58 protein-coding genes and 1 pseudogene (1 of these 59 cut by a window edge) are annotated in these 53,782 nt (G+C 70.7%); 21 read left to right on the top strand and 38 right to left on the bottom strand.

Features of this window, described 5'->3' with window-relative positions:
* On the top strand, positions 1-96 hold the end of the coding sequence (locus ACWDSL_RS17160; protein WP_450486112.1) for an ABC transporter permease. Its footprint begins 687 nt before the window's first position; the window shows 96 of its 783 coding nt (coding positions 688-783); its start codon lies off the left edge, out of view; it ends in the stop codon at positions 94-96.
* A gap of 47 nt (positions 97-143) precedes the next feature.
* Here the strand turns inward: ACWDSL_RS17160 and ACWDSL_RS17155 are convergent, their stop codons facing one another.
* The 7 genes from ACWDSL_RS17155 to ACWDSL_RS17125 all read right to left on the bottom strand — a co-directional run bounded on the left by ACWDSL_RS17155 (position 144) and on the right by ACWDSL_RS17125 (position 8,401).
* Entirely contained in the window at positions 144-2,036 is a 1,893-nt protein-coding gene (locus ACWDSL_RS17155) for a hypothetical protein (protein ID WP_450486110.1), read from the bottom strand.
* A gap of 1 nt (position 2,037) precedes the next feature.
* The gene (locus ACWDSL_RS17150) at positions 2,038-3,477 is read right to left on the bottom strand and encodes an ATP-binding protein (RefSeq protein ID WP_450486108.1); all 1,440 of its coding nucleotides are present in this window, start codon (positions 3,475-3,477) and stop codon (positions 2,038-2,040) included.
* A 58-nt stretch (positions 3,478-3,535) separates the two neighbouring features.
* A complete protein-coding gene (locus ACWDSL_RS17145; RefSeq protein ID WP_450486106.1) occupies positions 3,536-5,092 on the bottom strand; it encodes an SCO6880 family protein in 1,557 nt (518 codons plus the stop codon).
* Positions 5,089-6,438 (bottom strand): hypothetical protein, encoded by a 1,350-nt coding sequence (locus tag ACWDSL_RS17140; RefSeq protein ID WP_450486104.1) that lies wholly within the window; start codon positions 6,436-6,438, stop codon positions 5,089-5,091. The genes ACWDSL_RS17145 and ACWDSL_RS17140 overlap by 4 nt, the downstream gene beginning before the upstream one ends.
* Complete coding sequence (locus tag ACWDSL_RS17135; protein ID WP_450486102.1) at positions 6,428-7,321, bottom strand: hypothetical protein; 894 nt, start codon at positions 7,319-7,321, stop codon at positions 6,428-6,430. Before ACWDSL_RS17135 ends, ACWDSL_RS17140 begins: the two co-directional genes overlap by 11 nt.
* Positions 7,322-7,595: 274 nt before the next feature.
* Positions 7,596-7,904: a hypothetical protein gene (locus tag ACWDSL_RS17130; RefSeq protein ID WP_089512523.1), complete on the bottom strand. Its 309-nt coding sequence runs from the start codon at positions 7,902-7,904 to the stop codon at positions 7,596-7,598.
* 284 nt (positions 7,905-8,188) lie between these two features.
* The gene (locus tag ACWDSL_RS17125; protein ID WP_450486100.1) at positions 8,189-8,401 is read right to left on the bottom strand and encodes a DUF397 domain-containing protein; all 213 of its coding nucleotides are present in this window, start codon (positions 8,399-8,401) and stop codon (positions 8,189-8,191) included.
* Positions 8,402-8,704: 303 nt separating this feature from the next.
* Here ACWDSL_RS17125 and ACWDSL_RS17120 point away from each other — a divergent pair, with 303 nt between their 5' ends.
* The gene (locus ACWDSL_RS17120; RefSeq protein WP_089512522.1) at positions 8,705-9,712 is read left to right on the top strand and encodes a C40 family peptidase; all 1,008 of its coding nucleotides are present in this window, start codon (positions 8,705-8,707) and stop codon (positions 9,710-9,712) included.
* Positions 9,713-9,912: 200 nt separating this feature from the next.
* The gene (locus ACWDSL_RS17115) at positions 9,913-10,653 is read left to right on the top strand and encodes a phosphatase PAP2 family protein (protein WP_450486097.1); all 741 of its coding nucleotides are present in this window, start codon (positions 9,913-9,915) and stop codon (positions 10,651-10,653) included.
* 42 nt (positions 10,654-10,695) lie between these two features.
* Here ACWDSL_RS17115 and ACWDSL_RS17110 read toward each other — a convergent pair whose 3' ends face one another.
* Positions 10,696-12,318, bottom strand: a complete 1,623-nt coding sequence (locus ACWDSL_RS17110; protein ID WP_450486095.1) for an FAD-binding oxidoreductase — start codon at positions 12,316-12,318, stop codon at positions 10,696-10,698.
* A 71-nt stretch (positions 12,319-12,389) separates the two neighbouring features.
* Positions 12,390-12,575, bottom strand: a complete 186-nt coding sequence (locus tag ACWDSL_RS17105) for a hypothetical protein (protein WP_078610535.1) — start codon at positions 12,573-12,575, stop codon at positions 12,390-12,392.
* A 140-nt stretch (positions 12,576-12,715) separates the two neighbouring features.
* Between ACWDSL_RS17105 and ACWDSL_RS17100 the strand changes: the two genes are divergently transcribed.
* Together ACWDSL_RS17100 and ACWDSL_RS17095 are read left to right on the top strand one after the other, a co-directional pair.
* Positions 12,716-13,750, top strand: coding sequence for a hypothetical protein (locus tag ACWDSL_RS17100; protein WP_450486093.1), 1,035 nt, complete (start codon positions 12,716-12,718; stop codon positions 13,748-13,750).
* Positions 13,751-13,877: 127 nt separating this feature from the next.
* Positions 13,878-14,072 carry a hypothetical protein gene (locus ACWDSL_RS17095; protein ID WP_450486091.1) on the top strand — a complete coding sequence of 65 codons (195 nt, stop codon included), beginning with the start codon at positions 13,878-13,880 and terminating at the stop codon, positions 14,070-14,072.
* A 58-nt stretch (positions 14,073-14,130) separates the two neighbouring features.
* On the opposite strand, the gene ACWDSL_RS17090 is transcribed toward ACWDSL_RS17095, so the two are convergent.
* On the bottom strand, positions 14,131-14,535 hold the full coding sequence (locus ACWDSL_RS17090) for a metal-sensitive transcriptional regulator (protein WP_450486089.1): 405 nt from the start codon (positions 14,533-14,535) through the stop codon (positions 14,131-14,133).
* 192 nt (positions 14,536-14,727) lie between these two features.
* On the opposite strand from ACWDSL_RS17090, the gene ACWDSL_RS17085 reads away from it, so the two are divergent.
* Positions 14,728-15,348 carry a DUF47 domain-containing protein gene (locus ACWDSL_RS17085; protein ID WP_450486087.1) on the top strand — a complete coding sequence of 207 codons (621 nt, stop codon included), beginning with the start codon at positions 14,728-14,730 and terminating at the stop codon, positions 15,346-15,348.
* A gap of 8 nt (positions 15,349-15,356) precedes the next feature.
* Complete coding sequence (locus ACWDSL_RS17080) at positions 15,357-16,355, top strand: anion permease (protein WP_450486085.1); 999 nt, start codon at positions 15,357-15,359, stop codon at positions 16,353-16,355.
* Positions 16,356-16,495: 140 nt separating this feature from the next.
* Here ACWDSL_RS17080 and pstB read toward each other — a convergent pair whose 3' ends face one another.
* The 4 genes from pstB to pstS form a co-directional block, all read right to left on the bottom strand.
* The gene (pstB, locus tag ACWDSL_RS17075) at positions 16,496-17,272 is read right to left on the bottom strand and encodes a phosphate ABC transporter ATP-binding protein PstB (RefSeq protein ID WP_089512516.1); all 777 of its coding nucleotides are present in this window, start codon (positions 17,270-17,272) and stop codon (positions 16,496-16,498) included.
* 31 nt (positions 17,273-17,303) lie between these two features.
* Entirely contained in the window at positions 17,304-18,380 is a 1,077-nt protein-coding gene (gene pstA, locus ACWDSL_RS17070; RefSeq protein ID WP_450486083.1) for a phosphate ABC transporter permease PstA, read from the bottom strand.
* Positions 18,377-19,363: a phosphate ABC transporter permease subunit PstC gene (pstC, locus tag ACWDSL_RS17065; protein WP_450486081.1), complete on the bottom strand. Its 987-nt coding sequence runs from the start codon at positions 19,361-19,363 to the stop codon at positions 18,377-18,379. The genes pstA and pstC overlap by 4 nt, the downstream gene beginning before the upstream one ends.
* A gap of 101 nt (positions 19,364-19,464) precedes the next feature.
* On the bottom strand, positions 19,465-20,595 hold the full coding sequence (pstS, locus tag ACWDSL_RS17060; protein WP_450486079.1) for a phosphate ABC transporter substrate-binding protein PstS: 1,131 nt from the start codon (positions 20,593-20,595) through the stop codon (positions 19,465-19,467).
* Positions 20,596-20,960: 365 nt separating this feature from the next.
* Here pstS and ACWDSL_RS17055 point away from each other — a divergent pair, with 365 nt between their 5' ends.
* Positions 20,961-22,076: an NlpC/P60 family protein gene (locus ACWDSL_RS17055; protein WP_450486077.1), complete on the top strand. Its 1,116-nt coding sequence runs from the start codon at positions 20,961-20,963 to the stop codon at positions 22,074-22,076.
* A 199-nt stretch (positions 22,077-22,275) separates the two neighbouring features.
* Entirely contained in the window at positions 22,276-23,508 is a 1,233-nt protein-coding gene (locus ACWDSL_RS17050; protein WP_089512511.1) for a PP2C family protein-serine/threonine phosphatase, read from the top strand.
* Positions 23,509-23,778: 270 nt separating this feature from the next.
* Here ACWDSL_RS17050 and ACWDSL_RS17045 read toward each other — a convergent pair whose 3' ends face one another.
* The 7 genes from ACWDSL_RS17045 to ACWDSL_RS17015 all read right to left on the bottom strand — a co-directional run bounded on the left by ACWDSL_RS17045 (position 23,779) and on the right by ACWDSL_RS17015 (position 28,821).
* Positions 23,779-24,096, bottom strand: a complete 318-nt coding sequence (locus tag ACWDSL_RS17045) for a DUF2516 family protein (protein WP_385627958.1) — start codon at positions 24,094-24,096, stop codon at positions 23,779-23,781.
* Positions 24,097-24,245: 149 nt separating this feature from the next.
* Complete coding sequence (locus tag ACWDSL_RS17040) at positions 24,246-24,854, bottom strand: hypothetical protein (RefSeq protein ID WP_450486075.1); 609 nt, start codon at positions 24,852-24,854, stop codon at positions 24,246-24,248.
* 18 nt (positions 24,855-24,872) lie between these two features.
* Positions 24,873-25,367, bottom strand: coding sequence for a helix-turn-helix domain-containing protein (locus ACWDSL_RS17035; protein WP_450486073.1), 495 nt, complete (start codon positions 25,365-25,367; stop codon positions 24,873-24,875).
* Positions 25,368-25,493: 126 nt separating this feature from the next.
* Positions 25,494-26,357, bottom strand: a complete 864-nt coding sequence (locus tag ACWDSL_RS17030; RefSeq protein WP_450486071.1) for an RNA polymerase sigma-70 factor — start codon at positions 26,355-26,357, stop codon at positions 25,494-25,496.
* Positions 26,354-26,932: a carboxymuconolactone decarboxylase family protein gene (locus ACWDSL_RS17025; RefSeq protein ID WP_450486069.1), complete on the bottom strand. Its 579-nt coding sequence runs from the start codon at positions 26,930-26,932 to the stop codon at positions 26,354-26,356. The genes ACWDSL_RS17030 and ACWDSL_RS17025 overlap by 4 nt, the downstream gene beginning before the upstream one ends.
* 83 nt (positions 26,933-27,015) lie before the next feature.
* Entirely contained in the window at positions 27,016-27,870 is an 855-nt protein-coding gene (locus ACWDSL_RS17020) for an NmrA/HSCARG family protein (RefSeq protein WP_450486067.1), read from the bottom strand.
* Between the two features lie 21 nt (positions 27,871-27,891).
* Positions 27,892-28,821, bottom strand: coding sequence for an EamA family transporter (locus ACWDSL_RS17015; RefSeq protein ID WP_450486065.1), 930 nt, complete (start codon positions 28,819-28,821; stop codon positions 27,892-27,894).
* Positions 28,822-28,900: 79 nt separating this feature from the next.
* Between ACWDSL_RS17015 and ACWDSL_RS17010 the strand changes: the two genes are divergently transcribed.
* The gene (locus ACWDSL_RS17010; RefSeq protein WP_450486063.1) at positions 28,901-29,806 is read left to right on the top strand and encodes a LysR family transcriptional regulator; all 906 of its coding nucleotides are present in this window, start codon (positions 28,901-28,903) and stop codon (positions 29,804-29,806) included.
* A gap of 77 nt (positions 29,807-29,883) precedes the next feature.
* Here the strand turns inward: ACWDSL_RS17010 and ACWDSL_RS17005 are convergent, their stop codons facing one another.
* Positions 29,884-30,639, bottom strand: coding sequence for an IclR family transcriptional regulator (locus tag ACWDSL_RS17005; RefSeq protein WP_450486061.1), 756 nt, complete (start codon positions 30,637-30,639; stop codon positions 29,884-29,886).
* A 304-nt stretch (positions 30,640-30,943) separates the two neighbouring features.
* Here ACWDSL_RS17005 and ACWDSL_RS17000 point away from each other — a divergent pair, with 304 nt between their 5' ends.
* The 5 genes from ACWDSL_RS17000 to ACWDSL_RS16980 all read left to right on the top strand — a co-directional run bounded on the left by ACWDSL_RS17000 (position 30,944) and on the right by ACWDSL_RS16980 (position 35,032).
* Complete coding sequence (locus ACWDSL_RS17000; RefSeq protein ID WP_450486059.1) at positions 30,944-31,339, top strand: hypothetical protein; 396 nt, start codon at positions 30,944-30,946, stop codon at positions 31,337-31,339.
* 167 nt (positions 31,340-31,506) lie between these two features.
* Positions 31,507-32,952, top strand: a complete 1,446-nt coding sequence (locus ACWDSL_RS16995; protein WP_450486057.1) for an amino acid permease — start codon at positions 31,507-31,509, stop codon at positions 32,950-32,952.
* Positions 32,949-33,638 (top strand): HAD hydrolase-like protein, encoded by a 690-nt coding sequence (locus ACWDSL_RS16990; RefSeq protein WP_450486055.1) that lies wholly within the window; start codon positions 32,949-32,951, stop codon positions 33,636-33,638. The genes ACWDSL_RS16995 and ACWDSL_RS16990 overlap by 4 nt, the downstream gene beginning before the upstream one ends.
* Positions 33,639-33,678: 40 nt before the next feature.
* The gene (locus tag ACWDSL_RS16985) at positions 33,679-34,476 is read left to right on the top strand and encodes a cyclase family protein (protein WP_450486053.1); all 798 of its coding nucleotides are present in this window, start codon (positions 33,679-33,681) and stop codon (positions 34,474-34,476) included.
* Between the two features lie 103 nt (positions 34,477-34,579).
* A complete protein-coding gene (locus ACWDSL_RS16980) occupies positions 34,580-35,032 on the top strand; it encodes an Lrp/AsnC family transcriptional regulator (RefSeq protein WP_450486051.1) in 453 nt (150 codons plus the stop codon).
* On the opposite strand, the gene ACWDSL_RS16975 is transcribed toward ACWDSL_RS16980, so the two are convergent.
* Together ACWDSL_RS16975 and ACWDSL_RS16970 are read right to left on the bottom strand one after the other, a co-directional pair.
* Entirely contained in the window at positions 35,013-36,443 is a 1,431-nt protein-coding gene (locus ACWDSL_RS16975; RefSeq protein ID WP_450486049.1) for an aldehyde dehydrogenase family protein, read from the bottom strand. The two genes, ACWDSL_RS16980 and ACWDSL_RS16975, sit on opposite strands and share 20 nt — an antisense overlap.
* A complete protein-coding gene (locus ACWDSL_RS16970) occupies positions 36,436-37,602 on the bottom strand; it encodes a homoserine dehydrogenase (protein ID WP_450486047.1) in 1,167 nt (388 codons plus the stop codon). Before ACWDSL_RS16970 ends, ACWDSL_RS16975 begins: the two co-directional genes overlap by 8 nt.
* Before the next feature lie 89 nt (positions 37,603-37,691).
* On the opposite strand from ACWDSL_RS16970, the gene ACWDSL_RS16965 reads away from it, so the two are divergent.
* Both ACWDSL_RS16965 and ACWDSL_RS16960 read left to right on the top strand, forming a co-directional pair.
* Positions 37,692-38,480 (top strand): IclR family transcriptional regulator, encoded by a 789-nt coding sequence (locus ACWDSL_RS16965; RefSeq protein ID WP_450486045.1) that lies wholly within the window; start codon positions 37,692-37,694, stop codon positions 38,478-38,480.
* A 69-nt stretch (positions 38,481-38,549) separates the two neighbouring features.
* Positions 38,550-39,695: a MerR family transcriptional regulator gene (locus ACWDSL_RS16960; protein ID WP_450486043.1), complete on the top strand. Its 1,146-nt coding sequence runs from the start codon at positions 38,550-38,552 to the stop codon at positions 39,693-39,695.
* An 18-nt stretch (positions 39,696-39,713) separates the two neighbouring features.
* On the opposite strand, the gene ACWDSL_RS16955 is transcribed toward ACWDSL_RS16960, so the two are convergent.
* Together ACWDSL_RS16955 and ACWDSL_RS16950 are read right to left on the bottom strand one after the other, a co-directional pair.
* Positions 39,714-41,045, bottom strand: a complete 1,332-nt coding sequence (locus ACWDSL_RS16955; protein ID WP_450486041.1) for a threonine synthase — start codon at positions 41,043-41,045, stop codon at positions 39,714-39,716.
* A gap of 54 nt (positions 41,046-41,099) precedes the next feature.
* Positions 41,100-41,735, bottom strand: coding sequence for an NADPH-dependent FMN reductase (locus tag ACWDSL_RS16950; RefSeq protein WP_450486039.1), 636 nt, complete (start codon positions 41,733-41,735; stop codon positions 41,100-41,102).
* A 53-nt stretch (positions 41,736-41,788) separates the two neighbouring features.
* On the opposite strand from ACWDSL_RS16950, the pseudogene soxR reads away from it, so the two are divergent.
* Positions 41,789-42,175, top strand: a pseudogene (soxR, locus tag ACWDSL_RS16945) (redox-sensitive transcriptional activator SoxR); the annotation flags it as partial.
* A gap of 107 nt (positions 42,176-42,282) precedes the next feature.
* On the opposite strand, the gene ACWDSL_RS16940 reads toward soxR, so the two are convergent.
* Positions 42,283-43,197 (bottom strand): TIGR03564 family F420-dependent LLM class oxidoreductase, encoded by a 915-nt coding sequence (locus ACWDSL_RS16940; protein WP_450486037.1) that lies wholly within the window; start codon positions 43,195-43,197, stop codon positions 42,283-42,285.
* 10 nt (positions 43,198-43,207) lie between these two features.
* Positions 43,208-44,206 (bottom strand): zinc-binding dehydrogenase, encoded by a 999-nt coding sequence (locus ACWDSL_RS16935; protein ID WP_450486035.1) that lies wholly within the window; start codon positions 44,204-44,206, stop codon positions 43,208-43,210.
* Between the two features lie 134 nt (positions 44,207-44,340).
* On the opposite strand from ACWDSL_RS16935, the gene ACWDSL_RS16930 reads away from it, so the two are divergent.
* Positions 44,341-44,943 carry a TetR/AcrR family transcriptional regulator gene (locus tag ACWDSL_RS16930; protein ID WP_450486033.1) on the top strand — a complete coding sequence of 201 codons (603 nt, stop codon included), beginning with the start codon at positions 44,341-44,343 and terminating at the stop codon, positions 44,941-44,943.
* A 13-nt stretch (positions 44,944-44,956) separates the two neighbouring features.
* Here ACWDSL_RS16930 and ACWDSL_RS16925 read toward each other — a convergent pair whose 3' ends face one another.
* Positions 44,957-46,204, bottom strand: a complete 1,248-nt coding sequence (locus ACWDSL_RS16925; protein ID WP_450486031.1) for a GNAT family N-acetyltransferase — start codon at positions 46,202-46,204, stop codon at positions 44,957-44,959.
* A gap of 100 nt (positions 46,205-46,304) precedes the next feature.
* Positions 46,305-47,039 carry an RsiG family protein gene (locus ACWDSL_RS16920; protein WP_450486029.1) on the bottom strand — a complete coding sequence of 245 codons (735 nt, stop codon included), beginning with the start codon at positions 47,037-47,039 and terminating at the stop codon, positions 46,305-46,307.
* A 152-nt stretch (positions 47,040-47,191) separates the two neighbouring features.
* On the opposite strand from ACWDSL_RS16920, the gene dtd reads away from it, so the two are divergent.
* Positions 47,192-47,617 carry a D-aminoacyl-tRNA deacylase gene (dtd, locus tag ACWDSL_RS16915; protein ID WP_450486027.1) on the top strand — a complete coding sequence of 142 codons (426 nt, stop codon included), beginning with the start codon at positions 47,192-47,194 and terminating at the stop codon, positions 47,615-47,617.
* Between the two features lie 44 nt (positions 47,618-47,661).
* On the opposite strand, the gene ygfZ is transcribed toward dtd, so the two are convergent.
* From ygfZ to ACWDSL_RS16900, 3 genes are read right to left on the bottom strand one after another with little or no spacing between them, the layout of a single operon-like run.
* Positions 47,662-48,627, bottom strand: coding sequence for a CAF17-like 4Fe-4S cluster assembly/insertion protein YgfZ (ygfZ, locus tag ACWDSL_RS16910; RefSeq protein ID WP_450486025.1), 966 nt, complete (start codon positions 48,625-48,627; stop codon positions 47,662-47,664).
* A 38-nt stretch (positions 48,628-48,665) separates the two neighbouring features.
* On the bottom strand, positions 48,666-49,121 hold the full coding sequence (locus tag ACWDSL_RS16905; RefSeq protein WP_385627946.1) for a Fur family transcriptional regulator: 456 nt from the start codon (positions 49,119-49,121) through the stop codon (positions 48,666-48,668).
* Between the two features lie 59 nt (positions 49,122-49,180).
* A complete protein-coding gene (locus ACWDSL_RS16900; RefSeq protein ID WP_089512488.1) occupies positions 49,181-49,744 on the bottom strand; it encodes an FABP family protein in 564 nt (187 codons plus the stop codon).
* Positions 49,745-50,382: 638 nt separating this feature from the next.
* On the opposite strand from ACWDSL_RS16900, the gene ACWDSL_RS16895 reads away from it, so the two are divergent.
* Positions 50,383-50,748 (top strand): DsrE family protein, encoded by a 366-nt coding sequence (locus ACWDSL_RS16895; protein WP_450486022.1) that lies wholly within the window; start codon positions 50,383-50,385, stop codon positions 50,746-50,748.
* Between the two features lie 28 nt (positions 50,749-50,776).
* On the opposite strand, the gene ACWDSL_RS16890 is transcribed toward ACWDSL_RS16895, so the two are convergent.
* The 5 genes from ACWDSL_RS16890 to ACWDSL_RS16870 form a co-directional block, all read right to left on the bottom strand.
* Positions 50,777-51,034, bottom strand: coding sequence for a DUF3099 domain-containing protein (locus ACWDSL_RS16890; protein WP_014177647.1), 258 nt, complete (start codon positions 51,032-51,034; stop codon positions 50,777-50,779).
* A 142-nt stretch (positions 51,035-51,176) separates the two neighbouring features.
* On the bottom strand, positions 51,177-51,464 hold the full coding sequence (locus ACWDSL_RS16885; RefSeq protein ID WP_311724573.1) for a DUF1416 domain-containing protein: 288 nt from the start codon (positions 51,462-51,464) through the stop codon (positions 51,177-51,179).
* A gap of 47 nt (positions 51,465-51,511) precedes the next feature.
* Positions 51,512-52,351 (bottom strand): sulfurtransferase, encoded by an 840-nt coding sequence (locus ACWDSL_RS16880; RefSeq protein WP_089512486.1) that lies wholly within the window; start codon positions 52,349-52,351, stop codon positions 51,512-51,514.
* A gap of 164 nt (positions 52,352-52,515) precedes the next feature.
* Complete coding sequence (locus ACWDSL_RS16875; protein ID WP_352133573.1) at positions 52,516-52,596, bottom strand: putative leader peptide; 81 nt, start codon at positions 52,594-52,596, stop codon at positions 52,516-52,518.
* A 271-nt stretch (positions 52,597-52,867) separates the two neighbouring features.
* Complete coding sequence (locus ACWDSL_RS16870) at positions 52,868-53,563, bottom strand: LmeA family phospholipid-binding protein (protein ID WP_450486019.1); 696 nt, start codon at positions 53,561-53,563, stop codon at positions 52,868-52,870.
* Positions 53,564-53,782: the final 219 nt, after the last annotated feature.

The following is a 53,782-nucleotide window of genomic DNA, read 5'->3' as shown; positions in this document are numbered from 1 at the left end:
CCCATCGGCCCCTGGGCCGGTCTCGCCGTCACCGCCGGATGGGCCGCCGCGGCGCTCTTGGCCGGCGGCCTGCTGCTGCGCGTACGCGACACGTAGCTCGTCGTCGTCGTCGACGACGACATGGCCGCGTATGCCCTCAGCCCTCAGCCGGTCAGGGTGCGGTGCGGCCAGCGTGCGCGGGCCTGCTCCTGGGAGCGCATCAGCGCCAGGGTGGGCAGGCCCTGTGCCGCGCCCTGGGGCAGCAGGTCCGGCAGCTGGGGCAGCGGGGCCACGGCCGCGACATCGTCCAGGACGAGGGTGAGTGGTGGGTCGAGCCGACCGGAGGATGACCGTTCGGCCATGCGCCGGCCGTGCTCGACCACGTATGAGGCGAGTGCGGTCAACAAGGGCATCGCACCCGGATGGGTCCGCGGATCCTCAATGGATTCGCCCATCACATACAGCGTTCCCCCTTCGCCGATGAATGACTCCAACGCGAGGGTGTCGGAACGGCCGGGGTTGCAGGCGTCCCTGATGTGGATCGAGGACAGCGCGGCAAGCGCACGGGCCGTCAGTTCCTGGGCCATGTCCCGGCGTTCGGGGTGCGCGGTGAGCATGGCCTCCAGCTCGCCGGCCGCGCCCCCCGCCGCCTTCGCATGGGTCCGCAGGATCCGTACCGGCTCATGCGCCGAGTTGCCCTGCGCCCAGCGGTGCACCTGGCGGAACGGGCGGCCGTCCACCGCGGCCGCGTGCAGCCAGCAGCGGAGCATGGTCTCCGCGGCCTCCGCCATGGGCCGGTCCACGGCGTGCAGGGGGCGTACGGAAGCGAGGAGCGCGGTGGCCCGGGCGGCCGCGGCATCGCGGGACTCACAGCCCGCGGCGGGGTTCCAGCGCAGCCGGGCCGGGGTGTCGAGGAGGTGGGACGGGTCGAAGACATGAGTGGGGCCGAACTTCGCGCGCGCGTCCTTGGTCGTCGTCCACAGCGCGGCGTCGCTGGTGACGACCAGGACCGGGCCGTCGGCATCCAGGACGGCCTGGGACGCGGCGTCGCCGCGCTGCGAGCCGTAGAGGACGCGGGAGTGCGTCACCTCGGCCCCGGGGAACCCCGGGCCGCCGCCCGGGCCGCCGCCCTGGCCACCGCGCGGGGTCGGCACCGGCTGAGCCGATGCCGCTGTGGGTTCGGCGGGCGGCTCCGCACCCGTGCCGGCCCATACGTCTGCCCGCTGCTCGGCGACGTGGTGGGGCGCGGCGGCGCCGACGCCTCGCTGTGCGGCCTGGACCGTATCGGCACCATGGCGCGTATCAGCGGTATGGTCCGGGACTCGGCCGTGCGTGGCGTTCCAGGTCGCCGAGGAGCCCGCTGGGGCACCCGCTTCGGGGCCGGGGGCGCCGTACGCGTACGCCGCGGCGCCCGTGGGCAGCGCGCCCGGTGTGCCCGGCAGGCCGTGTTGCGGCGAGCCCGCCGCCGCTCCGAGGGCCGCGGCGTCCTGCCCCGGTCTTCCCGGGCTCCCCGGTCCCCCCGGCGCTCCCAGTCCCCCTGGCCCGTCGGCAGTGCCCGCCCTGGGGACGTACTCGTGTCCTTCCGCTGCTTCCGCGGCCTGTCGCCCGGCGGCGGCGGCCTCCTGGCGGTCCGCGCGGCGCTGGGCGCGTACGGCGCGGTAGCGGGTGAACGTGCCGATGACGAACACCGTCAGCACGATCAGCACCATCAGCTCGCTGATGAACAGGCCCCAGAACAGCCCGTATCCCGACAGCTGCTCCTTCGGCGTGTCGGGCCATGCCGCGGCGAGGTTGTGGGGTTCCTGGGCGAGCGCGCGCATGGCCAGGGGCGTACGGAGGAAGCGCACGCCGTCCGGCCAGGCGCCGTGGGCGAAGAGCCCGGCCAGCCCGGTCGCGGTCCACACCAGCCCCGTCAGCCCCAGCAGGAAGAGCATGGAGCCGATCAGCAGCCCGTCCGGAATGCCGCCCTGTGCGGCGGCCGGGGGTCTGCCCGGCTCTCCTGCCCCGCCGTGGCCGCCCTGACCTCCCTGACCTCGCTGGGCCCGCCCCGCCGCCATGTCAGGCCACCGTCGACCCGTACGAGGGCCCGCCGTACGGGTCAGCCTCGGCGGCCTCGTGGGCGAGCTGCTGCTCCACCGCCATGGCGGCCCGCTCCTCGGCCTCCGCTTCGGCTTCGGCCGCCAGCTGGACGGCCAGCGCGTCCTCCGTCATGGCGCGGTCGGTGTAGACGAGCGGCCGCTCGGCCTCGGTGATCAGGTGCTTGACGACCTGGACATTGCCGTTGACGTCCCAGACGGCGATGCCCGGCGACAGGGTCGGGATGATCTCGACCGCCCAGCGCGGCAGGCCCAGCACCCGTCCCGTGGCCCGGGCCTCGTCGGCCTTCTGGGCGTAGATGGTCCGGGTCGACGCCATCTTGAGTATCGCCGCGGCCTCGCGCGCGGCCGCGCCGTCGACCACGTCGGACAGGTGGTGGACGACGGCGACGAAGGACAGGCCGAGGCGGCGCCCGAACTTGAGCAGCCGCTGGAAGAGCTGGGCGACGAAGGGCGAGTTGATGATGTGCCAGGCCTCTTCGACGAGGAAGATGCGCTTCTTGCGGTCCGGCCGGATCCAGGTGTGCTCCAGCCATACGCCGACGATCGCCATGAGGATGGGCATGGCGATCGAGTTGCGGTCGATGTGGGACAGGTCGAAGACGATGAGGGGTGCGCTCAGGTCGATGCCCGCGGTCGTCGGGCCGTCGAACATGCCGCGCAGGTCGCCGTCCACGAGCCGGTCGAGCACCAGGGCGACGTCCAGGCCCCAGGCCCGTACGTCGTCTATGTCGACGTTCATGGCCTCCGCCGAGTCCGCCTCGGGGTGGCGCAGCTGCTCGACGATGTCGGTCAGCACCGGCTGGCGCTCGACGATGGTCTGGTTGACGTACGCGTGGGCGACCTTGAGGGCGAATCCGGAGCGCTCGTCGAGCCCGTGGCCCATCGCGACCTCGATGATCGTACGGAGCAGGGCGAGCTGCCCCGTCGTGGTGATCGCGGGGTCCAGGGGGTTGAGGCGGATAAGGCCGTCGAGGGCGGCCATCGGGTCGAGCCGGATGGGGGTGATGCCCAGCTCCTCGGCGATCAGGTTCCACTCGCCGACGCCGTCCTCGCCCTGGGCGTCGAGCACCACGACCTGGCGGTCGCGGAACCGCAGCTGCCGCAGGACGTAGGTCTTCTCCAGGGCCGACTTGCCGTTTCCGGACTCGCCGAGCACCAGCCAGTGCGGGGCGGGCAGCTGCTGTCCGTACAGCTGGAACGGGTCGTAGATGTACCCCTTGCCGGAGTACACCTCGCGGCCGATGATCACGCCCGAGTCGCCCAGGCCCGGTGCGGCGGTGGGCAGATAGACGGCCTGTGCCTGCCCCGTGGACGTGCGGACCGGCATCCGGGTCGTCTCCACCTTCCCGAACAGGAAGCTGGTGAACGTCTCGGTGATGGCGCCAATCGGATCGGCCACGGCAGAGCCCCTATCGTCCCAGTCGTCTCTATCGCGCTATCGCACTCGCGCTATCGCTCTATCGCCGGATGCCGGTCGCGAACGGCAGTGTGTTCACAAAGGCACGGTGGTGCTCGCGGTCGCACCACTCGAGCTTGAGATAGCTCTTGCCCGCCGAGGCTCTGATGGTCCGCTTGTCGCGGGCGAGCGCCTCGGGGGAGCGGGAGGAGACGGTGATGTAGCCGACGAGGTTGACGCCCGCGGCGCCGCTCGCCAGATCCTCGCCGCGCTGGTCGAGCCGTCCGTGCGCGGCGATATCGCGCGGGTCCACGGTGCGGTTCATCTTGGCGGCGCGGCTGGCCTCCGCCTCGTCGTTGGTCTTCTCCGTCAGCATCCGCTCGATCGCGATCTCGGTCGGCTCCAGGTCCATGCAGACGGCGACCGTACGGATGACATCGGGGGTGTGGACCAGGAGCGGGGCGAGGAAGTTGACCCCGACCGGGGTCATCGGCCACTCCTTCACCCAGGCCGTGGAGTGGCACCAGGGCTCGCGGGTGCTCGACTCGCGGGTCTTGGCTTGCAGGTACGTGGGCTCCATCGCGTCCAGCTCGGCCGGCCAGGCGTTCCGCTGGGTCATGGCCTGGATGTGGTCGATGGGGTGGTCCGGGTCGTACATGGAGTGGATCAGCGAGGCCAGCCGCCCCTGGCCGAGCGGCTGGCGCACCCGGATGTCGGCCTCGGCGAGCCGGGCGCAGATGTCGGTCAGCTCGCGCGCCATGACCACGGCCAGGCCCGCGTCCTTGTCGAGCTTGCGGCCGCCGGCGCTGTGGCGGGTGGCGCGCGCGATGGCCTGGGCCTCGGCCGCCAGATCGCGGGTGTAGTGCATACAGGCGACCAGGTAGGCGCGGTGCTGCTCGGAGGAGGTGGAGACCATCGACTGGAGCTGCTCGTAGGAGTCCTTGAGCCAGAAGGGGGCGTCCCCGTCGCCGCGCCGCTCCACGTCCTTGGCGTGTGCGTCGGGGTCGGCGGGGAGGGTGCGGGCCAGCATCTGGATGCGGGTCACGAAGCCGTCGCCGTTGGCCACGTGCTTGAGCAGCGTGCCGAACCGGTCGACCAGCGCCTCCTGGTCCTCGCTGTCCCGCAGCCCGACGCCCGGGCCCTCGATCTCGATGGCGGCGGTGACGGTGCGGCGGTCGGCGTGCAGGAGCACCGCGATCTCGTCCGGCCCGAACGGGGCCGCCAGCCAGTTGATCCGGCCGATACCGGGCGGCGGGCCGACCTCGACCTCACGGCCGTCGAAGCGGGTGCCGGCCTCGGCGGTGGCGGAACGGTAGGTGGCGTTGTTGCGCACGATGCGCTTGTAGGAGCGGTTGACCTCGAACCACTTGTAGAACGTGCGGCCGTTGTACGGGACGTAGACGGCGGCCAGCGCGAGCGTCGGGAAGCCCACCAGGGCGCCGATGCGCAGCGTCAGCACGGGGACCAGCAGTCCGCACATCATTCCGATGAACGCACCCCCGATGATCAACGCGATCTCGCCGGTCTCGCGGTTCTTGCCGACAATCGCGCTGGGGCGGGGGCGCCCGATCAGATATGTGCGGCGAGGCGCGATGGGAGCCTGGACCTCGATCGTCACCGCCGGTCACCTCCGGGGTTGTTGCTGGAACCGCGGTTCTGTGCGCGGGCCGCGGAGGCGGCTCCGCCGCCCCCGCCCCCGCCGCTGCTGGGGCGCGCGACGCCGCCTCCGCCGCCTCCGCCGCCTTGGCCACTGCCGCGGGAGCTGTGCGCGGCGACGCCGCCGGAGACCGGGTTGGCGGGCTTCGCCTGCGCGGGGCCGGTCGAGCCGCCCCCGCCGCCGTCGCCTCCGCGGGCGCTGTGGGTGTTGATGCCCTGCTTCACCAGGGCGGCCGGGGAGCTGATGATCGCGGCGGCCTGGCGGGACGCCGGGTCCGCGCTGGCGCTGCGGGCCTTGACGATCTCGTCGCCGAAGCCGGGCACGAAGCGGTAGATCATCGCGCTCGCGAAGATGGCGAGGACGATGATCGCGAGGCCGGAGACGACGGCCGAGAAGGCGTCAGGTCCCTTGTCGGACGCCGACAGCGCCCCGGCCAGGGCGAGCACTATCACCACCACCGGCTTGACGAGAATCACCGCGATCATGATCCCCGCCCAGCGGCGCACATGCCCCCACATGTTCTTGTCGACCAGGCCCGAGTAGACGGCGGTGCCCAGCAGCGCGCCGACGTAGAGAAGGGCGGCCCGGATGACGAGCTCGAGGCAGAGCACGCCCGCGGCGAGGATGGTCACCAGCGATACGACGATGAGCATGATCGGCCCGCCGCCGATGTCCTCGTCTCTCTTCAGGGCCTGGGCGAACGAGCTGAAGAAGGTGTCATTGTCCGCACCTGTGCCCGAGGCGATGGCCTGGGTGACGGCGTCGGTCGCCGTGACGACCGTATAGAGGATGAGCGGCGTGAAGGCGGAGGCCAGGACCGTCAGCCACAGGAAACCTATGGCCTCGGACAGCGCCTCACCGAGCGGCGCTCCGCGGATGGCGCGCTTGGCGACGGCGAGCAGCCAGAGGATGAGGGTGAGAACGGTCGAGGCGGCGAAGACGACGGCGTACTGGCGGAGGAATGCCTCATTGGTGAAGTCGACGGTCGCGGTCTCTTTGACCAGGTCGGAGAGTTTGCCGACGAGCCAGGAGGCGGCGTTGGCGCAGCCGCGGGCGAGGGAGGCGGCGGGGTCGAGGGGGGAGGTGGGGTCGGGCGGACCGCCGCTCGAGCCGCCGCTGCCTCCGCTTTGACATTGGTCCCTGACCTGACCGAGGAGTTGGTCGCAGTCGTCTTTCGCGCTGCCAGACGGGCTCGGCGTCGGATCAGGTGCAGCGACGGCACGTGTGGCCAGGAGCACGGCTGCTGCCTGCATGGCCGCCAGGGCACCGGTGACCGCGAGGGCATGGCGGCGTGGGCTAACGGGCATAGGTAAACCCTCCGTACTCCTCGACTGCCTTGGCGATCTCATCGGCTGTGGACGCGGTGCGGTCACGGTTGACGGGCGCTGGGCCGTCTTGTTGCGAGAAGCTCTCGACCTTCCAGTCGTTGTCCGCCCAGCGCAGCTTGAGCGTCATGGTGATCCAGTCGTTGGTGACCGGGTTCGTCGAGCCTTCTCCTGCCGTGCCGAACACGCCCGTGCACCAGACGGCAACGGTCGCGGTGTCAGCCGCGTACTTTGTGATCTTGGTGCCGACGGGCACGGTCCGAGAGATGTAGGTCATGCCGTCTGCGGCCTTGCCGTTGGCATCGAGGCCGATTTTCCGGAGAGTTTCGGTCGAGTAGGCCTTGTCGAGCTTGGTCTGCAGCGGCCCTGCCGCCGCGCTGGTGAAGGCCTGAGTCACGATCCCGTGGCGGCGTTCCCGGTTGAGCATGTCAGCCGACCCCAGCGCCACCGCGTAATTCGCCGCCGCACTCTGCGCCCCCTGCTCCGTCTTCGCGAACCCCGACGCGATCCCCGTAGCCGCGTCCTTCCCCTTCACCGGTCGCTGCCCCGTCGGGGCTGTCGTCTGGCTCTTCGCGCTGGTGCCGGAGGAGTCGTGGTTGGTGTCGCTGTCCGAGGAGGTCTTGTCGCCGCCGCGGTTGGCGAAGGCGATGGCCGCGATGAGGAGCACGACGACGCCCACCACGGTGACCAGGTTGCGGCTGGGCTTGCCGGGGCGGGTGGTGCCTCGGCGGGGTGGGGCGAAGGGGTCGTCGTCGCCTTCGGGGAGGCGGGTGCGCGTCAGGTGGCCTCTGGGGGGCACGCCGCCCGTACGGTTCGGGTCCTGGCCGTAGTCCCCGCCGTATCCGTCATCGCCGCCCAGACTCATCGCACCTACGCCCCTTCAAACGTGTCAACCGTGTCAACTGTGTCAACCCTGTCAACCGAGACAGCCCTGCCCCTATACGACGGTAGCGGCGCGGACTGACGCTGGGGCGGGGCGGTGTGAGTGGACATCAAGCTGACACGACCTCAAGGGGCGATGCGGGCATCAGGAAGCAGCCTCAGTGGGGGAGGTGGACCGGTGGGGGGCTCGGGGGCGGAGGCTTGGGGAACGGGGGTGCGCCGCGCGTGGGGGGTCGGCTGGGTGAGCGGGTGGTGCGCTAGACGGCCATGCCGTACACGATCGTGAAGACTGTGCCCAGTGAACCGATGATGAACACACCGGTCAGTCCGGCGACGATCAGACCCTTGCCCTGTTCGGCGCTGAAGGTGTCGCGCAGCGCGGTCGCGCCGATCCGCTGCTTGGCCGCGCCCCAGATGGCGATGCCGAAGCAGAGCAGCAGGGCTACGGCCATGACCACCTCGATCATGACGCGGGCCTCGCTGCCCAGGTCGCCGAACGGGCCCCAGTCTGGGGCGATTCCGCCGATGATGGTGTCGATGTCGCCCTTGTCGGCTGCTAGGAACATGAGAAGTCACCGCCCCTTGTGGGTAGTTGTGTGCCGCCGCGCGGCTGGCACATGCCAGGCTCTATCTTCGCTGACGATTCCGCTTCCGCATGTCGACTTGGCGGCATTTCTTGGCGGATCTCGTACGTGTTGTGGGCCACGATGACCTGACTGGCGTACAAAAGCGTCAACCTAGGGTTCTCTGATCACTGTGTGTATCACGCACATGGGCGCTGGGCAACGATCAGTGGCGGGGGCCGGAGCTCGGCGAGCCCCGCGGCTCACCCCTCCGCTCACTCCCCCGCTCACTCCTCTGCGAAGTCGTCGAACTCGCCGGCCTTGACCCCCTTGATGAACGCCTCCCACTTCGCCTGGGTCGTCACCACGATGTTGTCGGGGTCGTTGCTCTCGCGCATGTAGATCCGGCCATCGGGGCCCGCGGCCACCTCCAGGTAGGCCTCCTGCTCCCCGTCCTCCGGGGTCGTGGCCCGCTGCCAGTCGAGGTCGAGCTGTGTCATCGCATGGTCCTAAATGGGGTGTGAGAAGGGAGTGTGAGAAAGGAGTGTGAGGTGTCCGGACGCGCCGGACTTTACGCGCTTCGCGTCCGCACGGGAGGCGGCCTGGGGGCGGGGTCGGCCACGCGGCGGAGCCGCATATAGACGCCTGTCGGGGGCAGGGGCGGGGCGCAGAGGTGGGGGGAGCCGGGGCATACGGTGCGGCGGCCTCGCCGCGCCCGTATGGTTTCGGCTGGCGGGCGGCGGAATTTCGCCGTACGTGCGGAAACGCGTTCGTATGGCGGGCAGATGGGGGAGGATGGGCGGGTGCGTAAGGTCTGGCTGGGCGTCAGTGTCGGTCTCGGGATCTCCTTCTCCTTCGTCGCGCTCCTCGTCGTCGGTACGTACATGGTCGCCGCGGACCTCGCGGGCGGTAACAGCGGTACGACGGTCGGGCTGGCCAGAGGTGCCGTCCCCGCCGCGTATCAGCCGCTGGTCCAGAAGTGGGGGAATCTGTGCCCCGCGATAAACCCCGCCCTGCTCGCCGCGCAGCTCTATCAGGAGAGTGGCTGGAACCCGAAGGCGGAGAGCCCGGCGAACGCCAAGGGGATCGCGCAGTTCATCCCGGGCACCTGGGCCAGCCATGGTGTGGACGGCGACAAGGACGGGGACCGGGACATCTGGGACCCGCAGGACGCGATCCCGTCGGCGGCCGCGTACGACTGCTCGCTCGCGAAGTATGTCGAGGATGTCCCGGGCGATCTGACGCACAACATGCTGGCCTCCTACAACGCGGGCGCGTACGCGGTGATCAAGTACTCCGGCGTGCCGCCCTACCGCGAGACCCAGAACTATGTGAAGACCATCACCACCCTGGCCAAGAGCTTCGCGGCGCCCGTCCAGAAGGTGCGGCCCTCGCAGCAGTCGGCTGCGGCGATCTACTTCGCGCAGAAGCAGCTCGGCAAGCCGTATCTATGGGGCGGTAACGGGACCCCGGAGGACGACGGGCGGTTCGACTGCTCCGGGCTGACGAAGGCGGCGTACAAGACCGTCGGCATCGACCTGCCGCGTGTCGCCAACGATCAGTGGAACGCGGGGCCGCACCCCAAGAGGGATGAGCTGCTCCCGGGCGACCTGGTCTTCTTCGCGTACGACCTCAACGATCCGAGATCCATCCACCACGTCGGGATCTACGTCGGGGGCGGGCAGATGATCAACGCCCCGTACACTGGGGCCGTGATCCGGTTCGACAAGATCGACACGCCGGACTACATCGGTGCGACGCGGGTGACCAAAGATGGCGCAAAAGCGTTGCCGACGGCGAACCCCGCATAAAGTCTCCGCGCTGAACTGCGACGATGGGTCACCCTTCGATAACGTCCTGGTGATCGTTGGGTAGACAGCGGAACGCCCCGCTCGTTGTGGGCGTTTCCTGGAAGTGGATCGGCAGCGGACACCATCGGCATCGATCGCGTTCACCAACGGGGGCCGGCAGCCGCATGTAGCGACAGGCAAGAGATAAGGGGCCACGGCACATGGCTGGACTCGCACTGGACGGGTCGAACCCTGATGTCAGCCTGCTCTACGACATCAATGGACTCGCCAAGGACGCTCCCCACTGGTTCGACCGCGTCATGGAGTTCGTCGGCGAGTACGGGATCATCATCGGGCTGGTCCTGGTCCTGCTCGGCGCCTGGTGGAGCGTGCGCAAGCGGGCGCAGGACGCGCCGTCCGCCGTCGCCGGGCTGATCTGGGCGCCGCTGGCCGCCGGTCTCGCGCTGCTCGCCAACATCCCGATCCGGGAGTTCGTGGAGCGGCCCCGGCCCTTCAAGGACCATCAGGGTCTTGACGTCCTGGTGGCGGGCAAGACCGACTTCTCGTTCGTCAGCGACCACGCGACGCTGACCATGGCGATCGCCGTCGGCGTGTTCATGGCCAGCCGGACCTATGGAGCCGCCGCGATCGGCCTGGCGCTGCTCGAAGGGTTCTGCCGCGTCTATATGGGCGTGCACTACCCGACGGACGTCATCGGCGGGTTCGCGCTCGGCACGGCGGTCGCGCTGCTGCTTGCCCCCCTCGCGATGATGCTGCTGACCCCGCTGACGACCGCCATCGCGGGCTCGCGGGCGGGCTGGCTGGTGCGGGTGGGCACCGCCCCCGCGGCCGGGGAGGCCGCGGAGGAGGACGTGCCGGAGTTCCCCGGGTCCCGCTCCTCGGGCAGTGGCAGCGGCAGTGGCAGCGGCAGCGAGCGCCGCAACAAGGACCTGGCTGCCTGAGGAACCAGGAACTGCCTGAGGAACCAGGAACCCGAGGGCTCCTCACAGCGCCTGCGGGAAGTCGAACAGCCGGTCCGGGTCGTACCGTTTCTTCAGCTTGGTCAGCCGGTCCGCCGCCGACCCGTAATACGCGGTACGCCAGTCCTTGAGGGACGCGTCCGTGTAGTTCTGGTACGCCGCCCCCGACGCATGGCGCCGCATCGCCGTATGCACGCCGTCGAGCCAGGAGAGCTGTGCCGTCCCGGCCCCGCCGGCCGCCCATGAGGCGCTGTACTGCGCCAGGAAGCGTGAGCGGCGGTGGACGAAGGCGGTGGTCGTGGGCGCGACGCGGTTGACGGCCCCGCCGAGCGCGGTGAGCGCGATGCTGACCGCGCCCCCGCCGCTCGTACGGCGTCCGTACGCCTCCACCTGGCCGAGCATCGCGCGCACGCCCGCCTCGCTCAGCGAGCGGGCGTAGAAGTCGGAGCGCGCCGCGTATGTCTCGCGCTGGAGGACGCCGGACGAGCTGCGGCCCGGTGTGTCGCCCGGGAGGTGGCACTGGGTGGTGCCGGTGTCGGCGCATCCGGCGTACGCCCGCATCGCCTCCACATAGCCGCGGCGGCGCAGCAGGACTCTCGAGGCGGGGCCGGGCCCGCCCGGGCCGTCGGCGAGCCGGTCGACGGCGTTCTGCAACTCGCCGTAGGTGCCGAGCGAGAAGCAGCTCACCGAGACGGTCGGGGTGCGGCCGGGGGAGGCCTCCAGGTGGAGCGCCGACCAGATCTCGTCCGGCTGGTCCGGGCCCCACTTCTGCCAGGCCCGCAGCACCGTCGCGGCCTTGGACCACGGCCAGGTCATATAGCAGGTGACGCCGTCGGCGGCCCGGTGGGTGCGGAAGCGGAGTTCGGTGACGACGCCGAAGTTGCCGTTGCCGGCGCCGCGCAGGGCCCAGAACAGATCGGCCTCGCGGTCCTTGGACACCTGGAGGGTCCGGCCGTCGGCGGTGACGATGCTGGCGCCGGTGAGGTTGTCGGAGGTGAGCCCGTACGCCCGGGAGACGACGCCGTGGCCGCCGCCGAGGGTCAGGCCGGAGATGCCCACGGTGGGGCAGGAGCCGCCGGGTACGGTCACGCCGGACGCGCCCAGGGTGGTGTAGACGTCGATGAGCTTGGCGCCCCCGCCGATCCGGGCCTCGCCGGAGGAGGTACGGATCGACTTGAGCGCGGAGACGTCGATGACGAGGCGGCCGTCGCCGCTGGACCAACCGGCGTAGCTGTGGCCGCCGTTGCGAATGGCGACCGGGGTGCCGTGGCGGCGGGCGAAGTCCAGGCACTCGGATATGTCCGAGGTGTTGGCTATATAAGCGACGGCTGCGGGCCGCAGCCGGTCGAAGCGGGTGTTGTAGAGCTGACGGGCGGTGGTGTAGTCGGAGTCGCCGGGGCGTATCAGATCGCCCTGCAGACCCTTGCCCAGCGCGGTCCAGTCCGCGGCCCGCGGCTTGCCGTCCGTGCCGCCGGCGGAGGCCGAGGCGGAAGCGGAGGACGAACGGGCATCGGAGGCGGAAGAGGCGGCGCGGGTGGACGGATCGCCGTCCCCCGCCGCCTGTCCCGAGTTCTTGTCGCACGCTGTGGCCCACGTCCCCGTGGTCCCCAGTGCCGTGCCCGCTGCCAGTAGTGTCCGCCGCTTCATGGCGGCCTCCCGTCCCACTTGACGCTGCTGCCCCACCAGTTGGCCGGGCGGTCGCGCGCAGGCCCGGTCCCCTACTCAGAGGGCGAGGCGGCGCATCCGGTTCCGCCGGCGTGGCCGGCCGCGTCGGTGCGGGCCTTGTCCCGCGAACGGCGGGCGGGGCCGCGCCAGCCGCAGGAGCAGCGGGCGCTGCAGAAGGAGCCCTTTTCCACGGTGGTGGTGCGGTGTTGGTCGGGGTCCGAAACGCCAGAGTCGAGCACATGACCACGCTACCCGGCCGTGACGAGCCCTAGGGGCGAGTCGTTAAACGAACAAGTACCAAGGGCGTGGACGAGCGTGGCCAGGGGGTCGACGGTCGATGGAAATCCAGCGGCGTACGGGCGGTGCCCGGACGAGGCGCATGGCGGCCGCTGTGGCGGGCGCACTGCTGGCCGGGCTGATGGCGACCACGACCACGGCGACCCTGACCGGCTGTTCCTCCGAGACGGTCGCCGACGAGCGCCCCGGCGGCGAATCGCACGCCGCCGCGGTCGCCGCGCTGCACCGCGCCGCCGATGTGCTGGTCCGGTCGGGCAGTTCACGGGTCCGTACGACGATGGAGACGGCGACGGGTGGCACACGCGTCTCGATCCGGGGCAGCGGCGCGTACGACTTCGTCAGGCGGATGGGGCGGCTGCGCCTGGTGCTGCCCAGGGACGCGATGGGGGCCGTCGAGCATGAGCCGATCACCGAACTGCTGGCCTCGGGCGCGCTGTTCATGCGGAACCGGGGCGCGGGCATTCCGCCGGACAAGTGGGTCCGGGTGGATACGGCCGGTATCCCGGACGGGAACCTTGTCACCGGCGGGGCGACCGATCCGCTGGCCGCCGCCGAGCTGCTGCGCGGGGCGCGGGCCGTGAGCCTGGTGGGCGAGGAGGGGCTGGACGGGACGGTGGTGCGGCACTATCGCGGGACGACAGACATCGGGCGGGCCGCGCGGGTCGCGTCGCCGGGTGTGCGCGGACCGTTGGCGGCCGCCGCGCGGGGGTTCACCGAGCACGCGGTGCCCTTTGACGCCTATATCGACCGGCAGGGGCGGCTGCGCGAGGTACGGCACCAGTTCACGGTGACCAGCGGCGAGGTCGGCGGGCAGGACGGGCAGGACCGGCAGGACGGCCAAGGCAGCCAGGGCGGTCAGTCCGGGCAGGGTGGTGGAAGCGGAACCGGAGGCGGAACCGCGAGCGGAGGTGGGAGCGGCGCCGGGCAAGCCGGGCGGGGCGGCGACTCAGCCCAGGGTGCGTCGGGCGATCGGAGCACCCCCGGCCCCCAGGGCGTACGGCGGACGCTGGGGGTGGCCTCCACCATCGAGCTGTACGACTTCGGCGCGCCGGCCGCCGTGACGCTCCCTAAATCATCGGATATTTACACAGGAAGGGTTGGATCCCCCCAGACCTAGCCAGCGCATGCCGTTCAGCCCCGTGAAATGGTCCATCCGTGCCATGCGCGGAGTGTGTACCGATCCCTACGCTGGGAAGCCGCTGCTCGGAAGTGCTCGCAGATGCTCGCAGGAGGAGGTGAAACACGTGGTTGCGCGTCGCGGCTCGTCGGGCCCGGACCCCGTGGCCCTCGTCGAGATCGATCTCTACGGTGAGTTGATGATCGCTGCGTCGAGCGCGGACGAGGAAAGGCTCAGTCCGGACCGTATCGACGAGGTGCTCCAGGTGGCGGAGGACCGATCAAATCCAGCCGAGGACGAAGGCGAGGGCGCCCGGCCATAGCGCCGGAAGGCCGAGCGGGGGCGGCGGCGCCGTCAGGTCCGCATGTCAGGTCCGCATGTCAGGTCCGCAGCAGGCGGGCGATGGCGGCGGTGGCCTCGGCGACCTTGGCGTCGACCTCTTCGCCGCCCTTGACGGCGGCCGCCGCCACGCAGTGGCGCAGATGCTCCTCCAGGAGTTGCAGCGCGAAGGACTGGAGCGCCTTGGTGCTCGCCGAGACCTGGGTGAGTATGTCGATGCAGTAGACGTCCTCCTCGACCATCCGCTGCAGGCCCCGGATCTGGCCCTCGATCCGGCGCAGTCGCTTGAGGTGCTGGTCCTTCTGCTTGGCGTAGCCGTGGCCGGTGTGCTCGGCGGCGGTGGCCTGCGCCTCGGCCTCCGTCCCGGCCTGCGTCTCGGGCTCGGGCGCCTGGCTCCGCTGCTCGCCCTCGGTGGGGGCGGTGTTGTCGGCTGCCGTGGTGGTCATGGCGCCCTCCCGTTGTTCGCAAATGTCCTATATACCCCGGCTGGGTATATGGTACCGGGTCTGCCTGGTTGGACCGGGTCCCTGTGATAAGCACTCTGCCCTATGGGCCACACTGGGGAACGCCGGTTACCGTGGCCGGATGATGCACCTAGCATCAACGAGACAGACCCCGATGCATTCCGAGGATCCCCAGTGCGCTTTCGTCTGACCCCCAGGGAGACGAGCTTCTACGACATGTTCGCCGCTTCCGCGGACAACATCGTTACCGGCTCGAAACTCCTGATGGAACTGCTCGGGGCGGACTCCTCCGCTCGTACCGAGCTCGCCGAACGCATGCGGGCCGCGGAGCACGCGGGGGACGACGCGACCCACGCGATCTTCCACCAGCTGAACTCCTCCTTCATCACGCCGTTCGACCGCGAGGACATCTACGCCCTCGCCTCCTCCCTCGACGACATCATGGACTTCATGGAGGAGGCCGTCGACCTGGTCGTCCTCTACCAGATAGAGGAGCTGCCCAAGGGGGTCGAGCAGCAGATCGAGGTACTGGCGCGGGCCGCGGAGCTGACCGCCGAGGCGATGCCGAACCTGCGCACCATGACGAACCTCACCGAGTACTGGATCGAGGTCAACCGTCTCGAGAACCAGGCGGACCAGATCCACCGCAAGCTGCTGGCGCACCTGTTCAACGGCAAGTACGACGCCATCGAGGTGCTCAAGCTCAAGCAGATCGTGGATGTGCTCGAGGAGGCGGCCGACGCCTTCGAGCACGTGGCCAATACGGTCGAGACCATCGCCGTCAAGGAGTCCTGAGCCTCGGCATGGACACCTTCGCGCTTGTCGTGACCATTGCGGTCGCGCTCTTCTTCACGTACACCAACGGCTTCCATGATTCGGCGAACGCCATCGCCACCTCCGTCTCGACCCGGGCGCTGACCCCGCGGGCGGCGCTCGCGATGGCCGCGGTGATGAATCTCGCGGGCGCCTTCCTGGGCAGCGGGGTCGCCAAGACCGTCAGCGAGGGCCTGATCGCCACCCCGACCGGCGGACAAGGCATGATGATCTTGTTCTCCGCGCTGGTGGGCGCGATCACCTGGAACATGGTGACCTGGTATTTCGGCCTTCCGTCCTCCTCCTCGCACGCCCTGTTCGGCGGTCTGGTGGGCGCGGCACTCGCCGGGTCCAGCACCGTCCACTGGAGCGGGGTGGTGGAGAAGGTCGTCATCCCGATGTTCCTGTCGCCCGTCGTCGGTCTGGTGCTGGGCTACTTCCTGATGGTGGCCATCCTGTGGATGTTCCGGAACGCCAACCCGCACAAGGCAAAGCGCGGCTTCCGCATAGCCCAGACCGTCTCGGCTGCGGCCATGGCGCTCGGCCACGGTCTGCAGGACGCCCAGAAGACCATGGGTGTCGTGGTGATGGCCCTGGTCATCGCCGGTGTGGAGGACGAGGGCGACGCGATTCCGGTGTGGGTGAAGATAGCCTGCGCCGCGATGCTCTCGCTCGGTACGTACGCGGGCGGCTGGCGCATCATGCGCACACTGGGCCGCCGGATCATCGAGCTCGACCCGCCGCAGGGATTCGCGGCGGAGACCACGGCGGCCTCGGTCATGTACACCGCTTCGTTCATGTTCCAGGCGCCGGTCTCGACGACCCATGTCATCACCTCGGCGATCATGGGCGTCGGCGCGACCAAGCGGGTGAACGCGGTGCGCTGGGGCGTGGCGAAGAACATCATCCTCGGCTGGTTCATCACCATGCCGGCGGCGGCCGGTGTCGCCGCGCTCAGCTACTGGATCGTCAACCTGGCCTTCGGCTGACAGCACACGTAACCGAAAGCGGCGGGCCCGCCCCCGGGATGATCGGGGGCGGGCCCTTCGTCCTGCGGTGGCACCGCCATGCAGCACCACAGGACGTTCCTCCTCCGCCGTCGGCACGCCGTCGGCGGGAGGCGGGTGCGTCAGCCGAAGCGGCCCGAGATGTAGTCCTCGGTCGCCTGGACGGACGGGTTGGAGAAGATCCGCTCGGTCTCGTCGATCTCGATGAGCTTGCCCGGCTGGCCGACACCCGCCAGGTTGAAGAACGCCGTGCGGTCCGAGACGCGCGCCGCCTGCTGCATGTTGTGCGTCACGATGACGATCGTGAAGCGCTCCTTGAGCTCACCGATCAGGTCCTCGATGGCGAGTGTGGAGATCGGGTCGAGCGCCGAGCACGGCTCGTCCATGAGCAGCACCTGCGGCTCGACCGCGATGGCGCGGGCGATGCACAGCCGCTGCTGCTGGCCGCCGGAGAGGCCGGCGCCCGGCTTGTTGAGCCGGTCCTTGACCTCGTTCCACAGGTTGGCGCCCTTGAGGGACTTCTCGACGATGCCCTCCAGCTCGCTCTTCTTGTACGAGCCGTTCAGCTTCAGCCCCGCCGCGACGTTCTCGAAGATCGACATCGTGGGGAACGGGTTCGGACGCTGGAAGACCATGCCGACCGTACGCCGCACGGAGACCGGGTCGACGCCCGTGCCGTACAGGTTCTCGTCGTCCAGCATCACCTTGCCCTCGACCCGGCCACCGGGGGTGACCTCGTGCATCCGGTTCAGGGTGCGCAGGAAGGTGGACTTGCCGCAGCCGGACGGGCCGATGAAGGCCGTCACCGAGCGGGGCTCGACGGTCATCGAGATGTCCTCGATGGCCTTGTGGGTGCCGTAGTAGGCGGTCAGGCCGCTGACGTCGATGCGCTTGGCCATGTGAATCACTTCTCTTCTTCGTGGCGTGGCCTCAGCGGCCGGTCTTCGGTGCCTTCCAGCGGGCTACACCGCGGGCGAGCAGGTTGAGGATCATGACGAAGGCGATCAGGACGAGCGCCGCCGCCCAGGCCCGGTTGTACGAGGCATCGTTACCGAGCTGCCACTGCTCGTACACGTAGTACGGGAGCGAGGACTGCGCGCCGTCGAAGGGGTTGTTGTTGATCCCCGTGGCGCCGAACACCAGCAGCATGATCGGGGCCGACTCACCGGCGATACGGGCGACCGCGAGCATCACACCGGTGATGATCCCGCCGATCGCGGTGGGCAGCACCACCTTGAGGATGGTGCGCCACTTGGGCACGCCCAGCGCGAGAGATGCCTCACGCAGCTCGTTCGGGACGAGCTTGAGCATTTCCTCCGTCGAGCGGACGACGATCGGCATCATCAGGATGGCCAGGGCCATCGCGCCTGCGAAGCCGGAGTAGTCGAAGTCCAGGATGATGATCCAGAAGGTGAGGATGAACAGACCGGCGACGATCGAGGGGACACCGGTCATGACGTCCACGAAGAAGGTGACGGCCTTGGCGAGCCGGCCGCGCCCGTATTCCACCAGGTAGACGGCGGTCAGCAGGCCGATCGGGGCCGCGATGGCGGTGGCGATGCCGACCTGCTCCAGCGTGCCGATGATCGCGTGGTACACACCGCCGCCGGGGAGGATCGTCTGCACGCCCTCCATGGAGTGGCCGAGGAAGTAGCCGTCGAGGACCGTGCGGCCCCGGTCGACGGTCTCCCAGATCAGCGAGACCAGCGGGACCACCGCGAGCAGGAAGCAGACCCAGATCAGGCTGGTGGCCAGCTTGTCCTTGGCCTGGCGGGAGCCCTCGACCTTGGCGGTCAGAGCGAAGGAGATGAGTACGAACAGCAGCGCGGCGATCAGACCCCACTGGGTCTTGCTGCTCAGATCGCCCACGACACCGATGCCGCAGCCCAGGCCCACCGAGATCAGTGCCAGGCCGATCGGGGTCCACTTGGGCAGCCGGGGCTGCTTGAGGCCCGGCCGCGGGGCGTCCCCGGCCACCGCGCTCTTGTCGATGACTGCGTTACTCATGCCGCGGCTCCCGAGTACTCCTTGCGGCGGGCGATGATCAGCCGCGCGGCGCCGTTCACCAGCAGCGTGATGACGAACAGCACCAGACCGGAGGCGATCAGCGCGTCACGCGCGGGGCCGTCGGCCTCCTTGAAGTGGCTGGCGATGTTCTGGGCGAAGGTGCCGCCGCCCGAGTCCAGCAGGCTGGGGCTGATCAGGTAGCTCGGGGACAGCACGGTGGCCACGGCCATCGTCTCGCCGAGCGCGCGGCCCAGGCCCAGCATGGAGGCGCTGATGATGCCGGAGCGGCCGAAGGGGAGGACCGACATCCGGATGACTTCCCAGCGGGTCGCGCCGAGGGCCAGCGCGGCCTCCTCGTGCGTCTGCGGGACCTGGCGGAAGACCTCGCGGCTGACGCTGGTGACGATCGGGATGATCATGATCGCCAGCAGGATGCCCACGGTGAACAGGGAGCGCGGGGTGCCGTCGTTGTACTCGAAGATCTTGGTCCAGCCCAGGTAGTCGTCGAGCCATTGGTACAGGCCGGTCAGATGCGGGACGAGGAAGAGCGCCCCCCACAGGCCGTAGACGATGCTGGGGACCGCCGCGAGCAGGTCGATGACGTAGGCGACCAGGGTGGCCAGCCGGCGCGGCGCGTAGTGCGAGATGAACAGCGCGATGCCGACCGCGACCGGGACCGCGATCAGCATCGCGATGATCGAGCTGACGATCGTGCCGTAGACGAGCACGGCGATACCGAAGACCATCGGGCGGCTGCTGGTGTTCCACTCGAAGGTGGTGAAGAAGTTGCCGTGGTCGTCAGAGATGGCGGAAACCGCTCGCACGGTGAGGAAGGCCGCGATGGCGGCCATGATCACCAGCAGCAGGATTCCGGACCCTCGGGAGAGGCCGAGGAAGACTTTGTCGCCGATGCGGCCGGTGCCACGAGAGCTGGCCAGGGCAGGCGGTTCTGTGGGGGATGTGGATTCTATATCCGTTTTCATGGGTTCTCCGGTCTGAGGAGCCAGAGGGGTGTGGCTCCTTGCGCGGCGGTGCACCGGACGGTGCGGCCGGCTCCGTGGTGTGGGAGCCGGCCGCACTCAGGTCAGGAGAGGCTCGCGACGCTCTCGCGGACCTTCGTGGCGATCTCGGCCGGCAGCGGGGCGTAGCCGAGCTCCTTGAGAGAAGCCTGGCCGTCCTCGCTCGCGACGTAGGTCAGGAACGACTTGGTGGCGGCAAGCGTGTCGGAGTTGTTGCCCTTGTCACAGGCGATCTCGTACGTCACCAGCGTAATCGGGTACGCGCCCTCTGCCTTGGTGTCGTACGCCAGGTCGAGGGCGAGGTCCTTGCCGGTGCCCTTGATCTTGGCCTCGGAGATGGCCTTGGAGGCGTTGTCGACGGTGGCCTGGACCGGGGCGGCGGCACCGGTGTTCAGGTCCACGGTCTTGATGCTGCTGGCGGTCGCGTACGACAGCTCGAAGTACGAGATCGCGCCGGAGACCTGCTTCACCTGCGAGGAGACACCGGCGGAGCCGTCCGCGGCCTGGCCGCCCTTGCCCTCCCAGGCCTTGCCCGGCTCGTGCGGCCACGCCGAGGGGGCGGCGGCCTTGAGGTACTTGGTGAAGTTGTCCGTGGTGCCGGAGTCGTCCGAGCGGTGGAACGCCTGGATCTTGAGGTTCGGCAGGCTGACGCCCTTGTTGAGCTTCTTGATGGCGTCGTCGTTCCAGTTCGTGATCTTCGAGTCGAAGATCTCGGCGAGGGTCTTGGCGTCCAGGGTCAGCTTGTCCACGCCGGGGACGTTGAAGCCGACCGCGATCGGGCCGCCGACCATCGGCAGGTTGATGCCCTGGCCGCCCTTGCACATCTTCTTGGAGGAGGCGACCTCTTCGGGCTTGAGCGCCGAGTCGGAGCCCGCGAAGGCGGTCTTGCCCTGCAGCCACTCCTGGATGCCCGCGCCGGAGCCGGTGGCCTTGTAGTTGAGCTTGACGTCCTTGCAGGCCGCGCCGTAGTTCTTGACCCACAGGTCCATGGCGTTCTTCTGGGCGGACGACCCGGACGCCAGCAGCTGGCCCTTGCCCTCGCACTTGATGTTGCTGGCGTCGGTCTTGGTGCCGCCACCGCCGCTCGAGGAACCGTTGTTGTCGTCGGAACCGCAGGCGGTGAGCACCAGGGCGCCGGAGACGGCAAGGGCACCGGCGGCGATGGCGCGAAGCCGGTTGTTGCGCTGAAGCTTCACTTTCGGGTTTTCCTTCCAGGAGCCGCCGGTGGGGACGGCGCACGAAGAGGTGGGGTACTGCGCGTTTGTGGTTCTGCTCAGCTGTGCGTCGGTCACGCCATGGGCGCGGCCAGCACGCTTGTAGGGCTGAAATTAGGCAGATCAGGTGAAGCAGCCGATGGGCGTGAGTGAACGGAGGGTGAACCTCGGCCGTCAGGGTGGTGGCCCAGGGAGGCTCTGATTCCGGTTGGGTGGAGGTTATGGCGGAGTCGATCGGCGCGTGACTCTGTCGGATTGCGGTACGGCATGTCACTATCCGTCCCTACGTACCGGTAAGTCAGCTCTGGCACGCGGGTTACCCGACGGCTCGTGGAGGTCCTCAGGTGATGGGGCAGCGGAAGGTGAAGCGGGGCGGCAGGGGAGGGGGCGCGGGCATCGCCGCGGCGACCGCGTTCGTCTGTGCGGTGGGGATGTCGGCGGTACCGGAGCGGGCGCAGGCCGCGCCGCGTGAGCCCACGCCCGGGGCCGGGACGGAGTCGGGGGCCGGGTCCGAAGGGGCCGCGGGCAGCAGCCTGCAAGAGGTGCACAAAAAGGTGCAGAGCCTCTACCGCAAGGCCGAGGCGGCCACGGACGCGTACAACCTGGCGCGCGAGAAACAGGCCCGCCAGGAGAAGCGGATCGTAAAGATCGCACAGTCCGTGGTGAAGGCGCAGAAACGGATGACGGGCCTGCGGAAGCGGGCCGGGGCGGTGGCCCGGGCCCAGTACCGCAACGGCGGAATTCCGCCAGAGGCGCAGCTGCTCCTCGGCGACGACCCGGAGAGCTTTCTCGACAACGTCACCCTGGCGCGCAAGGGCCAGCAGGCGACCCGGGGCCTGATGAACCAACTGGAGAAGACGCAGGCCACGCTCGACCGCTATGCGAAGGACGCCACCCAGGAGTGGGAGCGGCTCGACTCCAGCCGCGCGAAGAAGGCCGCGGCCCGCAAGGAGATCCGGGCGAAGCTCGCCGGGGCCAAGCGGCTGGAGTCCCGGCTGAAGGCGAAGGAGCGGGAGCGGCTGCGGCAGCTGGAGGAGGAGCAGCAGCGCCGGGCGCAGACGACTTGGCTGGGCTCCGGGATACTGCGGAAGATCGGCGGAAAGGGCACCTCGCAGGGGGTGCGGGCGGTGGACTTCGCGACGGCCCAGCTCGGCAAGGACTATGTGTGGGGCGCGGAGGGCCCCGACACCTACGACTGTTCGGGGCTGACCCAGAAGGCGTGGGCCGCGAGCGGCCGCTCGATCCCGCGCACCTCGCAGGAGCAGTGGCGGCAGCTGCCGAAGGTGAGTGTCGAGCGGATGCGGCCGGGGGACCTGATCATCTACTTCAAGGACGCGAGTCATGTGGGGATGTATGTAGGGGACGGCGCGATCATCCACGCGCCGCGCCCGGGGCGGCAGGTCACGGTCGCCGGGGCCGGCTCGATGCCGATCCTCGGTGTCGTACGCCCGGACGGGAGTTGAGGGGCTATTCGGTCATTTCGCCCCGCGTAGGCGTGATGTTTGTCATCCCATAGTCATCCCCCGGCGCGTCAAGTCCCCTCACGGCTTTGGCATATGACAAAAGTGGCTGTCCGAAGGTCATTCCGCTGGGGCCTGCCCTAGCGCTATGGTCGCCTCTCAATGAGCGCCGCGCTCTCGGGGGGAGGGAAGGAATCGAGCGATGTCCGTACCCGCGACCGGGCAGCTGGAGGCGCCGGCCACCGAGGCCCTGCCTGCCGCGCCGCCCGACAACGGGCTCACCCTGCTGGTGATCGGGGAAGACCCCGCCGGCTCCTTCACCGTCCCCGAAATGCTGGACACCGAGGGGAACCGGGTCCGTATCCGTACGGCACGCAATCTCACCGAGGCCGAGCGGCTGCTCACCGATGACGTCCAGTGCATCCTGCTGGACCTGGCCCTGCCCGGCCCCTGCAAGAAGGCCGAGGACGAGCTCGACGCCCTGCACGCGGTGCTGCGGCTCGCACCCGCCCACGCGGTCCTCGTACTGACCGCCGTGGAGGACGGGGAGCGCGCCGCCGAAGCCGTACGGGTCGGCGCCCAGGACTTCCTCTTCCGCGACGAGCTGGACGGACGGCTGCTCAGCCGCGCGATCCGCTACGCCGTCGAGCGAAAACGCTCCGACCTCGCCCAGCGCCAGCTGACCGAGTCCCGGCTGCGCGCCCAGGAGAACGCCCGGCTGGAGCGCGGGCTGCTGCCCACCCCGCTGCTGCAGGGCTCGGGGCTGCGCTTCGCCGCCCGCTACCGGCCCGGCCGCAGCCGCGCCCTGCTGGGCGGCGACTTCTACGACACGGTCCGCACCCCGGACGGCACCGTCCACGCGATGATCGGCGACGTCTGCGGACACGGCCCCGACGAGGCCGCCCTCGGCGTCGAGCTGCGCATCGCCTGGCGCGCCCTGACCTTCGCCGGGCTCTGCGGCGATCAGCTGCTCGGCACCCTGCAGCAGGTCCTGGAGAACGAGCGCGCCGACGAAGAGATCTTCGCGACCCTGTGCACCGTCGACATCGCACCGGACGGGCGGCGGGCCGGGGTGTGCCTGGCCGGCCACCCCGCACCCCTGGCGATACGCGCCGGGCGTGCGCCCCGGCTGCTGCCCGCCGACGACAACGGCCCGGCGCTCGGCCTGCTGCCGGGCGCCCGCTGGCCGCGCCGGGAGATCGAGCTCGGCGGCTCCTGGAGCCTGATGATGTACACCGACGGGCTCATCGAGGGGCGCGTCGGGAAGGGCGTACAGCGGCTGGGCCAGGAGGGGATGGTCGACATCGTGGCCCGCGGCCTGACGGCGGGGCTGCGCGGCGAGGAGCTGCTGGACAACACCGTCACCGAGGTGCGGGCGCTCAACGGCGGGGAGCTGACGGACGACCTGGCCGTGCTGCTCCTCGACCGGGGCTGACCGGTTCCGTAATTCGCCGACCTTGCGAGCTGGTAGGATCAACGCTGGCCGAGAAGACGGCCTGTGTGAGTCAACCGCGTGAGGTGCTGACCACCGGATTGCCGGTACAACACCTGCGGCAGCCCGCTGGACTGCGGGCCTCTGCTCACCGAATTCCGGACAGGCCCCGAGCAACCCCGGATGAGACACCGCGAGGTGACCACGCCGGAGCGCCCGGACCAGCCGAACCGGATGCAGTCCGTATGTCCTTCGAGGGATACGGATCAAGTCTTAGCGGCCGTTGAAGGGGCCGTACGGACCGTCGGAGCTGGAGCCGCCGCGGCGCGGCCAGTTCCGGCCTCCGCCGGAGACCTGCCGGAGCGCGGGCCGCACATCGACGAAGTACACGATGGTCGCGATGAGCCCGATGATCGGCAGGAAGTCGAAGATGCCCATGAAGAAGTTCACCGCGGCGGCGATGCCCAGGATGATCAGCCAGAAGGGCTTGTTCTGCTTGTCCGCGGCCCGGTAGGCGTCCTCGCGGCGGATCGCGGCGTCGATGAAGGCGCAGAGGCTGAACAGGAGCAGCCCCCAGGAGACCCAGTACATCAGTTGGTTGAAGCCTTGCACCAGCACGCCGTCCACCGCCTAGAAGATATGTATGGGAAGCGTTCCATCGGCCACCGTACCCGCTGCCAGGGCCGGGCACGCAGTGCGTACCCGGCCCTGGGTGTGCTCTTCGGGCAAAGGCCCGTCCCTCAGCCCTGAGGCTTCGGCGGGGTCTTCTTCGCGGCGGGGGCGGGAGCCGGGGCCGGGGCCGGCTTGCGAGCCGGGGCCTTCTTGGCGGCGGGCGCCGGCTTGACCGCGCTCTTCGTCGTCGCGTCCTTGGCCGGCTCGGCGGCGACGGTGACCGGCCGCTCCTTGGGTGCGGGCGCGATGGCGTCGGCCGCCTCGTCCATCTCCTCGGCCGCCTCGCCGCGCCAGGTCTTGACGACCTCCTGGCCGTGCTCGGCCACCTCGTCGTACCGCTCCCGCGCCTTGACGGCCAGCTCGGCGGCGCGGCCCACGCCCTGGAGGGCCAGGTCCTGCGCCGTGTCGCGGAGCTTCTTCAGGTCGGTGTCGAGCGTGCCCAGCAGCTCGGTGAGCTTCTCCTGGGCGTCCTTCGCCTGCTGGCTGACCCGGTCCTGAACGGCCTTCGGGTCGGTGTTCCGTACGGCTGCGAAGCGCTCGGGGGCCTCGGCGACGATCTTCTCGACCAGCGACGGCACCTCCTTGAGCTTCTGGGCGGCGAGGTCGGCCGTGCCCGCCACGAAGTACAGGGGGGTCGGGTCGGTGAGCGTCTTACGCACATCGTCGGTGATGGCCATGCTGATGGTCCTCCCGGATCAAATCGAGGGTTCGGCGTCGTCGTCGGCGCTGCCGGAGGGGGTACCGATGGGCTTACCGGTGCCCGCGTACGTACCAGCGGGGGTGCCGGCGCCAGTAGGGGTGCCCGAGGGGGTGCCGCCCGCGGCGGGATCGGGTGCGGCGGGGCCGGGTGCGTTCTCCTTGCGGAACGACTCGTAGATCTGCAGCAGCACCTGCTTCTGCCGCTCGTTGATCAACGGATCGGCCAGTATCACACTGCGCGTCTCCGTCTCGTCCCGCTCCCGCTCATCGAGAATCCCGGCCTGCACATAAAGCGTCTCGGCGGATATCCGCAGCGCCTTCGCGAGCTGCTGCAGGATCTCCGCGCTCGGCTTGCGCAGCCCGCGCTCGATCTGGCTCAGATACGGATTGGACACCCCGGCAGCGTCGGCGAGCTGGCGCAGCGAGAGCCGCGCGCCGCGTCTCTGCTCGCGCAGAAACTCGCCGAGGGTGCCGACGTTCAGTGATGCCATGCCCCCATGCTGCCGCACCAGTGCTAACTATTGCAAGCATTTGCTTGCAGCCGTGCCGGGGGCGGGAGGTGTTCCGGGCGGCCTTCACCGCCCGGAACACCCCTGATATCCGGATCGTCGGTGGGCTTATCTGGCGAGTTCTGCCGGTTCGTCCAGCCGCGTCAGCTTCCGCGGATTGCGCACCACATAGATCCGGGTGACCCGCCCGTCCTCCACCGCGAGGCTCACCGCGGCCGGCTCGCCGTCGAACTCGATCCGGCCCGCGGGTGCGCCGTTGAGCCATACGGTCGTCGTCTCGACCCTGGCCACCCGGTTCGCGCGCGCGAGCATCGGCGCCACCACGTCGGCCCCATGGACGGGAGTCAGTACGGCGGGCACCAGCCCCCCGCCGTCGGCGATCAGGACCACATCAGGCGCCATGATCTCCATCAGCTCCCGCAGCTGCCCGGTGCGCAGCGCGACCAGGAACCGCTCCACCACGGCCTGCTGCTCCGACCGGCTCACCCGCACCCGCGGCCGCCGGGCCGCCACGTGCTCGCGGGCCCGCCGCGCGATCTGCCGCACCGTGACCGTGGACTTCCCGATGGCCTCGGCGATCTCGCCGTACGGCATCTCGAAGACCTCGCGGAGCACGAACACCGCCCGCTCCGCCGGCCCGAGCGTTTCCAGCACGGTCAGCATGGCGATCGAGACGCTTTCCGCGAGTTCGATGTCCTCGGCGACATCGGGGCTGGTCAGCAGCGGTTCCGGCAGCCATTCGCCGACGTAGTCCTCGCGGCTGCGGGAGAGCGTCCGCAGCCGGTTGAGCGCCTGCCGGGTGACGGTCCGGACGAGATACGCGCGCGGGTCACGCACCTGCGCACGGTCGACGTCGGCCCACCGCAGCCAGGACTCCTGGAGCACATCCTCCGCGTCGGCCGCCGAGCCGAGCATTTCGTAGGCGACCGTGAACAGCAGGCCGCGATGGGTGACGAACGGGTCCTCGGTCATACCGTCGACGCCGCGCCGGTCTGCTCGGGCCGCTTGGCCAGCGGAATCTCGCACGCTTCGGAGTATCCCTGCGAGGTGATCCCGTTCGCGGTGTTGTTCCGGGTCGACAGGTTGGCGAAGCCGATGAACGCGGTCAGCTCGACCAGCGCCGCCGCGCCGAGCTGGGCGAGCAGACTCGCCGACATCTCATCGGTGACGGTCGTCGGCGTGTTCGTCATGGCCTCGGTGTACGCCAGCACCTCCCGCTCCAGCGGGGTGAACACATCCGACTCCCGCCAGCACGGCACCTGGCTCGCCTTGGTCAGATCCAGATTCGCGTTCAGAGCAGCGAAGTAGTTGATGTCGAGGCACCAACTGCAGCCGACCTGTGCCGCGACGGCCATGTGCGCGAATGTCTTGAGGCTCGCGTCGGCCGCGTCCCACGCGGCCAGCTTGGCCGAGAACTCCAGGTTGGACGTGGCGACGTCGGGGTTGTTGAAGCTCACCTCGACGGGCTCGGGCACGGCACCGAGCTGCTTGATCAGGTTCTCCCGCAGCTCGGTGGGAAGCTCCGCCTTCGGAATACGCAGCGCCATGGTGTCTCCTTATATAGGTGCCTGCTCCGTGTGCTCGTTCGGCATGAAGACACCGCCGGGCCCACGAGCGTGACACCCCCCGCCTACCGGATCCTGCCCAGCCACGCCTGGAGGGTCAGCAGCTCCGGGTACCGCTCGCGGAGCGCGCCGAGATCGGCCTGGTAGCCCTTCCCGTTGAGCCAGTCGAACATGTTCGCCGCCTGCTCGGCCGCGGCCCGCAGCTCGTCGACCGGCTGCCGTTCGAAACGCGTCGGTACGCCGTCGACCTCGGTGAACACCCCGGCGATCCGCCGTACGGTCAGCTCGTCCCCGGCGATCTCGATCTTCTCGCCGATGAACTCGGCCGGCTTGTCGAACGCGTCCGCGGCGATCCGGCCGATATCGGCCAGCGCGATCATCTGCAGCGAGGTGTCCGCGTCCAGCGCGAGCGAACCGACCCGCTCCCCGTTCACCGCCTCGGGCACCAGGTACGGCCAGTTCTCCATGAAGAACACCGGCCGCAGCACCGTCGCGGGCACGTCGATGGCGTCGATGTACGCCTCGATCTCCGCCTTGGTCTCGAAGTGCGCGACACCGGACCCGCGCTCGGCGCCGCCGACGGAGCTGTAGACCAGGTGCGCGACGCCCGCGGCCCGGGCCGCGTCGGCGACGTTCCTGCCCTGCCGCACCTCGGCTTCGGGGCGGGGGTCGGCCATATCGGAGGGCTGCACGCTGAAGACGCCGTACGCGCCCCGCGCCGCCGCGCGCAGCGACTGAGGGTCGTCCAGATCGCCGGTGACCAGGTCCGCGCCGAGCGCCTTGAGCTCCTTGGCCGCCTGTTTGCCCGGGTCGCGGACGAGGGCGCGTACCACCCAGCCGCCGTGGAGGAGACTGCGGGCGACGGCGCCGCCTTGGCCGCCGGTCGCGCCCGTGACCAGGACTGCCTTCTTCTTCGGCACTGCGAGATCCTTCCGTTTTGGTTATTTCTGGGGTGCGGTCGAAAGCCGGTCGCGTGCGCGGGTGGGCGCGGGAAGCTGCCCCGCGACGATCGCGGCGAGGGAGAGCCCGAACCCCGCGAGTTGGATCAGGCCGAGCGTCTGGTCGAGTACGACGGCCCCGAGCACGGCGGCGACCAGCGGCGAGAGCAGACCGAGCACCGCGACGGAGGTGACGGGCAGGGTGGTGATGCCCTGGAACCACAGGATGTAGGTGATCAGGCCGCCGACCAGACCCAGCCAGAGATAGCCGAGGGCGGCGGTCGAGTCGATCGCGGGAGGCGGTCCCTCGACGAGGAAGGTGACCGGCACCAGGAACAGACCCCCCGCGGTGAGCTGCCAGCCGGCGAACGCGGTGGCACCGACCCCGGCGGGACGTCCCCAGCGCTTGGTGAGCGTCACCCCGAGCGCCATCGTGGCCGCGCCGGCGAGACCCGCCACGATTCCGACGCCGTCGAGCGCCGCGTTCGGCCCGATCACCACCAGGCCGACGCCCGCGACGCCCGTCACACCCCACAGGAGGCGCCAGACCGAAAGGCGCTCGCGGAGCACGGTGACCGCCAGGACGGCGACGATCAGCGGCTGGGCCGCCGCCAGCGTGGCGGCGACACCTCCCGGCAGGCGTTCGGCCGCGACGAACAGCAGCGGGAGGAACAGCCCGATGTTCAGCACACCGAGCGCCGCGGCCTTTCCCCACCAGGCCCCGCGCGGCAGCGTCCGGGTGATCGCCAGCGCGATCAGCCCGGCGGGCAGCGCACGCAGGAGCCCCGCGAACAGGGGGTGCCCCGGGGGCAGAAGTTCGGTGGTGACGACGTAGGTGGTGCCCCAGACCGCGGGGGCGAGCGCCGTCAGGGCGGCGCGCCCGCCGGAAGCTCTCTGTGCTGCGGAAGCTCTCTGTGCTGCTGGACTTGTCATGCTCGCAGTCTCATGCCGCGGCTATCGATGAGTCCAAGACATGTTTTTCACTTCATCGATCTCGATACAAGATAGATCCATGGAGCTTCAGCAGATGCGGTACGTCATCGCCGTGGCCGAGACCAACAGCTTCACCCGGGCCGCCGAACGATGTCTGGTCGTCCAGTCCGCCCTCAGCCACCAAATTTCCCGTCTGGAGAAGGAGTTGGGTGCGCGACTCTTCGAACGCACCAGTCGCCGGGTGCGGCTGACCCCGGCCGGAGCGGCGTTCCTGCCCGCCGCCCGCCAGTGCCTGGACGCCGCCGAGCGCGCGGCCGCCGAGGTGGCCGCGGCCGTCGGAGAGGTACGCGGACGGCTCGCCGTGGGCCTGATCCCCACCGTCGCCGCGGTCGATATCCCGGGCGCGCTGCGCGAGTTCCGCCAGCGGTATCCCCAGGTGCGCATCGGGCTGCGGGTGGGCGCGAGCGAAGACCTCGTCGAGCAGGTCAAACAGGGCGCCCTCGACGTGGCCTTCCTCGGGCTGCCGACCACCTCGCGGCCTCAGGGCGTCGCCGCCCATGAGCTGGCCCGTGACCGGCTCGTCGCCGTGGTCGCCCCCGACCATCCGCTCGCCGACGAACCGGCGGTCGACCTTCGCAGGCTCTCCACCGAGGTGTTCGTGGACCTTCCGGCAGGAACGGCCGGGCGTGCCCAGTCCGACCAGGCCTTCTCGGCCGCCGGGCTCGGCCGCGACGTCGCCTTCGAAGTGACCACCGCGGAGTTCATCGGCCGACTGGTCGAGCAGGGCCTGGCCATCGCCATGCTGCCCTCCGCGTACGTACCCCAGCTCACCGGCGTCACCACCATCGCGGTCACCGACGCACCGGCCCGCGTCGAATACGTCATCTGGAGCTCCGTCGGCCGCCCACCCGCGGCCACGGCCTTCCTTGCCAATCTCGGCATCCCCGACATCCCGGCCACGGAGGGCGCCGGCGGGCGGTTGTGAGTGGCCGTCATCCCGGTTTACGGGCCGGGAGTTGCGGGCGTGAGCCGGGGGCCGAGGGGCGCGTGGTCGGCCGAGGGTCACGTACCCCGCAGGGCGGCTTCCAGGTGGTCGGCCCAGCGCAGTGCGGTGGCGGCCAGCTCTTCGGTGCGCGGGGCGAGGCGGACGCGCGGGCCGACGACCTGGAGCGCGGCCACCACTTCGCCGCGGAAGTCGCGGACCGGGGCGGCGACCGAGTACAGACCGGGTTCGGCCTCCTCGTCGACGATCGAGTAGCCCCGCTCGCGGGTGGCGGCGAGCCGGCGGAGGAAGTCGTCGAGCCCGGTGGGGGTGTTCGGGCCGTGGCGTACGAAGTCGGTGCGGGCGAAGACGGCGGCGACTTCCTCGTCGTCGGCGTCGCTGAGCAGCGCCTGCCCGCAGTCGCTGCAGTACGCGGGATAGGGGCGGCCGATCCACGAGCCGACCTGTTTGCTGCCAGGCGGGACGCGTTCGGCGATCGTCACGGTCGCGTCGCCGGCCAGGACGCCCAGATAGCAGCTCTCGCCGGTCTCGCCGACCATGCCCTCCAGCGCGGTCTGCCCGTCCGTACGCAGGCGGTGGGCGGTGAGCTCCTGGGTGTCGGCGTAGAGCCGCCAGTGCAGGGTGAGCGCCTGGGGTGACTGGTCGCGCGCGACGAAGTCCTCTTCGCGCATGGCGGCCAGGCCGCGGGACAGCTGGCTGCGATCGCGGGCCAGGTCGCGGGCCAGGTCGGTGGCCGAGGTGCGGCGATGCCCCTCGGCCGTCCTGTGGGCGAGCGCCATCAGCACGTCCAGACCCTTGCCCACGCTCGATTCCATGACCCCTCAGCCACGTCGCCCCGCCGTGCCGCGCGCCGTCCATACGGCGCGATCAGCTGTCGCGGACACCCTACTGCCGCCCTTTCGCGATGCCGACCCTCCGAAACTGTGCGTTATTTGCATCTTGTCATGCGGTAGATGCACGCATAGCATCTCGCGCATCGGCTTTCGCCCCGGTCACCCGGGGGCATACGAGGCCGGGGATATACGAGAAGGGACAGCGACAGCCATGACGGCGACGATGACGTCCGCGGCCCATGAGCGGGGGCCGTGCCGTACCGAACCGGCGATCCGGAGCCGGTCGGTGCGAGCGATCAAGGTGTACTGGCCCGTCCCGCGGCAGACCCTGGCCGCCCTGGCCACGGGCGATGTCGAGGTGCTGCACCAGGACGAATCCCTGGCCGAACTCTTCCGCGCACTGGAGGCCTCGCCGGAGGTCGGGGACTTCGGCCTCTACACCGACGTGTTCGAGGTGGGCATCGGCGCCGAGGGGTTCACCGCGGCGCCCGGGTCCACCCCCACCCTCGGCGCGGTCGGCGCCCGCTCACTGTCCCCCACCCTCACCTTCACCACCTATGTCGACGCCTCCGCCGCGGACGACGAGGTGTCCCGTGTGCTGACGCGCATCGTGGCCGCCCACCCCTGGGAGGTCCCGGTCGTCGAGCTCTCCGCACCCCTGGAGCTCGTCTCCCGCGCGTAAGCCCTGTGCGCGTAAGTCCTTCCACGCGTAAGCCCTGTGCGGTCCTCCGCGCTCCCCGGCGGACCGCGGCGCGCTGACCCCGCACGCGCCGCGGCCGTCCAAGAGGTGGCATCACCCTCCGCCACGCCGTGTCGTCCCCGTCACCGCCACCCTGAGGAAGTCATGTCATGACCACATCACTACCGACCGAGAGCACGTCGGCTCCGGAAAGAGCGACCGACCACCCGCCCCAGGGAACGCTGCGCCGTTCCATGACCAGCCGCCACCTCGTGATGATCGCGATGGGCGGGGTCATCGGCTCCGGGCTGTTCCTCAGCTCCGGCTACACCATCTCCCAGGCCGGTCCGCTCGGCGCCGTCCTCTCCTATCTGGTCGGCGCGTTCGTCGTCTATCTCGTCATGACCTGCCTGGGCGAACTCGCCTGCGCCTACCCCGTCTCGGGCGCCTTCCACATCTACGCCTCGCGCTCGATCAACCCGGCCACCGGCTTCACCACCGCCTGGCTGTACTGGCTGACCTGGGCGGTCGCCCTGGGTTCCGAGTTCACCGCCTGCGGGCTGCTGATGCAGCGCTGGTTCCCCTCCGTCAGCGTCTGGGTCTGGTGCGTGGTCTGCGCCGCCGTGGTGTTCTCCGTCAACGCGATCTCCGCGCGCGTCTTCGGCGAGACCGAGTACTGGTTCTCCATCATCAAGGTCGCCGCGGTCGTCGCCCTCATCATCCTCGGCGGCGCGGCCATCGGCGGCTTCCACCCGCTGGCCGACCACGGCCACGCGTTCCCGCATCTGTTCGAGAACTTCAACACACCCGACGGCCTGTTCCCCCACGGGCTGTCCGGCGTCATGGTCACCGTCCTCGCCGCGTTCTACGCCTTCTCCGGTTCCGAGCTGATCGGCGTCGCCGCGGGCGAGACGGACGAGCCCTCCAAGGCGGTCCCCAAGGCGCTGCGGGTGACGGTGGTCCGGCTGCTGGTCTTCTTCGCCGGGGCGATCACCGTGATCGCCGCGATGATCCCGTACGACAAGGTCGGCCTGGACGAGAGCCCCTTCGTGACCGTCTTCACGACCATCGGGATCCCCTACGCGGCCGATGTCATGAACTTCGTGATCATCACGGCGCTGCTCTCCGCCGGCAACAGCGGCCTCTACTCCTGCGCGCGGATGCTGTTCTCGCTCGCCGAGGAGGGCCAGGCCCCGCAGGCGCTGCGGCGGCTGAACTCCCGCCAGATCCCGATGACCGCGCTCGTGGTGAGCATGCTGGGCGGTATCGCGTCACTGCTGAGCAGCGTCGTCGCGGCCCAGACCGTCTATCTCGTCCTGGTGTCGATCGCCGGGTTCGCGGCGGTGGCGGTGTGGATGTCGATCGCGGCCTCGCAGTTCTTCCACCGCCGGGCCTTTCTGCGCGACGGCGGGGATGTGAGGGCGCTGCCCTACCGCACCCCGTTCTATCCGACCGTGCCCGTCCTGGCGTTCGTACTCTGCCTGGCCGCCCTGGTCGGCGTGGCCCTGGACCCCACCCAGGTCGCGGCCCTGTACTTCGGCATCCCCTTCGTCGCCGCCTGCTACCTCTACTACTACCTGCGGTACGGCCGCAGGCGGAGCGGGACGGCATCATGACGCCGACACCCACGCCGACGCCGCCCACCTGTCTGTTGCTCGATCTGGACGGCACCCTCGTCGACTCCGCCCCCGGGGTCCTCGCGAGCATCCGCGCCGCGCTGCGCGAGGCCGGCACCCCGGCGCCGGACCCCGACACCCTGCGGACGTTCGTCGGCCCGCCGATGTACGAGTCCTTCCGCCACCGGCTCGGCCTCGACGAGCCCACCGCTCTCCGGGCCCTCGCGGCGTACCGGGCGCACTACGCCGCGCACGGCGCCCTCGACAGCTCGCTGTACGACGGGGTCGCGGACGCGCTGAAGGCGCTGGCCGCCGCGGGGCTGCCGATGGGCGTGGCGACCTCCAAGGTCGAGGACCAGGCGCGGCGGGTCGTCGCCCACTACGGCCTGGACCCGTGGTTCGAGGCGGTGTGCGGTATCGACGACCGTACGGGCCGCACCACCAAGCGCCAGGTGATCCGGGAGTGCCTGGCGCGACTGGCCCGGCGCGGCGTCGACGTATCGGCGCCGCTCATGGTCGGCGACCGGTCGTACGACATCACCAGCGCCGCGGCCGAGGGGATCCCGGCCGTCCATGTGCTGTGGGGTTACGGGGACCGGTCGGAGTCGGCGGGCGCGGTCGCGGCCGTCGCGGGGCCCGCGGAACTGACGGACCTGCTGGTCGCGGCCCGCGACCGTGGCCGTTGAACAGCCACTGACAACCAATGACGCGAAAGAGAGCCGGCACATGAACGACAGCAGCCCACAGCACACCACCAACGCCCCCGGCACCCCCGCCCTGTGGTCGGCCTACCGTGAGCTGACCGCGAAGGCGACGTACACGGACCTCACCCATGCCTTCCACCCCGGGCAGCCGCACTTCCCGGCGTTCCCGGACGAGCGGCGCGAGATGGTCTTCGACATGGACCGCGGGGACGGCTTCAACGTCCACCAGTACACGATCGTGGGCCAGTGGGGCACGCACGTCGACCCGCCCGTGCACTTCGTCGCCGGGGCGCGCACGCTGGACCACATCCCGGTGGAGGAGATGGTCCTGCCGCTGGTGGTGCTCGACATCAGCGAGCGGGTGGCGGCCGACCCGGACGCGACCCCTACCCTGGACGACGTGGCGGCCTGGGAGGCGCGCCACGGCGCCGTCCCCGCCGGATCGTTCGTGGCGCTGCGTACGGGCTGGAGCCGGCGCTGGCCGGACCGGGACGCGATGGCGAACAAGGACGCGGCGGGGGTCAGCCACGCCCCCGGCTGGTCCGCCGAGGTCCTGCGCCAGCTGTTCGAGGAGGCGGGGGTCACCGCGATCGGCCATGAGCAGACCGACACCGACCCGGGGTCGGCGACCTCGGCGGGGGACTTCAGCCTGGAGCGGTATGTCCTCGCGCGTGACCGGTGGCAGATAGAGCTCATGGCCAACCTCGACCAGGTCCCGGAGGCGGGCGCGCTCATCGTCGCCACCTGGCCCAAGCCCCAGGGCGGCTCCGGGTTTCCGGCCCGCGTCTTCGCCCTGTGCCCGAACTACATGAATGACTGATTGCCCGAACGACTGGCGTAACGAGCCCCGGCGGACCCGAGTCCGCCGGGGTGTCGCCATGTGAAGCGCCATGTGAAGAGCCATGTGGAGAACGGATACCGCGATGGACCGACCGGCCCTGGACGCGATCGACGAGAAGATCATCGCCGAACTCACCCGCAACGCCCGCCTGTCGCACGCCGAGCTCGGGCAGCGGGTGCTGCTGTCGCGGAACGCCGTACGGCAGCGGATCGACCGGCTGGAGCGGCAGGGGCATATCCGCGGCTACACGCTGGTGCGCGGCGGCCACGAGGACGAGGACATCGCCTCGGCGCTGGTCCTGGTCTACCGCGAGGACCGGCTGCGCGGCGGCGAGGTGCTGGCGGCGCTCAAGCGCATCCCGGAGGTCGTCATCTGCGATGTGCTCAGCGGGGAGTTCGACCTGATGGTGCGGATCGAGGCCAGGTCCCTGGAACGCGTACGGGGCATCTGGGAGCAGATCGCCCAGATGCCCGGTGTACGCGATACGGTCACGGCGCTGACGCTCGCGCGCGTGGTCAGCCGCCCGCGCGGTTGACGCATACGACCTTCGGCTGCGTCATGTCCTCGTAGGCGAACCGCACGCCCTCGCGGCCCATGCTGCCGTACTTGAACCCGCCGAACGGCATGGCGTCGAACCGGTAGTCGGAGGAGTCGTTGACCATCACCCCGCCCGCCTCCAGCCGCCGGGCCGCCGCCATCGCCTGGTCCAGGCTTGCGGTGAAGACGCCCGCGTGGAGGCTGAAGTCGATCTCGTTGGCGCGCGCCAACGCCTCCTCGAAGGAGCCGACCGGCTGCAGCGCGACGAGCGGCGCGAACGCCTCCTGCTGCCACAGGGCGCTGTCGGCCGGGACGCCCTCGAGCACGGTGGGGCTGTAGAGGCTGCCGTCGAGGTCGTTGCCGCACAGCAGCACCGCGCCGCGCGCGATGGCCTCATCGGCCTTCGCCTTCGCGGCCCGGGCGGCCATGGGCGTGATCATCGGGCCGACGTCCGTGTGCTCGTCGCGGGGGTCGCCGGTGCGCAGCGCCCTCGTCCTGGCGACGAAGGCCGTACGGAACTCCTCGTACACCTCCTGGGCGATCAGGATGCGCTGGGTGCCGATGCAGTTCTGGCCCGCGGCCCAGAACGCGCCGGACACACACGCCGCCACGGCGAGGTCGAGGTCCGCGTCGGCGAGGACGAGGACGGGCGCGTTGCCGCCGAGGTCCATGGCGAGCTTCTTCAGCCCGGCCCGGCGGGCGATGGCCTCCCCGGTCGCGAAGCCGCCGGTGAACGAGACCATGCGCACCTCGGGGGCGGCGACGAGCGCGGCGCCGAGGTCGGCGCCGCCGTTGACCACGGTGATCACCTCGTCCGGCAGCCCGGCCTCGACGAGGGTGTCGACCAGCCGCAGCGCGGACAGTGGGGTGAGGTCGGAGGGTTTCAGGATGACGGCGTTGCCGCCGGCCACGGCGGGGCCGAGCTTGTGGGCGACGAGGTTGAGCGGGTCGTTGTACGGGGTGATCGCCGCGATGATGCCCAGCGGCTCCCGGGTGAACCAGCCATGGCGGTCCTCGGACCCCTCGTACGCGTCGAAGGGCACCACCTCGCCCGCGTTGCGGCGGGCCTCGGCGGCCGACAGGGCCAGGGTGTTGACCGCGCGGGCGGCCTCCTTGCGGGCCTGGGCGATGGTCTTGCCCGCCTCGGCCACGATCAACCGGGCGACTGACTCGGCGCGTTCTTCGACCAGCCGGGCCGCGCGGTCCAGTACGGCGGCGCGGGCGGCCCGCGAGAGGGCCCGGGCGGTGGCGCGCCCGCGGCGCGCGCGGGCCATGATCTCGTCGACCGACTCCGCCGTCGTGGCGCAGACCGAGCCGATGACCTCGCCCGTGTACGGGTTGTGCACGGCGACGAAGCCCTGGCTGTCGTCGCCGGTGCGCGGGAGGGCGGCGAGGGTGGTGTCAGTCACGGAAGGCCTCCTGGAGGACGCGTCCGGCAGCAGTGGGGCCGGTGTGGTGCCGGTGGTGGATGGCGATGATGTCCGACAGCAGCGCGTACGCCGTCTCGGTGCGCCCGGCGCCGGGGCCGGAGACGGTGACGGTGCCGAGCAGATCGGTGTGGAAGGCCACGGCGTTCACCGGGCCGCCGACCGAGGCCAGCGGGTGTTCGAGGGGCAGCGCGACCGGCGCCACACGCGCGTCGACGCTGCCGTCCTCGCGGCGGGTCACCGAGCCGATCAGCTTCCACCGCAGCCCCCGGGCCGCGGCGTCGCGCATATCCGCCGGGGTGAGCCGCGAGATTCCCTCCCGGGCGACCTCGTCGCAGGACAGCGTGGCGCCCAGGACCTCATGGGCGAGGATCGCGACCTTCAGCTGTACGTCGAAGCCCTCGACGTCCGCCGTCGGGTCGGCCTCGGCGTAGCCCGCCTCCTGGGCTTCCCTGACGGCGTCGGAGAAGCCGACGCCCTCTTCGAGCCGGCCGAGGATGTAGTTCGAGGTGCCGTTCATGATGCCCTCGACACCGGTGACCCGGGCGCCCGCGAGCAGCCGGTCCGCGGTGCGCAGCACGGGCGTACCGCTGAGCACGGTGCCCTCGAACTCGAAGCTGACGCCGTGCTCGGCCGCGAGCCGCTTGAGGGCATGGCCGTGCAGGGCGACCGGGCCCTTGTTGGTGGTGCATACGTGCTTGCCCGCCCGCAGCGCCCAGCGCACATGGGACAGCGCGGGCTCGCCGTCGGCCGGATTGGTGAACGTGGCCTCGGCGACGATGTCGGCGGGCACCTCCCGGATCACCCACTCGTTGCGCGGATCGGCGCTGCCGCCCGCCATCCCGGAGAAGTCGAGCTCCCCCGGCGCCGCCGCGAGCAGCGGAGCGAGGTCGATGCCGCAGGGCAGCACCAGCGAACCGGCCCGCAGGTCGGTGATCGCGACCACGCGCAGGGCGAAGCCCAGCTCCTCGGACAGCTCGTCGCCGCGCTCGGCGATCAGTTCGGCGAGCGCCCGGTTGACGCCACCGAAGCCGATCAGGGCGAGGTCGTACCGGGTCGTCTGCTTCAACAGCGTCATCAGCGTCTCCTTCGCTTTTGTGACCTCGCCCAGCGTCACCTCCGGGCCTGTCAGCGCGGCCATGCCGAAGCGATCGGCGGCGCTGCCGATGTGCACCGTCCGGTGAGCGGTTGTCCTGCGGCCGCCGGGGATCGCGTTGCTAAAGTGAGGCCGTGACAGCGAACCCGCCGAAGGCCCAGGCGGCGTCCTCGCTGCGTACCGGCCTCCAGATCATCAACGCGGTGCTGGAGCGGGAGACCTCCGGGCGCACCGGGTTCAATGTCGCCCGGCTCGCCCAGGAGATCGGCATCGACCCCAGCAAGGCCTCCCGGATGACCCAGGAGCTGTGCGACCGGGGCTTTCTGGAGCGCCGTGAGGACTCCACCCTCCGCGTCGCCGCCGGGTTCCACGAACTGGCCCGGGCCCTGAACCACGGCCTGCCGGGCGCGTCCCGCCCGGTCCTGCGCCGCCTGGCCATCGCACACGGCGCCGGCGCCCGCCTCTCGGTGCGCGACGGCGTCCTCGTCCGGCTGCTGCGTTCGGAGGCGGCGGCCGAGCCATGGCCGGCCAGGGCCGGCCTGGTCACCCCCTGCTGGTGCACCGGGGCCGGCCGTGCGCTGCTGCTCGACCACTCCGGGGACGAGATCGCGGCGCTGCTCGAGGGCTACGAACTGATCGGCGTCGGCGGGCCGGGCGCCGCGCACTCCGCCGAAGAGCTGACCGCGGCCAACGACCGCGACCGGCCGGGCGGGATGGTCGCCGCGCATGAGGAGTTCGAGCACGGCATCACCGAGTACGCGGTGCCGGTCAGGGACGTCGAAGGCCGGATCTTCGCGGCGCTCGCGGTCCTCGGCAGACAGACGGACCTCAGGCCGCGGGAAGAGGCGATCCGCGCCGATCTGACCGCCGCGGCCGGCTCTCTCGGGCGGCGCGTCGACACGGGCGCGCCATCTTGCCCTTGACCTTGCCGTTGGGGGAGGCCCCAGCATCGGGGGACCGGGGGAAGGTGCCCGGGATGAGGAGGGGCGGACATGGGTCTGCTGACCATCGGGGCGTTCGCGAAGGCGTCCCGGCTGTCGCCGAAGGCGCTGCGGCTCTACGACGAGCTGGGGCTGCTGGCCCCGGCCCGCGTCGACCCGGTGACGGGCTATCGGCTCTACGCGCCCGAGCAGCTCGAACGGGCCCGGCTGGTGGCCTGGTTGCGCCGTCTGGGCATGCCGCTGGCCCGTATCGGCGAGGTCTGCGACCTCTGCGATTCGGACGCGGCCGCGGCGGCGCGCGAGGTCCGGGCCTTCTGGGCCCGGGCCGAGGCCGAGACCGCCGCCCGGCGGGACCTGGCCGCCTTCCTCATCGACCATCTGTCATGGAAGGACCCCGTCATGTCTTCGACGTCTTCGACCGTCGAGCCTCTGGACATCCGTTACGCCGCGCTGTCCGACACCGGCCTGGTCCGCGAGAGCAACCAGGACACCGCCTACGCCGGGCCGCGCCTGCTCGCCGTCGCCGACGGCTTCGGCACGGGCGGGGCCCCGGCCGGGGAGGCCGCCGTCCAAGTGCTCAAACGCCTGGGCGCCGAGGGCGTCGGCGCGGGCGTTCCGGCGGGCGACCTGCTCAACGCGCTGGAGGACGCCGTCGAGCGGGCGGGCCTGGCGGTGCGCGATATCGCCGGAGCCGACCCCGCGCCCCATGAGGTGGGCACGACGCTCACCGCGATGTTGTGGACCGGCTCCCGGCTCGCCCTGGTGCACATCGGCGACTCCCGCGCCTATCTGCTGCGGGACGGCGAGCTCTTCCAGATCACCCACGACCACACCCTCGTCCAGTCGATGGTCGACGAAGGGCGTCTCAGCCCGGAGGAGGCCACCTCCCATCCACAGCGCTCGCTGCTGCTGCGCGCCCTGATGGGAGGGACTGGAGGGGCAGGAGGTGCCGGGGGCGGTGCCGGCGGTGCGGCTGACATACGGTTGCACGACGCCCGGCCGGGGGACCGCTATCTGCTCTGCTCCGACGGGCTGTCCTCCGTCGTGCCGACCGAGGACGTACGCCACGTCGTCACCGCGGCCCGCGACCCCGAGCAGGCGGTGCGCGAGCTGATCGCCCTGGCCAACGGCGCGGGCGGCCCCGACAACGTCAGCTGCGTGGTCGCCGACGTGCTGGAGCCCGAGCCCGGCCGGTAGCAGGTCAGCTCGAGCCGGTCAGCCCGAAAGACCGCGCAGCGCGGCGGCGACGGTGTCCCAGTCCGCGGGCACGGTCGGCTCGGGCTCGGGGGTGGCGGTGGCGCTGTCCTTGAAGCCGCTGGAGGTGGTGACGCACACCACGGGGCCCGAGGCGTCGCCCGGGCGGGCGGGGTTCTCCCGGTGGGCGCGCAGCCCGGCCAGCCCCGCCGCGGAGGACAGCTCGACCCACAGGCCATGGCCGGCGAGTTCGTCGCGGGCGGCGGACATCTGCTCATCGGTGACGGTCAGCGCCGCGCCACGGCTCTCGTGTACGGCCACCACCCCGCGGTAGCCGCCCACGGGACAGGCGATCCCGTACGCCTCGGTCGGCCCGATCGGGACCTGGGCGGCGGGGCGGCCGGTGCGGATCGCGGTGGTCAGCGCGCCCGCGGCGGCGGGTTCGCAGGCGTACAGCCGCGGGGTGCGGTCGGCCAGGCCGAGCAGGGTCAGCTCGTGGAAGCCCTTCCAGACGCCAAAGAGCAGTTCGCCGTAGCCGGTGGGCACGTACACCGCCTCGGGCGGCTCGCCGAGGTCCAGGAAGATCTCGTACGCGATGGTCTTGTAGCCCTCGGGGCCGAAGGGGTGGCCGGTGTGGGCGGTGCTGGTCAGGCTGGAGACCGGCTGATAGCCGAACTCCTCCACGATCCGCCGCGTCAGCGGTTTCCACGACTCGTAGGGCCCGGTGACCACCAGCGCCCCGTAGGCGCGTACGAAGGAGGCCACGGCGGGCGGGGCGGACGGGGAGGCGATCACGACGCACGGCAGCCCGGCGCGGGCCGCGTAGGCAGCGGCCGCGGCGCCGTGGTTGCCGGAGGAGGCCACCACGACGCCGCGCGCCCCGCTCGCCTTCGCGGCGCTGACGGCGACGCGGTTGAGCCGGTCCTTGTGGCTCCAGGTGGGGTTGCGCGACTCGTCCTTGACGTAGACGCCGTCGGGCAGTTGGACCAGGGGTGTGTTCCCCTCGCCGAGACCGGGGGCGGCCAGCGGCGGGAGCAGCGGGGCCCAGCGTTCGAGGCCGTGTGCGGCGGGGCGGCCGAACAGGTCGGCGGGCACCCGGTCGTACGCGTAGTCGACCTCCAGCGGGTACGCGACGGCGTCGGTGGAGGTGCGCGGGCAGCCGTTGATGAGCGGCGGCCACAGGGAGTAGTGGACCGCCGGATCCCCCAGGGACCGCTGACCGGTCGCGAGCGACTGCGACCGAGGCCGCGGCCGCGGCCCCTGCTCGGGGTCGAGGTCGGGGCGTGTGGCGTTGGACCGTGGGGGACGGGATGTGGGCTGGCCTGACCGGGAGTTGGGGCGCTGGCGCTGCATGATCTGGATCATGCCAGGTCGGACGTGTTCTTGATCACGCCAGGTCGGGCGTGGTCAGCCCCGGTACGGGCGGGCGGCCCGGGCCTCGCGCAGCGCCCGCGCCCACCACGTCAGCTGGTCGAGCAGGGCGGTGGCGGCGGCCTCCGGGCCCTTGGGCTCCTTCAGCGTGCCGTCCGCGCCGAAGAGCTCCCCGGCGTTGTGGAAGCTCACCGTCTCGCGGACGGTGACCGCGTGCAGCTCGGCGAAGACCGGCCGCAGATGCTCGACCGCGCGCAGCCCGCCGGAGACCCCGCCGTACGAGACGAAGCCGACGGGTTTGGCCTGCCAGGGGGTGTAGTGCCAGTCGATGGCGTTCTTGAGGGAGGCCGGGTAGCTGTGGTTGTACTCGGGAGTGATCACGACGTACGCGTCGGCGGCCTCCAGCCGGGGTGTCACGGCCGCCAGGGCCTTGGCCTCCTCGGGGCCCGGACGGTGGCTGAGGCTGCTGGGCAGCGGGGTGTCGGCCAGGTCGATCACATCGGTGCGCAGGTCGGCGTGGAGCGCGGTGCGGCCGGCGAACCAGTCGGCGACCTTCGGGCCGAAGCGGCCCTCGCGGGTGCTGGCGAGGATGACCGCGAGGCGGATGGGGGTGGTGGCGGTCGTGTCGATGGCCGGAGAAGTACTCGGGGCGGTGGCTGTGTCGGTAACCATGACCCCAGGCTCGGACTTAAACGTTGGTTGAAGTCAAGCTAGTCTCGTTTCTTATGAGCCAGATGTCATGGAAGACCCATGAACTCACCGTCGGTGACCTGTCCCAGCGCAGCGGCGTCCCCGCCTCCGCGCTGCGCTTCTACGAGCGCGAAGGGCTCATCCACAGCCGCCGCACCACCGGGAACCAGCGCCGCTACACCCGCGACACACTGCGCCGGGTCGCCTTCGTACGCTCCTCGCAGCGCGTTGGCATCCCGCTGGCCAGGATCCGGGGGGTCCTCTCGCTCTTCCCCGAGGACCACGTCCTCACCAAGGAGGACTGGGCCCAGATCTCGGAGTGCTGGCGCGCGGACCTCAGCGAGCGGATCGAGCAACTGCTGACTCTGCGCGACAGCCTCACCGACTGCATCGGCTGCGGCTGTCTGTCGATCGACAAGTGCGCGCTGGTGAACCGGCACGACAGACTCGGCGAGCAGGGCCCGGGCGCGCGCCGACTGCTGAAGTCCTGCTCCGATGCGGACGGGCCCGGGACCTGTGGAACCGTCGATCAGGACGCGGTGGACGCGGTCAGTTCCGCCAACAAGGCCAGCGTGCGGGACTGTTCCTCGGGCGTGCCGACCGGGGAGGCGATGAGCTCGGTCGCCCCCGCGTCGACCAGCTCCCGCAGCGCCTGCTCGACGGTGGACTCGTCGCCCAGTACCGCGGTGTCCTGCGGGCCCGCCGAGCCGTCGCGGTCCAGCACGGCCCGGTAGTGCGGGATCTGGTCGACCTGGCTGAACTGCTCGGCCATCGTGGCGCGGCGGGCCTCCGGGTCCGCGGTGACGCCCACGGCCTTGAAGGCGACGACGCGCGGCGCGGGCCGCCCCGCGCGGGTCGCCGCTCGGGTGATCGTGGGCACGATGTGGTCCGCGAGCGCGGCCCTGCCCGCCCAGACGGTGATGGTGCCGTCGGCCAGCTCGCCCGCCACCTTGAGCATCGCCGGGCCGAGCGCGCCGACCAGCAGCGACGGCGGTTCGGCGCCGGGGGCGGCGACCGCGCCGGCGGCCTTGATGGTCTCGCCCTCGTGCGTCACGCTTTCGCCGCGCAGCAAGGGCGCCAATACGGACAGGTATTCCCGCAGATGGCGGGCGGGCCGGTCGTAGGAGTGGCCGAACTGCCCCTCGATGATGTGCCGGTGGCTCACCCCGACGCCGAGCGTGAAGCGGTTGCCGGTGGCCGCCTGGGCGGTCAGCGCCTGGGCGGCGAGCGTCAGCGGGTGGCGCGGATACGTCGGGACCACGGAGGTGCCCAGCGCAAGACCGGGTATCTGGGGGCCGATGGCGGCGGCCGCGGTCAGGGCGTCCCAGGCGCCCATCTCGGGCAGCCAGGCGGTGCCGAGGCCGGACGCGGCGATGTCGCGCGCCTGCTCGACGACCGCGTCGAGCGGGGTGCCGAGGACGTTCAGGAGGAGTCCGATGCGCATGGGGTTCCTTTCACCGTGTCGTAGCGGGGGCAGGGGCGGGGGCAGGGGCGGGGGCAGGGTCGGGGTCGAGGGCGGGGGCCGCGGGCTTCGCGCTCGCGGCGGGGCCGATGTCGAGTACGGCCTTGCCCGGTACGCGCCGCCCGAGCAGCGCGTCGGCCGCGTCCGTGACCCGCTCCCAGGAGCCGCGCCAGCCGATCTCCGCTGACAGTTCGCCGCGCGCCACGAGCGCGAGCAGCGTGGCGATATCGGGGCCGGGGCGGGTGATGTCGCCGAAGGAGTTGAGCGACTTGGCCTCGGCCAGCGCGATCGTGCTGTTCACCGGGAAGAGCGCGGCCTCGCCGGACGCCCAGCCGATGCTCTGCAGATTGCCGCCGGGGGCGAGCAGGTGCCAGGCGGCCACGAGCTGAGGCCCGCCGACGTTCTCCAGGACCACGTCCACGGGCTGCCCGACCGGCTCCAGGCCGACCACGACCTCGTCCGCGCCGAGTTCCCTGAGCCCCGCACCGCGCGCGGGCGAGCCCACCGAGGCGATGACGTACGCCCCGGCCCGCCGCGCCAGCTGGACGGCCGTCCGCCCGACCCCGCCCGAGGCGCCGGTGATCAGCACCCGCTTGCCCAGGACGTTCCCGGCCGCGCGCAGTGTCCGCAGGGCGGTGATGCCGACGACCGGGAGGGCTGCGGCGGCCGCGAGGTCCACGGGGTCGGGGACGGCGGCGAGGTTGTCGGTGGGCACCGCGACGCGTTCGGCCCAGCTGCCCACGGCCAGGCCCGCCACCCGGGTGCCCGTCGCCGGCCCTGAGCCGTCGGCCGCGGCGCGGAGCACCACGCCGGACGCGTCGAAGCCCATGACCGTGCCGGGCGGCCGACCGGTGCCGTTGCGTATCTCGCCGAGGTTCAGCGACGCGTGCCGCACCTCGACCAGGGCCTCGCCGGGCCCCGGTTCGGGCTCCGGTACGTCCGCGAAGCGCAGGGACCCCGGCGCCTCGGGATCGACGATCAGCGCGCGCATGGCTGCCTCCTCAGGGCAGACGGGTGAACCGGACTGTCAGTCCGGTTGTGTTGTGGTGGATACTATGAGGACTAGTGGTCCGGTTACAACCGCCGACTGTCGGTGACTGTCCGGATGCGAGGAGGCGAGGCGCGGTGAGCGAGGCCACGGCAGAGCGGGGCGCCGCGCGGCGCGGTGAGCGCGCCGACGCCGCGCGCAATCGGCGCGCGATCCTGCGCGCCGCCGAGGAGTTGCTGACGGAATGCGGCGCCGAGCATGTGTCCCTCGACCGGGTCGCGGCCGTCGCGGGCGTCGGCAAGGGCACCGTCTTCCGCCGCTTCGGCAGCCGTACCGGCCTGTTCCAGGCGCTGCTCGCCGACCGCGCGGCCCGGCTGCGGGAGGCGATCGACGAGGAGGCGGCGCCGCTGGGCACCGACGGTGCGCCGTGCGAGCGGCTGCTGGCCTTCCTCGACGCACTGGCCGACATCGCCGAGCGCCATCTGTCCCTGATCGCCGCGCACGAACGCGCCTGTGGCGACGGAAAGTTCGACGACCCCACCTATCGGGGGTGGCACGCCCACGTCTCCGCGCTGGTCCGGGAACTCGGACCGGGCCTCGACGCCGAGTTCGTGGCCCATATGCTGCTCGCCGCGTTCGACGGCGAGCTGGTGCGGCGGCTGACGGCGGACGGGGACTGGACGCGGTTCCGTCAGTCGGTCAGGGACCTGGCCGACCTGCTGGTCGGCCAGGGGAAGTGAAGCCGGGGCCCGCTCAGAAGATGTCCGGGCACCAGGGGCGGCGCGACGTACGCAGCAGGAGATCCGCCAGCGCCGCGGCGCCCTCGCGCTCCTCGGTGACCCGCCCCAGCGCGGCCAGCCGGACCGCGGACTCGTCGCCCAGCCACAGCGTCCCCAACTCGCCTATGTCCATGGTCAGATCGGCGGACCGGGTGGTCGGCGCGCAGCCGGCGCCGTCCGGCCCGGCGTCCAGCAGATAGCGCCCGCCGGCCAGACCCGCGCGGTCGGACAGCTCCAGGACCAGCGAGCCGGCGACCGGGTACGTACGGGCCTCGAGCAGCCGGGGGACGTCCAGCGGCCGCAGCCACAGGAAGTCGGCGTACGTCATGACCTGCGCCGCCCGCGGGTCGCCGAGCAGCAGCGGCAGCGCGTCGTCCGGCGGGCGGTAGCCGGTGGTGACATGGGTGACCCAGTCGACGGAGAACAGGAAGTGCCACAGCGCGCGTTCGGCGGCCGGGGTGACCGCGAGCATCCCGAGCACCTTGGCGGTGTCGTGGGGGCGCTTGCCCTCCCACTTGTCGTCGCTGACGTAGGCCAGCAGACCGTCCACGGACCCGTCGGGGGAGCGGTAGACGACGTAGAACGGCTCAGTCCACTGGTAGAAGGGGAAGGTCAGCAGGCCGGTGTTCATCCGCCACCACAGCTCGCGGCGGTCGATCGCACCGTGCTGCCGGGCGCGCAGCCGATCGTGCAGCGCGGGGCCCAGCTCCCGTACCTCGGCGCCGTCCGCGAAGTCCACCCGGCCGCCGCACGCGGGCCCGGAATAGCGCGCGTCGAGCCCGGCACGGGCGACGTCCACCCGCCACAGGGTGGCCCAGGTGGCCGGGCCGAACCCGTACCGCCCGTAGATCGGGTACTCGGCGGCGATCAGCGAAGCGACCAGCTCGCCGCGCTCCTTGGCCGCGCGCAGATCGCGGTCCATCATCCGGCTGAGCAGCCCCTGGCGGCGGTGGGTGGGCGAGACCGAGACGTTGGTGACGGCGTCGGCCGCCACCTCGGCCCCGCCGACCGCCGTCAGCCGCTGTGCGAAGCTGCGGAAGGTGCCCACACAGCGGCCCCGGTCGAAGGCTCCCTGCACCCGGTCCAGTTCCGCACCGATCTGCGCCCGCCGGATGTCGATTTCTTCCTTGCCCGCCCCCGGAGGCCGCAGAAAGCCGGTGTTCAGCGCGAGGGACCAGTCGGTTAGGTCGGAGTCGTCGACCTTACGGATCTCTGGGGCCATGAACCCCACCGTAGGCGGCCGGTACGGCGGGGCGCACCTGGATATCGGAGCTACCTGGCTATCAGGGCCACCTGGCTGTCGGGGCCACCTGGGTAAGGGCTTACGCGAGCAGGTCGTCCACGTGCGCCTCGCCCTCTCGATACCTTCGGGTGATCTCCGCACCGCAGTCGTCCGCCGTGCGCTGGAGCTCCCGCCGCCGCCGCGAGATCTGCCGCTCGCAGCCGACGAGACGGGCCATCGCGCCGGTCAACTCCTCGTCCGTACGCGCCTGGAGGTCGGACAGGCCGACCTCGGCCAGCGTCTCCTCGGCCAGCCGCCGGGACTCCACCCCCTGTGGAGTGCCGAGCGTCACATGCCGGGCGGAGGAGCGGTGCCCCGGCGGGCCGTCGACCAGGATCTCCGGCAGCAGGTCCACCAGCGCGGCCGGGGGCCGGGTCTCCTCGGCCCCCTCCTCCACCGCCCCCGGCGAGCCGGGGGTCGAGCGGCGGTTGAGCTCGGCGTGGAGGATGTCGATCCGGCCCTGCAGCAGTCTGCGTACATAGCTCAGATCCGCCTCCTCGCTCTGGGCCGAGCGGCGCAGCGCCCGCAGCTCCGGCAGCCGCAGCCCGGCCGGCGAGTCGGCCTGCCGGCCGCCGCGCTGGCTCGGCGGCCTCGGCGGCTGCGCTCCGGGCAGTGCGGGTAGTGCGGGCAGCCCCGGCTGTTGCAAGTCTGTCGGCTGGAATCCCGGCTGCTGCAGGGCCTCGGTGGCCGCCTGGAGCAGGTCGCCGTGCAGGCCGCCGTCCTCCGGGCGCGTCGATGCGGGCCCGGGCGGCTGCCCGGTGCCGGATGTGATCATGCGGTTTCCGTCCCCTCCATGCGGTGCTACGCGAGCTGATCGCGTTGTGCCCATTGCGCACCGCTTGCACGCATCGTGCCACTGTGTACGGTCCGTCCGCAGCGCGCTTCCACTCGATCGGCCCCGGAAGAAGGCAGGGCATGATGGACCGTATGCGTGCTGTGGTACAGAGGGTGAACGGGGCGAGCGTCGTCGTGGACGGCGAGACGGTAGGGGAGGTCGTCGGCCAGGGGCTGTGCGTCCTGGTCGGGGTGACGCATGACGACACCCCGGAGAAGGCGGCGCAGCTGGCCCGCAAGCTGTGGTCCGTACGCATCCTGGAAGGCGAGAAGTCCTGTTCTGACCTGGCCGCTCCGCTGCTGGTCATCAGCCAGTTCACGCTGTACGGCGACGCCCGCAAGGGCCGCCGGCCCACCTGGAACGCGGCCGCGCCGGGCGAGGTCGCCGAGCCGCTGGTGGACGAGGTCGTGGCGCGGCTGCGGGAGCTGGGCGCGCATGTGGAGACGGGCCGGTTCGGAGCGGACATGAAGGTCACGCTCACGAACGACGGCCCGTTCACGGTGATCGTCGAGGTCTGAGACCCCGCCTACGACTTTCTCTACGTCTTTCTCTACGTCTTTCTCTACGGCTCGACGACGACCTCTTGTGCCGCGGCTGTCGTATCCACGATGAGCGCCGCGTCCACCGGCACGTTCCGCTTCACCAGCGCCAGGGCGATCGGCCCCAGCTCGTGGTGGCGGGCCGAGGTCGTCACAAAGCCCAGCGTGCGTCCCGCCTCGCCCTCCGAGGCGAGCCGTACGGGCGCGCCGTGGCCGGGCAGCGTCACCTCGCTGCCGTCCAGATGGAGGAAGACCAGCCGCCGGGGCGGCTTGCCCAGGTTCTCCACCCGGGCGACGGTCTCCTGGCCGCGGTAGCAGCCCTTGTGGAGGTGTACGGCGCTGCCGATCAGGCCCAGCTCATGGGGGATCGTCCGGTGGTCGGTCTCCAGGCCGAGCCGCGGACGGTGCGCCTCGACGCGCAGCGCCTCGTACGCCAGCACACCGGCCGGCGGACCGCTCGCCGCGGCGAAGGACTCCAGACCGGCGCGCGGCAGGAACAGGTCCCGGCCGTACGAGGTCTCGCGGACGGCGGCGCCCTCGGGGACCTCGGCGATACTGCCCGCGGGGAGGTGGACGACCGCGAACTCCTCGGTGCGGTCGGCGGTCTCCACCCGGTAGAAGAACTTCATGCTCTCCAGGTAGGCGAGCAGATCGCCCTGGGTGCCGGGCTCCACATGGGCCCAGGTGGTCTCGCCGTCGTCGACCATGTAGAGCGCGTGTTCGATATGACCGTGCGGGGAGAGGATCAGCGCCTCCGTGGCCTGACCGGCCGGGAGTTCGCTCACATGCTGGGTGAGCAGCAGATGCAGCCAGCTCAGCCGGTCCGGGCCGGTGACCGTGATCACACCGCGGTGCGAGAGGTCCACGAAGCCGGAGCCGCCGGCGAGCGAGCGCTGCTCGCGGAACAGGTCGCCGTAGTGCGCGGCGACGCCTTCGTCGGGGCCCTCGCCGGGGACGGCGCCGGGCAGCGACAGCAAAGGGCTCTTCATGAGCTCAGCCTACGACTCGGCCCGGGTCGGGACCTGACCTAGGACCCCGGCGTAGGACCAGGGTCGTCGTCCGCGCGATCGGCTGAACACTTGGCGCAGCGGCCGAAGATCGCGAAGTGCTTCATATCGGTGTCGAAGCCGAAGCTCGCCCGCAGCTGCCGGACGAACGGCTCGGCCACCGACAGATCGGCCTCGATCACATCCGTGCAGTCCCGGCAGACCATGTGGATGTGGTGGTGCCGGTCGGCCAGGTGGTACGTGGGGGCGCCGTGCCCGAGGTGGGCATGGCTGACCAGCCCCAGCTCCTCCAGCAGCTCCAGGGTGCGGTAGACCGTGGAGATGTTGACGCCGCTGGCGGTGCGGCGCACCTCGGTGAGGATGTCGTCCGGGGTGGCGTGCTCGAGGTGGTCGACGGCCTCGAGCACGAGCTGGCGCTGCGGCGTCAGGCGATAGCCGCGCTCCCGCAGATCTGTCTTCCAGTCGGTGGTCGCCACGGTGCCCAGTGTAGGGCGGTCGGTCGGCGGTCGGTCGGCCTGCGGCCGTCGGCGGTCGGTCAGCGGAAGAAGGCGATGCCGTCGTCCGGGAGGTCCTTGAGGTCCTTGGCCCATTCGCGCGGGTCCACGACCTTCTTCAGATGCGCGGACATGTACGGCCGCAGCGGCACCTCCGGGGTGGCCTTCTCGCCGACCCACATCAGATCGCTCTTGACGTAGCCGTAGAGCCGCTTGCCGCCGGAGTACGGGCCGGAGGCGGCGGTACGGGCCACGGCGTCCGTCACCACGTCGATCTGCGGCTTGCCCTCCGCCAGCTCGCCGTACCAGACCTCGACGACGCCCTGGTCGCGGATCATGACGATCTCGACCTTGCGGTCCTTGTCGATCCGCCAGAAGCCGTACTCGCTCTCCAGCGGGCGGACCTTCTTGCCTTCGCCGTCGAGCACCCAGGTGTGCGAGATGTACTCCAGGAAGTCGCGGCCGTCGTGGGTGAAGGTCACTTCCTGCCCGAAGTTGCACTTCTCGGTCCCCGGGAAGTCATAGACGCCCGCGCCCTCCCAGTTGCCGAGGAGGAAGACGAGCGGTACGAGGTCCGGGTGGAGGTCGGACGGGATCTCGATCATGAATCCAGGCGATCTGTGGGAAGGGGCGGGGGAGGGGTGGGTCAGCGCTGGCCCTGGTACAGCTTCTTCCAGGTCAGCGCGGCGAAGCCGAGGGTGGCGACGGCGACCAGGATCATCAGCGTGGTGAAGACTGCCTCAAGCACGAGCGCGCTCCTTGGAGGAGTGGGACGTTCCGTTGGGACTTGCGGAACGGTCATGAACCGGGGCCGAGTCTAGTCGCCGGTGCGGTGACCGGCTCTTCGAGGTCTCCCGTGCGTGCGGGGGCATCCCGCCCGGCCTGAGACTTATCCCGTAAGTGATTTCCGGGCAGTCTGAAGAAGGCCGTGACTTCGTCGGATTGTCGTCGTTCCCATGGTGGGCTGCAAGAAGCCCCGTCGAGTCAACCACGGCGAGACTCCGCACCTTCGGGCCGCGAGTCACGTGGCAGCTCGCCGACCACGCATCCAGCCTGGTGGCGCGCCTCTGCTCGACAGATTCCGGCCATGCGCCGCAGCAACCCAGGGGGTACCTCCCATGCCGAAGGCTATGGGGGCGAGACCCGACCCGCGAATGAGCGGCCCAAGGACCACGCCGGAGCGCTGCGACCGCATACCGGACCATCCCACCAAGACTTACGGGATGGCTCTTAGGCTGGCCGTATGGCGAAGAAACAGCTGGTGATCAAGGTGACGGCGGGGGTGGACGCGCCCGAGCGGTGCTCGCAGGCGTTCACGGTGGCGGCGGTGGCCGCGGCGAGCGGTGTGGAGGTCTCGCTGTGGCTGACGGGGGAGTCGTCCTGGTTCGCGCTCCCGGGACGCGCGGCGGAGTTCGAGCTGCCGCATGCGGCGCCGCTGCCGGACCTGATCGAGGGCATCCTCGCGGGCGGCACGATCACGGTGTGCTCGCAGTGCGCGGCCCGTCGGGACATCGAGGAGAAGGACCTCATCGAGGGCGCCCGGATAGCGGGGGCACAGGTGTTCGTCAGCGAGATCATGCCGGAGGGCGTGCAGGCGCTCGTGTACTGATCTCTCGTCTGCTGATCCAGCGGCTGAGCTAGCGGCGGTGGTTGTACTCGTCCAGCTCCCGCCACCACCGGTCGGACTCCTCATCGCCCGACTCGTCCCACCACCGGTCGTCCGGGCCCCTGCGGTTGGCCACGATGGCGGCCAGTGGCGGGATCACCATGGCGACGATGCACATCACGACGGCGGCCGGGACGGACCACAGGCGCACGAATCCCCATGCCGAGATGAAGAGCGTCAGGCACGCGCCCATCAGGATGAAATATGCGTGGCGCCGTCGCGCGTACATACGACAAGGATACGTCCGGGGGCGCCGCCCGGACACCCGTACGACAGCCCCCGAACAGCCCGGAGGGCCGCACCCCGCCGAGGCGTCCAACCCCGGGGCGCGGCCCTCCGGCCGTACCTGACCGTTGACACGCGGGTGCGCGTCAGACGGCGATGGCGACCTCCGCCAGGCCACCCTTCTGGGCGACGACGGTGCGGTCCGCGGTCGCGCCCGGGACCAGGGCGCGTACGGTCCACGTGCCCTCGGCCGCGTAGAAGCGGAACTGGCCGGTCGCCGAGGTGGGGACCTCGGCGGTGAACTCACCGGTGCTGTCCAGCAGCCGGACGTAGCCGGTGACCGGCTCGCCGTTGCGGGTCACCGATCCCTGGATGGTGGTCTCGCCGGGCTTGATGGTCGACGCGTCGGGGCCGCCGGCCGTTGCTCCACACATGGGTGACTGTCCTTACGTTCGGGGAGATCGGGGAGGGGGAGGGAGGGTCAGCTGTTGGCGCCCAGCTCGATCGGCACGCCGACGAGGGAGCCGTACTCGGTCCAGGAGCCGTCGTAGTTCTTGACGTTGGTCTGGCCCAGCAGCTCGTGCAGGACGAACCAGGTGTGAGCGGAGCGCTCACCGATGCGGCAGTAGGCGATGGTGTCCTTCGACAGGTCGACGCCCTCGCCCTCGTAGAGCTCCTTGAGCTCGTCGTCGGACTTGAAGGTGCCGTCGTCGTTGGCGGACTTCGACCAGGGGATGTTGCGGGCGGTCGGCACGTGGCCCGGCCGCTGCGACTGCTCCTGCGGGAGGTGCGCCGGGGCGAGCAGCTTGCCGGAGAACTCGTCGGGGGAGCGGACGTCCACCAGGTTCAGCGAGCCGATGGCCGCCACGACGTCGTCGCGGAAGGCGCGGATCGAGGCGTCCTGGGCCTTGGCCTTGTACTCGGTCTTCGCCCGGGACGGGGCCTCGGCGACCAGGTCGCGGGAGTCGAGCTCCCACTTCTTGCGGCCGCCGTCGAGGAGCTTCACGTCCTGGTGCCCGTAGAGCTTGAAGTACCAGTAGGCATAAGAGGCGAACCAGTTGTTGTTGCCGCCGTAGAGGACGACCGTGTCGTCGTTGGCGATGCCCTTCTCGGACAGCAGCTTCTCGAAACCGGCCTGGTCGACGAAGTCGCGGCGCACCGGGTCCTGGAGGTCCTGCCGCCAGTCGATCCGGATGGCGTTCTTGATGTGGTTCTTGTCGTAGGCAGAGGTGTCCTCGTCGACCTCCACGATGACCGTCTTGGGGTCATCGATGCGGGCCTGTACCCAGTCGGCGTCAACCAGGACGTCGCTGCGGCTCATGTTTCTCTCCTCCGGGGCAGTTGCGGCGGTACGGGTACGCGTCGGTATGCGGGCTACGCGCGGTTCGGTAGCGAGCGTACGAACGGAGTGCGGGCGGGCTCGGCTGACGGGCCGAAAGGAGCGGGGCCTATGAGGCAAGAAAAGGAGCGGGCCGCGCGTCCTCGTCAGGCGGCGCGACAGAGCATGGCGGCAACGCGGCACAGGTCCACTGCCCGCCGCTTCGTGAGATCCGCCTGTCGCTTCATGCGTCCGATCGTAGGGACGGACTGGCGGGCATGTCACCGGTGTGTCGGATGGTGAGACGAGATTGTCCGCGATGTGAAACGAGAGGGGCGTCCGGTGCGCCGCCGAGTGGTCGGCGGGGCACCGAACGCCCCTGGATGCCCGCTGAATGTCTGCTGAACGTTGCCATCGCGGACGAGTTCGTCTCAGCGGATGGACAGGAGGAACGATCTGGAGGAACGGCGTGGGGGGAGAGGGCCGCAAGGGGAGGGCGGCGCCGGGGGTTCCGTCGGCTCAGCCCGCCAGCTCGACGTTATTACCCACGACCGACACGTCTATGCCGTCCTTGTCCGTCTCGACCTTCTCGAGCCGCATGCCCGTCGGCAGGCCGTCGATCTTCCGGTCGATGTCCGTGCGCTGGCGCACCTTCTCCTCCCACCCGGGGATCTTGCTGCCCGGGACGGACTCGGCGCGCATCCGGATCGTGTCGCCATTGACGAGGGTCACCGTGGAGTACGTGCTCATGCTCAGGCCCATCAGCTGTCCGGTGATCTTGACGCGGGCCTGGCCCGACTTGCCCTTCCCGGCGTAGCCGACGGTAACGCCCTGGCCGGCCGCCGTGGACAGGTCCGCGTAGCTGATGTGCGCGGAGCCGGTGGCGCTGTCGGCGGTGGCGGAGGAGAAGCTGCTGGATATCCGGACGTTGTGCAGCGAGGCGTTGAGCTTGGTGACGCGCACCGTACGGCCGCCCCCCGCGTCCGTGGTCAGCCCGTCCATGCCGATCTCGACCTCGTCCAGCTCCTTGCCGGCGACCTGGGTCAGGAACGGGAAGCCCTTGATCGAGACGTCGGGGGTGTTGGTCAGCCCCTGACTGGTCTTGATCTTGTCGGCGGCCTCGGATTCCGCGAAGTACACCGCCAGGCGGTCGGCGGCGACGAACAGAATGCCGAGTACGACGAAGACGATCGCCGTGATTCGCAGTGCGCGCATTGTGTTGGGGTCCCCCATGCTCTGGCTCAGGCCCACGCCTGAGGCTGCGAGCCTAACCGCAGCGGTACGGGCGTGGCCGGGCGGCGAGGCCCGGATCACACGGCGAGAGAGCCCGAGGCATGAGTTGCGGGGTGTTTTGGTGCAGGACAACCCCGGGTGTGGGGGGGGGGGGGTGAGCAAATAAACCCCAAAGGACGGGGGGGGAAAACCCGGGGGCCG

This window comes from Streptomyces sp. NPDC000941, assembly GCF_053599555.1.
The sequence above is the reverse complement of the archived record's forward strand: the minus strand, read 5'-3'. Positions and strand labels throughout refer to the sequence as shown.

Bases quoted from the DNA above. Each gene is read 5' to 3' on its own strand.
- ACWDSL_RS17045 (WP_385627958.1), bottom strand. From the start codon at position 24,096: ATGTACTGGGTCTCCTGGGGGCTGCTCCTGTTCAGCCTCTGCGCCTTC.
- ACWDSL_RS17035 (WP_450486073.1), bottom strand. From the start codon at position 25,367: ATGGCATCACTGAACGTCGGCACCCTCGGCGAGTTTCTGCGCGAGCAG.
- ACWDSL_RS17100 (WP_450486093.1), top strand. From the start codon at position 12,716: ATGGCGGCCGCTGTGGCGGGCGCACTGCTGGCCGGGCTGATGGCGACC.
- ygfZ (WP_450486025.1), bottom strand. From the start codon at position 48,627: ATGAAGAGCCCTTTGCTGTCGCTGCCCGGCGCCGTCCCCGGCGAGGGC.
- ACWDSL_RS17135 (WP_450486102.1), bottom strand. From the start codon at position 7,321: ATGAGTCTGGGCGGCGATGACGGATACGGCGGGGACTACGGCCAGGAC.
- ACWDSL_RS17030 (WP_450486071.1), bottom strand. From the start codon at position 26,357: ATGACCGAGGACCCGTTCGTCACCCATCGCGGCCTGCTGTTCACGGTC.
- ACWDSL_RS16955 (WP_450486041.1), bottom strand. From the start codon at position 41,045: ATGCAGCGCCAGCGCCCCAACTCCCGGTCAGGCCAGCCCACATCCCGT.
- ACWDSL_RS17015 (WP_450486065.1), bottom strand. From the start codon at position 28,821: ATGACAAGTCCAGCAGCACAGAGAGCTTCCGCAGCACAGAGAGCTTCC.
- ACWDSL_RS17140 (WP_450486104.1), bottom strand. From the start codon at position 6,438: ATGCCCGTTAGCCCACGCCGCCATGCCCTCGCGGTCACCGGTGCCCTG.
- ACWDSL_RS17090 (WP_450486089.1), bottom strand. From the start codon at position 14,535: ATGACCACCACGGCAGCCGACAACACCGCCCCCACCGAGGGCGAGCAG.
- ACWDSL_RS16990 (WP_450486055.1), top strand. From the start codon at position 32,949: ATGACGCCGACACCCACGCCGACGCCGCCCACCTGTCTGTTGCTCGAT.
- pstC (WP_450486081.1), bottom strand. From the start codon at position 19,363: ATGAAAACGGATATAGAATCCACATCCCCCACAGAACCGCCTGCCCTG.
- ACWDSL_RS17155 (WP_450486110.1), bottom strand. From the start codon at position 2,036: ATGGCGGCGGGGCGGGCCCAGCGAGGTCAGGGAGGTCAGGGCGGCCAC.
- ACWDSL_RS16885 (WP_311724573.1), bottom strand. From the start codon at position 51,464: ATGTGTGGAGCAACGGCCGGCGGCCCCGACGCGTCGACCATCAAGCCC.
- ACWDSL_RS16995 (WP_450486057.1), top strand. From the start codon at position 31,507: ATGACCACATCACTACCGACCGAGAGCACGTCGGCTCCGGAAAGAGCG.
- ACWDSL_RS17055 (WP_450486077.1), top strand. From the start codon at position 20,961: ATGGGGCAGCGGAAGGTGAAGCGGGGCGGCAGGGGAGGGGGCGCGGGC.
- pstB (WP_089512516.1), bottom strand. From the start codon at position 17,272: ATGGCCAAGCGCATCGACGTCAGCGGCCTGACCGCCTACTACGGCACC.
- ACWDSL_RS16880 (WP_089512486.1), bottom strand. From the start codon at position 52,351: ATGAGCCGCAGCGACGTCCTGGTTGACGCCGACTGGGTACAGGCCCGC.
- ACWDSL_RS16935 (WP_450486035.1), bottom strand. From the start codon at position 44,206: ATGCGCGCGCTGATCGTCGATCCCGAGGCGCCGGGGTCCCTGCGCTTC.
- ACWDSL_RS16970 (WP_450486047.1), bottom strand. From the start codon at position 37,602: ATGGCCGCGCTGACAGGCCCGGAGGTGACGCTGGGCGAGGTCACAAAA.
- ACWDSL_RS17080 (WP_450486085.1), top strand. From the start codon at position 15,357: ATGGACACCTTCGCGCTTGTCGTGACCATTGCGGTCGCGCTCTTCTTC.
- ACWDSL_RS16980 (WP_450486051.1), top strand. From the start codon at position 34,580: ATGGACCGACCGGCCCTGGACGCGATCGACGAGAAGATCATCGCCGAA.
- ACWDSL_RS16985 (WP_450486053.1), top strand. From the start codon at position 33,679: ATGAACGACAGCAGCCCACAGCACACCACCAACGCCCCCGGCACCCCC.
- ACWDSL_RS17005 (WP_450486061.1), bottom strand. From the start codon at position 30,639: ATGGAATCGAGCGTGGGCAAGGGTCTGGACGTGCTGATGGCGCTCGCC.
- ACWDSL_RS17025 (WP_450486069.1), bottom strand. From the start codon at position 26,932: ATGGCGCTGCGTATTCCGAAGGCGGAGCTTCCCACCGAGCTGCGGGAG.
- ACWDSL_RS16950 (WP_450486039.1), bottom strand. From the start codon at position 41,735: ATGGTTACCGACACAGCCACCGCCCCGAGTACTTCTCCGGCCATCGAC.
- dtd (WP_450486027.1), top strand. From the start codon at position 47,192: ATGCGTGCTGTGGTACAGAGGGTGAACGGGGCGAGCGTCGTCGTGGAC.
- ACWDSL_RS17110 (WP_450486095.1), bottom strand. From the start codon at position 12,318: ATGAAGCGGCGGACACTACTGGCAGCGGGCACGGCACTGGGGACCACG.
- ACWDSL_RS16960 (WP_450486043.1), top strand. From the start codon at position 38,550: ATGGGTCTGCTGACCATCGGGGCGTTCGCGAAGGCGTCCCGGCTGTCG.
- ACWDSL_RS17125 (WP_450486100.1), bottom strand. From the start codon at position 8,401: ATGACACAGCTCGACCTCGACTGGCAGCGGGCCACGACCCCGGAGGAC.
- ACWDSL_RS16875 (WP_352133573.1), bottom strand. From the start codon at position 52,596: ATGAAGCGACAGGCGGATCTCACGAAGCGGCGGGCAGTGGACCTGTGC.
- ACWDSL_RS16940 (WP_450486037.1), bottom strand. From the start codon at position 43,197: ATGCGCATCGGACTCCTCCTGAACGTCCTCGGCACCCCGCTCGACGCG.
- ACWDSL_RS16920 (WP_450486029.1), bottom strand. From the start codon at position 47,039: ATGATCACATCCGGCACCGGGCAGCCGCCCGGGCCCGCATCGACGCGC.
- ACWDSL_RS16870 (WP_450486019.1), bottom strand. From the start codon at position 53,563: ATGCGCGCACTGCGAATCACGGCGATCGTCTTCGTCGTACTCGGCATT.
- ACWDSL_RS17040 (WP_450486075.1), bottom strand. From the start codon at position 24,854: ATGGCCATCACCGACGATGTGCGTAAGACGCTCACCGACCCGACCCCC.
- ACWDSL_RS17115 (WP_450486097.1), top strand. From the start codon at position 9,913: ATGGCTGGACTCGCACTGGACGGGTCGAACCCTGATGTCAGCCTGCTC.
- ACWDSL_RS16900 (WP_089512488.1), bottom strand. From the start codon at position 49,744: ATGATCGAGATCCCGTCCGACCTCCACCCGGACCTCGTACCGCTCGTC.
- ACWDSL_RS16890 (WP_014177647.1), bottom strand. From the start codon at position 51,034: ATGTACGCGCGACGGCGCCACGCATATTTCATCCTGATGGGCGCGTGC.
- ACWDSL_RS17010 (WP_450486063.1), top strand. From the start codon at position 28,901: ATGGAGCTTCAGCAGATGCGGTACGTCATCGCCGTGGCCGAGACCAAC.
- ACWDSL_RS16895 (WP_450486022.1), top strand. From the start codon at position 50,383: ATGGCGAAGAAACAGCTGGTGATCAAGGTGACGGCGGGGGTGGACGCG.
- ACWDSL_RS16925 (WP_450486031.1), bottom strand. From the start codon at position 46,204: ATGGCCCCAGAGATCCGTAAGGTCGACGACTCCGACCTAACCGACTGG.
- pstA (WP_450486083.1), bottom strand. From the start codon at position 18,380: ATGAGTAACGCAGTCATCGACAAGAGCGCGGTGGCCGGGGACGCCCCG.
- ACWDSL_RS17130 (WP_089512523.1), bottom strand. From the start codon at position 7,904: ATGTTCCTAGCAGCCGACAAGGGCGACATCGACACCATCATCGGCGGA.
- ACWDSL_RS17050 (WP_089512511.1), top strand. From the start codon at position 22,276: ATGTCCGTACCCGCGACCGGGCAGCTGGAGGCGCCGGCCACCGAGGCC.